General features: G+C 47.3%; 63 protein-coding genes and 4 pseudogenes (2 of these 67 cut by a window edge). 58 read left to right on the top strand and 9 right to left on the bottom strand.

Annotated elements, in window-relative coordinates; all coding sequences use genetic code 11:
* Together NF543_RS06015 and NF543_RS06010 are read left to right on the top strand one after the other, a co-directional pair.
* Positions 1–325: the end of a SusC/RagA family TonB-linked outer membrane protein gene (locus NF543_RS06015; protein ID WP_257667207.1), read on the top strand. It extends 3,002 nt beyond the left edge of the window; the window shows 325 of its 3,327 coding nt (coding positions 3,003–3,327); its start codon lies off the left edge, out of view; it ends in the stop codon at positions 323–325.
* Positions 326–338: 13 nt separating this feature from the next.
* Entirely contained in the window at positions 339–1,721 is a 1,383-nt protein-coding gene (locus NF543_RS06010) for a RagB/SusD family nutrient uptake outer membrane protein (protein ID WP_257667206.1), read from the top strand.
* Positions 1,722–1,801: 80 nt separating this feature from the next.
* On the opposite strand, the gene NF543_RS06005 is transcribed toward NF543_RS06010, so the two are convergent.
* The 3 genes from NF543_RS06005 to NF543_RS05995 form a co-directional block, all read right to left on the bottom strand.
* A complete protein-coding gene (locus tag NF543_RS06005) occupies positions 1,802–2,341 on the bottom strand; it encodes a hypothetical protein (RefSeq protein WP_257667205.1) in 540 nt (179 codons plus the stop codon).
* 41 nt (positions 2,342–2,382) lie between these two features.
* Entirely contained in the window at positions 2,383–2,841 is a 459-nt protein-coding gene (locus NF543_RS06000) for a hypothetical protein (protein ID WP_257667204.1), read from the bottom strand.
* 69 nt (positions 2,842–2,910) lie between these two features.
* Positions 2,911–3,492 carry a cyclic nucleotide-binding domain-containing protein gene (locus NF543_RS05995; RefSeq protein ID WP_257667203.1) on the bottom strand — a complete coding sequence of 194 codons (582 nt, stop codon included), beginning with the start codon at positions 3,490–3,492 and terminating at the stop codon, positions 2,911–2,913.
* A 551-nt stretch (positions 3,493–4,043) separates the two neighbouring features.
* On the opposite strand from NF543_RS05995, the gene NF543_RS05990 reads away from it, so the two are divergent.
* The 16 genes from NF543_RS05990 (at position 4,044) to NF543_RS05915 (ending at position 21,801) form a co-directional block, all read left to right on the top strand.
* Positions 4,044–4,175 carry a hypothetical protein gene (locus NF543_RS05990; protein ID WP_257667202.1) on the top strand — a complete coding sequence of 44 codons (132 nt, stop codon included), beginning with the start codon at positions 4,044–4,046 and terminating at the stop codon, positions 4,173–4,175.
* A gap of 96 nt (positions 4,176–4,271) precedes the next feature.
* The gene (locus tag NF543_RS05985; RefSeq protein WP_257667201.1) at positions 4,272–5,315 is read left to right on the top strand and encodes a lysophospholipid acyltransferase family protein; all 1,044 of its coding nucleotides are present in this window, start codon (positions 4,272–4,274) and stop codon (positions 5,313–5,315) included.
* A 58-nt stretch (positions 5,316–5,373) separates the two neighbouring features.
* Entirely contained in the window at positions 5,374–6,465 is a 1,092-nt protein-coding gene (locus tag NF543_RS05980) for a histidine kinase (protein WP_257667200.1), read from the top strand.
* Positions 6,422–7,231 carry a LytR/AlgR family response regulator transcription factor gene (locus NF543_RS05975; protein ID WP_257957445.1) on the top strand — a complete coding sequence of 270 codons (810 nt, stop codon included), beginning with the start codon at positions 6,422–6,424 and terminating at the stop codon, positions 7,229–7,231. Before NF543_RS05980 ends, NF543_RS05975 begins: the two co-directional genes overlap by 44 nt.
* A gap of 92 nt (positions 7,232–7,323) precedes the next feature.
* Positions 7,324–7,818, top strand: a complete 495-nt coding sequence (locus NF543_RS05970; RefSeq protein ID WP_257667198.1) for a hypothetical protein — start codon at positions 7,324–7,326, stop codon at positions 7,816–7,818.
* Between the two features lie 187 nt (positions 7,819–8,005).
* The gene (locus NF543_RS05965) at positions 8,006–8,371 is read left to right on the top strand and encodes a helix-turn-helix domain-containing protein (RefSeq protein ID WP_257667197.1); all 366 of its coding nucleotides are present in this window, start codon (positions 8,006–8,008) and stop codon (positions 8,369–8,371) included.
* Between the two features lie 311 nt (positions 8,372–8,682).
* Positions 8,683–9,102 (top strand): hypothetical protein, encoded by a 420-nt coding sequence (locus NF543_RS05960; RefSeq protein WP_257667196.1) that lies wholly within the window; start codon positions 8,683–8,685, stop codon positions 9,100–9,102.
* Positions 9,021–9,815 carry a C40 family peptidase gene (locus NF543_RS05955; RefSeq protein WP_257667195.1) on the top strand — a complete coding sequence of 265 codons (795 nt, stop codon included), beginning with the start codon at positions 9,021–9,023 and terminating at the stop codon, positions 9,813–9,815. Before NF543_RS05960 ends, NF543_RS05955 begins: the two co-directional genes overlap by 82 nt.
* Positions 9,816–10,212: 397 nt before the next feature.
* On the top strand, positions 10,213–10,611 hold the full coding sequence (locus NF543_RS05950) for a hypothetical protein (protein ID WP_257667194.1): 399 nt from the start codon (positions 10,213–10,215) through the stop codon (positions 10,609–10,611).
* A 7-nt stretch (positions 10,612–10,618) separates the two neighbouring features.
* Complete coding sequence (locus tag NF543_RS05945) at positions 10,619–11,104, top strand: hypothetical protein (RefSeq protein WP_257667193.1); 486 nt, start codon at positions 10,619–10,621, stop codon at positions 11,102–11,104.
* Between the two features lie 945 nt (positions 11,105–12,049).
* Positions 12,050–12,853, top strand: a complete 804-nt coding sequence (locus NF543_RS05940) for a hypothetical protein (protein ID WP_257667192.1) — start codon at positions 12,050–12,052, stop codon at positions 12,851–12,853.
* A 49-nt stretch (positions 12,854–12,902) separates the two neighbouring features.
* Positions 12,903–13,589, top strand: coding sequence for a hypothetical protein (locus NF543_RS05935; protein WP_257667191.1), 687 nt, complete (start codon positions 12,903–12,905; stop codon positions 13,587–13,589).
* 568 nt (positions 13,590–14,157) lie between these two features.
* Positions 14,158–14,316 carry a hypothetical protein gene (locus tag NF543_RS05930; protein WP_257667190.1) on the top strand — a complete coding sequence of 53 codons (159 nt, stop codon included), beginning with the start codon at positions 14,158–14,160 and terminating at the stop codon, positions 14,314–14,316.
* Positions 14,317–14,388: 72 nt separating this feature from the next.
* Positions 14,389–17,658: a hypothetical protein gene (locus NF543_RS05925; RefSeq protein ID WP_257667189.1), complete on the top strand. Its 3,270-nt coding sequence runs from the start codon at positions 14,389–14,391 to the stop codon at positions 17,656–17,658.
* Between the two features lie 3 nt (positions 17,659–17,661).
* On the top strand, positions 17,662–21,135 hold the full coding sequence (locus NF543_RS05920; protein WP_257667188.1) for a DUF6443 domain-containing protein: 3,474 nt from the start codon (positions 17,662–17,664) through the stop codon (positions 21,133–21,135).
* 9 nt (positions 21,136–21,144) lie between these two features.
* Complete coding sequence (locus NF543_RS05915) at positions 21,145–21,801, top strand: hypothetical protein (protein ID WP_257667187.1); 657 nt, start codon at positions 21,145–21,147, stop codon at positions 21,799–21,801.
* A 37-nt stretch (positions 21,802–21,838) separates the two neighbouring features.
* Here the strand turns inward: NF543_RS05915 and NF543_RS05910 are convergent, their stop codons facing one another.
* Positions 21,839–22,195, bottom strand: a complete 357-nt coding sequence (locus NF543_RS05910) for a type II toxin-antitoxin system RelE/ParE family toxin (RefSeq protein ID WP_257667186.1) — start codon at positions 22,193–22,195, stop codon at positions 21,839–21,841.
* A 186-nt stretch (positions 22,196–22,381) separates the two neighbouring features.
* Here NF543_RS05910 and NF543_RS05905 point away from each other — a divergent pair, with 186 nt between their 5' ends.
* Positions 22,382–23,941 (top strand): RHS repeat domain-containing protein, encoded by a 1,560-nt coding sequence (locus NF543_RS05905; protein WP_257667185.1) that lies wholly within the window; start codon positions 22,382–22,384, stop codon positions 23,939–23,941.
* A 15-nt stretch (positions 23,942–23,956) separates the two neighbouring features.
* Positions 23,957–24,181, top strand: coding sequence for a DUF7660 family protein (locus NF543_RS05900; protein WP_257667184.1), 225 nt, complete (start codon positions 23,957–23,959; stop codon positions 24,179–24,181).
* Positions 24,182–24,242: 61 nt separating this feature from the next.
* Here NF543_RS05900 and NF543_RS05895 read toward each other — a convergent pair whose 3' ends face one another.
* Positions 24,243–24,563, bottom strand: coding sequence for a helix-turn-helix domain-containing protein (locus NF543_RS05895; protein ID WP_257667183.1), 321 nt, complete (start codon positions 24,561–24,563; stop codon positions 24,243–24,245).
* Between the two features lie 147 nt (positions 24,564–24,710).
* Here NF543_RS05895 and NF543_RS05890 point away from each other — a divergent pair, with 147 nt between their 5' ends.
* From NF543_RS05890 to NF543_RS05840, 11 genes and pseudogenes are all read left to right on the top strand, one after another.
* Entirely contained in the window at positions 24,711–24,908 is a 198-nt protein-coding gene (locus NF543_RS05890; protein ID WP_257667182.1) for a SymE family type I addiction module toxin, read from the top strand.
* Positions 24,895–25,149, top strand: coding sequence for a hypothetical protein (locus NF543_RS05885; RefSeq protein ID WP_257667181.1), 255 nt, complete (start codon positions 24,895–24,897; stop codon positions 25,147–25,149). Before NF543_RS05890 ends, NF543_RS05885 begins: the two co-directional genes overlap by 14 nt.
* On the top strand, positions 25,150–25,734 hold the full coding sequence (locus tag NF543_RS05880) for an MTBMA_p00010-related P-loop-containing protein (RefSeq protein WP_257667180.1): 585 nt from the start codon (positions 25,150–25,152) through the stop codon (positions 25,732–25,734).
* A gap of 408 nt (positions 25,735–26,142) precedes the next feature.
* Positions 26,143–26,913 (top strand): hypothetical protein, encoded by a 771-nt coding sequence (locus NF543_RS05875; RefSeq protein ID WP_373274993.1) that lies wholly within the window; start codon positions 26,143–26,145, stop codon positions 26,911–26,913.
* A gap of 2 nt (positions 26,914–26,915) precedes the next feature.
* Positions 26,916–27,407 carry a hypothetical protein gene (locus NF543_RS05870; protein WP_257667179.1) on the top strand — a complete coding sequence of 164 codons (492 nt, stop codon included), beginning with the start codon at positions 26,916–26,918 and terminating at the stop codon, positions 27,405–27,407.
* Positions 27,408–27,422: 15 nt separating this feature from the next.
* A pseudogene (locus NF543_RS05865) lies at positions 27,423–27,938 on the top strand (RHS repeat domain-containing protein); the annotation flags it as partial.
* On the top strand, positions 27,938–28,189 hold the full coding sequence (locus tag NF543_RS05860; RefSeq protein WP_257667178.1) for a hypothetical protein: 252 nt from the start codon (positions 27,938–27,940) through the stop codon (positions 28,187–28,189). The pseudogene NF543_RS05865 and the gene NF543_RS05860, both read left to right, overlap by 1 nt.
* 87 nt (positions 28,190–28,276) lie before the next feature.
* A complete protein-coding gene (locus NF543_RS05855) occupies positions 28,277–28,699 on the top strand; it encodes a hypothetical protein (RefSeq protein ID WP_257667177.1) in 423 nt (140 codons plus the stop codon).
* 12 nt (positions 28,700–28,711) lie between these two features.
* Positions 28,712–29,254 (top strand): annotated as a pseudogene (locus NF543_RS05850) (RHS repeat-associated core domain-containing protein); the annotation flags it as partial.
* Positions 29,182–29,535 (top strand): M91 family zinc metallopeptidase, encoded by a 354-nt coding sequence (locus NF543_RS05845; protein WP_257667459.1) that lies wholly within the window; start codon positions 29,182–29,184, stop codon positions 29,533–29,535. The pseudogene NF543_RS05850 and the gene NF543_RS05845, both read left to right, overlap by 73 nt.
* A gap of 2 nt (positions 29,536–29,537) precedes the next feature.
* Positions 29,538–30,008 carry a hypothetical protein gene (locus tag NF543_RS05840; protein WP_257667175.1) on the top strand — a complete coding sequence of 157 codons (471 nt, stop codon included), beginning with the start codon at positions 29,538–29,540 and terminating at the stop codon, positions 30,006–30,008.
* A gap of 50 nt (positions 30,009–30,058) precedes the next feature.
* On the opposite strand, the gene NF543_RS05835 is transcribed toward NF543_RS05840, so the two are convergent.
* Together NF543_RS05835 and NF543_RS05830 are read right to left on the bottom strand one after the other, a co-directional pair.
* Positions 30,059–30,385 (bottom strand): type II toxin-antitoxin system RelE/ParE family toxin, encoded by a 327-nt coding sequence (locus tag NF543_RS05835; RefSeq protein ID WP_257667174.1) that lies wholly within the window; start codon positions 30,383–30,385, stop codon positions 30,059–30,061.
* Positions 30,375–30,608, bottom strand: a complete 234-nt coding sequence (locus NF543_RS05830) for a hypothetical protein (RefSeq protein WP_257667173.1) — start codon at positions 30,606–30,608, stop codon at positions 30,375–30,377. Before NF543_RS05830 ends, NF543_RS05835 begins: the two co-directional genes overlap by 11 nt.
* 257 nt (positions 30,609–30,865) lie before the next feature.
* Between NF543_RS05830 and NF543_RS05825 the strand changes: the two genes are divergently transcribed.
* From NF543_RS05825 to NF543_RS05750, 17 genes and pseudogenes are all read left to right on the top strand, one after another.
* Entirely contained in the window at positions 30,866–31,294 is a 429-nt protein-coding gene (locus NF543_RS05825; protein WP_257667172.1) for a hypothetical protein, read from the top strand.
* A 299-nt stretch (positions 31,295–31,593) separates the two neighbouring features.
* Positions 31,594–32,133, top strand: a complete 540-nt coding sequence (locus tag NF543_RS05820) for an STM3941 family protein (RefSeq protein ID WP_257667171.1) — start codon at positions 31,594–31,596, stop codon at positions 32,131–32,133.
* A gap of 620 nt (positions 32,134–32,753) precedes the next feature.
* Complete coding sequence (locus NF543_RS05815) at positions 32,754–33,530, top strand: hypothetical protein (RefSeq protein ID WP_257957443.1); 777 nt, start codon at positions 32,754–32,756, stop codon at positions 33,528–33,530.
* The gene (locus NF543_RS05810; protein WP_257667169.1) at positions 33,527–34,414 is read left to right on the top strand and encodes a hypothetical protein; all 888 of its coding nucleotides are present in this window, start codon (positions 33,527–33,529) and stop codon (positions 34,412–34,414) included. The genes NF543_RS05815 and NF543_RS05810 overlap by 4 nt, the downstream gene beginning before the upstream one ends.
* 9 nt (positions 34,415–34,423) lie before the next feature.
* Positions 34,424–35,104 (top strand): hypothetical protein, encoded by a 681-nt coding sequence (locus tag NF543_RS05805; RefSeq protein WP_257957442.1) that lies wholly within the window; start codon positions 34,424–34,426, stop codon positions 35,102–35,104.
* Between the two features lie 5 nt (positions 35,105–35,109).
* Positions 35,110–38,913: a hypothetical protein gene (locus NF543_RS05800; RefSeq protein WP_257667167.1), complete on the top strand. Its 3,804-nt coding sequence runs from the start codon at positions 35,110–35,112 to the stop codon at positions 38,911–38,913.
* A 14-nt stretch (positions 38,914–38,927) separates the two neighbouring features.
* Positions 38,928–42,560, top strand: coding sequence for a DUF6443 domain-containing protein (locus tag NF543_RS05795; protein WP_257667166.1), 3,633 nt, complete (start codon positions 38,928–38,930; stop codon positions 42,558–42,560).
* Positions 42,561–42,570: 10 nt separating this feature from the next.
* Positions 42,571–42,942 (top strand): hypothetical protein, encoded by a 372-nt coding sequence (locus NF543_RS05790; protein WP_257667165.1) that lies wholly within the window; start codon positions 42,571–42,573, stop codon positions 42,940–42,942.
* 430 nt (positions 42,943–43,372) lie between these two features.
* Positions 43,373–43,627, top strand: a complete 255-nt coding sequence (locus NF543_RS05785) for a hypothetical protein (RefSeq protein WP_257667164.1) — start codon at positions 43,373–43,375, stop codon at positions 43,625–43,627.
* A gap of 42 nt (positions 43,628–43,669) precedes the next feature.
* Positions 43,670–44,146, top strand: a pseudogene (locus NF543_RS05780) (RHS repeat-associated core domain-containing protein); the annotation flags it as partial.
* Between the two features lies 1 nt (position 44,147).
* The gene (locus NF543_RS05775; RefSeq protein ID WP_257667163.1) at positions 44,148–44,468 is read left to right on the top strand and encodes a hypothetical protein; all 321 of its coding nucleotides are present in this window, start codon (positions 44,148–44,150) and stop codon (positions 44,466–44,468) included.
* A 9-nt stretch (positions 44,469–44,477) separates the two neighbouring features.
* Positions 44,478–44,927: a hypothetical protein gene (locus NF543_RS05770; RefSeq protein ID WP_257667162.1), complete on the top strand. Its 450-nt coding sequence runs from the start codon at positions 44,478–44,480 to the stop codon at positions 44,925–44,927.
* 33 nt (positions 44,928–44,960) lie between these two features.
* Complete coding sequence (locus tag NF543_RS05765; RefSeq protein WP_257667161.1) at positions 44,961–45,257, top strand: hypothetical protein; 297 nt, start codon at positions 44,961–44,963, stop codon at positions 45,255–45,257.
* Entirely contained in the window at positions 45,247–45,510 is a 264-nt protein-coding gene (locus NF543_RS05760) for a CPCC family cysteine-rich protein (protein ID WP_257667160.1), read from the top strand. Before NF543_RS05765 ends, NF543_RS05760 begins: the two co-directional genes overlap by 11 nt.
* Before the next feature lie 322 nt (positions 45,511–45,832).
* On the top strand, positions 45,833–46,219 hold the full coding sequence (locus NF543_RS05755) for a hypothetical protein (RefSeq protein WP_257667159.1): 387 nt from the start codon (positions 45,833–45,835) through the stop codon (positions 46,217–46,219).
* A gap of 28 nt (positions 46,220–46,247) precedes the next feature.
* Positions 46,248–46,508, top strand: a pseudogene (locus tag NF543_RS25645) (ParB N-terminal domain-containing protein); the annotation flags it as partial.
* Positions 46,508–46,978: a hypothetical protein gene (locus tag NF543_RS05750; RefSeq protein WP_257667158.1), complete on the top strand. Its 471-nt coding sequence runs from the start codon at positions 46,508–46,510 to the stop codon at positions 46,976–46,978. The pseudogene NF543_RS25645 and the gene NF543_RS05750, both read left to right, overlap by 1 nt.
* Before the next feature lie 262 nt (positions 46,979–47,240).
* Here NF543_RS05750 and NF543_RS05745 read toward each other — a convergent pair whose 3' ends face one another.
* Positions 47,241–47,609 carry a type II toxin-antitoxin system VapC family toxin gene (locus NF543_RS05745; protein ID WP_257667157.1) on the bottom strand — a complete coding sequence of 123 codons (369 nt, stop codon included), beginning with the start codon at positions 47,607–47,609 and terminating at the stop codon, positions 47,241–47,243.
* Positions 47,603–47,785 (bottom strand): hypothetical protein, encoded by a 183-nt coding sequence (locus tag NF543_RS05740; RefSeq protein WP_257667156.1) that lies wholly within the window; start codon positions 47,783–47,785, stop codon positions 47,603–47,605. Before NF543_RS05740 ends, NF543_RS05745 begins: the two co-directional genes overlap by 7 nt.
* 174 nt (positions 47,786–47,959) lie before the next feature.
* Between NF543_RS05740 and NF543_RS05735 the strand changes: the two genes are divergently transcribed.
* From NF543_RS05735 to NF543_RS05690, 10 genes are all read left to right on the top strand, one after another.
* Positions 47,960–48,166: a hypothetical protein gene (locus tag NF543_RS05735; RefSeq protein WP_257667155.1), complete on the top strand. Its 207-nt coding sequence runs from the start codon at positions 47,960–47,962 to the stop codon at positions 48,164–48,166.
* Positions 48,150–48,386 carry a hypothetical protein gene (locus tag NF543_RS05730; RefSeq protein ID WP_257957441.1) on the top strand — a complete coding sequence of 79 codons (237 nt, stop codon included), beginning with the start codon at positions 48,150–48,152 and terminating at the stop codon, positions 48,384–48,386. Before NF543_RS05735 ends, NF543_RS05730 begins: the two co-directional genes overlap by 17 nt.
* 120 nt (positions 48,387–48,506) lie before the next feature.
* Positions 48,507–48,731, top strand: coding sequence for a hypothetical protein (locus tag NF543_RS05725; protein WP_257667153.1), 225 nt, complete (start codon positions 48,507–48,509; stop codon positions 48,729–48,731).
* A gap of 415 nt (positions 48,732–49,146) precedes the next feature.
* Positions 49,147–49,623, top strand: a complete 477-nt coding sequence (locus NF543_RS05720; protein ID WP_257667152.1) for a hypothetical protein — start codon at positions 49,147–49,149, stop codon at positions 49,621–49,623.
* Positions 49,624–50,157: 534 nt separating this feature from the next.
* Positions 50,158–51,045 carry a hypothetical protein gene (locus NF543_RS05715; protein WP_257667151.1) on the top strand — a complete coding sequence of 296 codons (888 nt, stop codon included), beginning with the start codon at positions 50,158–50,160 and terminating at the stop codon, positions 51,043–51,045.
* 281 nt (positions 51,046–51,326) lie between these two features.
* Complete coding sequence (locus NF543_RS05710) at positions 51,327–52,169, top strand: hypothetical protein (protein WP_257667150.1); 843 nt, start codon at positions 51,327–51,329, stop codon at positions 52,167–52,169.
* Complete coding sequence (locus tag NF543_RS05705; RefSeq protein ID WP_257667149.1) at positions 52,166–53,065, top strand: hypothetical protein; 900 nt, start codon at positions 52,166–52,168, stop codon at positions 53,063–53,065. Before NF543_RS05710 ends, NF543_RS05705 begins: the two co-directional genes overlap by 4 nt.
* A gap of 9 nt (positions 53,066–53,074) precedes the next feature.
* Positions 53,075–53,815, top strand: coding sequence for a hypothetical protein (locus NF543_RS05700; protein ID WP_257957440.1), 741 nt, complete (start codon positions 53,075–53,077; stop codon positions 53,813–53,815).
* A gap of 63 nt (positions 53,816–53,878) precedes the next feature.
* Positions 53,879–54,463: a hypothetical protein gene (locus NF543_RS05695; protein ID WP_257667147.1), complete on the top strand. Its 585-nt coding sequence runs from the start codon at positions 53,879–53,881 to the stop codon at positions 54,461–54,463.
* A gap of 11 nt (positions 54,464–54,474) precedes the next feature.
* Positions 54,475–57,671, top strand: partial view of a DUF5977 domain-containing protein gene (locus NF543_RS05690; protein ID WP_257667146.1) — the 5' portion only. Its footprint extends 919 nt past the window's final position; only the first 3,197 of its 4,116 coding nucleotides appear in the window; the start codon lies at positions 54,475–54,477; the stop codon falls past the right edge of the window.

The raw sequence follows: 57,671 nt of genomic DNA, 5'->3' as shown, positions 1-57,671 counted from the left end.
ACAGCCGGGGGATGAACAATCGACCCATGTCCCGGCTATGGTATATCCGGCAGACTCCAGACGGGATGCATTCTATTCGCTATCGGAAATACATGTGGAAAGGGCAGATAACCTGAAGTTACAGTTTGTCTCGCTCAGCTATCGGATTGATGCTGGGAAACGTCAGCGTTATGGTCTCGATGTGTATGTTAATGCAAGCAACCTCGGTATACTTTGGAAATCCAGTAAAGGTGATATTGACCCGGACTACCCATCGACTATACCGGCCCCCAGGAGTTTTGCGATTGGAATGCGATTGAATATCGCGCCTATTTTTAGAAATTAAAATTGATTTGATCATGAAACAGAAGAATGAAAATCGGAGTATTCGAAGCTATCACCTATGTTTTTTAATAATTACCTCAGTTTCGCTGTACGCCTGTGAAAGCTATTTGGATAAAAAAAGCTCAGACAACATCGCCATACCTTCGAGCCTGAAAGATGTGCGGGCCATACTTGACAACTCGCTGATGCTCAACTTTAGGTCCCCATCGATGGGCGAAGCATCCGCGGACGATTATTTTCTCCCGATGGACAGGTACAACGCACTGGCGAGGGAGAGTTACCGGGAAGCCTACGTTTGGTCTTTGGGTATATATAATTTTGACAATGATTGGGCGACTTCTTACTATACCGTTTATATTGCCAATGTAGCATTGGATGCCTTAAATGGTATCCCGAAAACCGGAGAAAACAGTGCGGAATGGAATACGCTGAGCGGATCGGCGCTCACGTACAGGGCAAATGCATTGATGCGCGCGGCGTGGATATTCTGTAAAGCGTATGATCAGGAGAGTGCTGCTACAGACTTTGGCCTTCCCTTAAGGACAACATCCGACATTAACGTATCTTTCCCGCGGGCAAGCGTAGGCGAAACCTATCAACTGATCCTTGATGATTTGGGAGAAGCATGCCGCTTGTTGCCGGAGACATCGCAATTGCCAACGCGGCCGACGAAGGCTGGTGCATATGGTTTACTGGCCAGAGTCCACCTTTCCATGCGGCAGTACGACCATGCGTTTAATTATGCTGATTCATGTCTTCAGCGCGGTGATGCATTAATGGATTATAACACGGAAATCAATCCGGCCGCATTGCAGCCTTTCACGGCCTTCAACAAGGAAGTCATTTTCTCAACATTGATGTTCTACACCTTTGCTAATGTATACCCGACATACGGAAGGATAGACAGTGTACTCTATGCTTCTTATGATGATAGCGATATCAGGAAAACTGCGTTTTTCCGGAGCATGCGAAACGGGATGGAGTTTAAAGGGGCCTATTCAACGGGCCGGACTTCCTATTTCACGGGAATCAGCACGGCGGAAATGCTTCTGATCCGTGCAGAATGCGCAGCGAGGAAACGCGATATCGAACTGGCATTGGGAGACCTGAATACGTTATTGGCCAACCGGATCAGTGCAAATGAATTTTCGGTCTTAGACATTGATGGAGAAGCCAATGTATTGAAAAAGGTGTTGGAAGAGCGGAGAAAAGAGCTGGTGATGCGGGATTTAAGGTGGATCGACCTGAAAAGGCTAAATAAAGAGGGAGCCGATATAATCCCCCTGAGGTTGGTCGACGGTGTTGCCTACAGTATCGAGCCCAATTCAAACCGGTACGCCTTACCATTACCGAACGATGTTGTTATGAATAGCAATCTGGAACAGAACCCTTTTTAAAAGGAACTTAAAAAAATGAGCCAATTCAAAGAAGCAGAATTGGCTCATTCATTTTGCGTGTTTGCTACACACCAGCCCAATTAAGGTTGGTTATGTATACTGATAAACGGTTGACTGGGATTAGGGCCAGCCTGGGCCGCGTTTGGAACCTGGTTGCCCGGGGATCCATCGACAACATCTATCTCAGATAGCAGGATGCGGGTCGGCGATGCGCCAACATACGCACTTTTGACCAGGATCTTGCAACTGGCGTTGCTGCCGCTGCAACCTCCAGCCGCAGAAGGCGCCCACATTTCGGGATCACCTTCATCGTCGCCTGGCGTCCCGGTGAACTCGAAGTAAGTATCGACTAATGCGCGTTCAACACCTTTGAATTTATCTGAAGGTTCAGAGATAGCGGTTGATTTTACCTCCCTGACGATGGAACTCATAGCCGACCAAGGATGGGATTTTATTGCTGGTACCAGGGCTAAATGCTGGTTTCCGTTTTCAAAAACGGTAAACGATGCCTTGCCCATGCTGTTTGATCCAGTCTTATCCTGTGCCACGCCTACTTGCACGGCCATAAAAAGTACCGCAACCGACAGTACTCCTTTGATTATGTTTTTTATCGCTTTCATAATCGTAAAAGGCATTTATTTATACGGAAATGCTTACCGTTTTAAGTTTTAAAATAAGTATTGGTTAGTCGGTCATCGGTTAACCAAGCCGCGGATGCCCGGTATCTGGTGCGGAAACATCCGATGTCCATACCCACGGCCCTCCGCCGGAACAAGGCATACCTGCGATCGTGAGCGGATACGTTGATTGCTCCGTAGGGCAGGGCGGGTTTGCGGAACAGCAGCCTTCGCGAAACGCTGATGACGAAAGTGATCAACCGGACATAGCCGAAAGTAAGCCTGGAGGTGAGCGCCACATGTTTGCGCATCAGCTTCAGATAATACCTGTGAATCTGCGCTTTCCACAGCTTTACCTTTGCCCGTATCCGTTTGGACCAAACCACCCAGGCCTTTCCCGCCGGGGTATGTCCAGCCTCGCCATCACTTGCCTGCGGGGGAACCGCAGCATGATCTCCGATGCTCCCCTTGCCATATCGTGTGTTTGTGCGTGTTACTTCCATACTGTCAAAAGTAGGGCAAACATATCGCCTAAGCGCTCCCATAGCTTGGGAGAAAACACCAAGATATGATCAGTGGCCTTTCAAGTATTGCTTTTTTACCCGGTAGTAGGTGGTTTCGCTCATCCGTAGCAATTGCTGCTGCACCTTGTTCGGCAATAGGGATGCCCATGTTTTGAAGAGGCCTATGTAAACGCAATATCGGTCATAATAAGCTGTTTCTTGGTACACAGCCACCAGCTTGCGCAGCAAGTCGATTTTCTTCTGCTTCAGCACATGGAAGAGCTCTGCAATCTCCGCGTGGCGTTGTTGCCCCGCTTTGGCATCGGCAAGTGACAGGCGCATCACCACGGTCTTTTCCAGTGCGCAGTACTCCATATGACGGCCACGTGTCGTAAACAGGTGCTCCGTACCGGTGAAGAAATCCGGGGGCAGCATCAGCTCGCGTAGTGTAGGATCACGGGCACGGTCCTGTTGGTAGCCACCCACCAAGCCCTCAAGCACCACGCAGAAGTAGGGGAAGCTGTCATCGGGCAGCTTGATCACTTGGCCTTTGGTATAGCTCGCCACCTCGTGGTGTACATCAATAAACTGCCGGACTTCTTCCGGTAAGTCTGGGCAATATTTCTGCCAATACTGGTAAAAACGATCCATGGCTGATGCGGATTTGCGGGCGGAAAAATAGACGATAAATCAACTCCTGTAAAGGGACATGGGTGACATCCCATCCGACAAAAGACCAAGACAAACCAGCGAATACGGGCTCCATAAAACGGAGATGGAGGTAACGCCCCGATAAAAAAAAGCAAAAAAATATTGGTGGATGCTACCCTTTCCCATGCTTACGGCTTAACATACCCGCTATAGGTAAGCGATGGCCCTTTCCGCATCCCTATGCGGATGACAGGGGGTGACATCGGAAGCCAATCTTTCGAGCAACAACGCAAAAATATCCCGAAAAGGTCTCGGAAAGGGCATCCCGAGGCGTGACAAAGCCGTTGATACACCACGCTGGGACAAAATCCCGGCTTTTTGCCTGTTCGTAGGTTATACCGCCTGTTCGTCTGATAGGATTGTGTTCCGTAGTGGTGTTTGGCATGTTTGCAGGCGTTAACGCTTCTTCCCATTGGCCAGGGGAAGCAGGAATGTGCCGGGCCTGTAAGAAACATAGACGGCTGAAGTACATATTTTAAACTAACATTAACGTGGACACAACAACGATTGTAAATTTGATGGATCAACTGCATGACGCTTTGAAACATCCGCTTCCGTACGATCAGGTATTGTCTTTTACGGCCTGGGGCAAGATCATTCCCTGTGAGGAGTTTATCCTTTAGCCGTAAAAATGGCAACACCCGCTCGTGGTTTGGACGATGGGGGTAAAACCCCATCGCCAAACCTATTTTCTGCCACAGTTGATGACGATAAAAACGATGGACAAATACCATAACACCCGAAACCGCATCGAAGAAGCCGCGCGCCTACTGGACCCGTTCGAAAACTTCGACCGCTTCCAGCAGTTCAGCGTATTCAGCGCCAACATCGCCAATTTCTTGCCGATGCTCAACTACGAACACCACCTTGCCCTTTTTCGGCGCGCATACGCCAACCAGCAGCTTTCGTTGCTGGACGAGCGCTATTTCGACCGGGAAGTACCCGTGGCGGTACACGGTTGGGATGCTCAGGTTATCAGCAGGCTAAGAGCGCAACCAGGTATCATCTGTACATTCCACGCCGGATCTTACCGCTTAATCAGTTACCTACTGGCCCGCCAACGGATTCCGTTCGCTTTGCTGATGGCGCACCGTGCCCATGCCAAGCAGGGCGCAGATTTCCAACGACGATTTGATGACCTGCGCAAACGTCATGGCTTGTCCGATGCACTGCCCATCATCGATGCCGAGCAGCCTACCGCTGTGTGGAAGATAACCCGCCTATTGAAACAAGGCTATCACCTGTTGGTTTATGTGGATGGGTATACTGGCCTACCCGTGGCCGGTAACGGTAAACTTCAAAACATACCTTTCCTTGGCCAACATCTCTATGTGCGTAAAGGCGCCGCTTTTCTTGCGCATAAACTGCGTGTCCCGCTGCATCCGGTTTTTTGCATGCGGTTGGAAAACGGCGATATCCGCGTGATGGCAGACCCATCGCTTGGCTTTCCCGAAGCACCGCCGCAACTGGCCGTCGAATGGGCAATTACCCATATATTTTGCCGTTTTTCCAATCACCTGCTCCATAGCCCTGGTCAATGGGAAAATTGGTTTTTCTTGCACCATCAGGTGGACCATGGCCAACTGCTGGGGAATGGGTTGGGGGCTCAGGCACCCGTAAACGATACGCAATTGCCCACACCGGCAAGTCATGGCTTGTTGAGCCACAACGGGAAATACTTCCTCTTGGAAAAGAAGGGATACAAGACATTTTCCATAGCAAAACCTGTATTCGAAATGCTTTGGGGTACATGGAAAAGGTAGATTTCGTTGGTTAAACACTGAATGTCACGTATATTCGTCCCTCAAAACACTAAACATCATGACCGCAACCGTTCAAAAAATTAGCCGTTGGGTATTCACACTCATTCACAGCGCATTCATCACCAGCTTTTTGGCGATTAACATCAGTTACAACATCATGCTACGGGAACATGTTAATATGGCAAACGTCGTGCTTTACTCGTTCCTTGCGCTGGCAGCCATCTATATCCTGATGGGCTGCTTTTACCTGCTGTTTTCCGGGCGGCGGTGGGGTTGGGGGGTGTTGTTGCTCACCGCCATGGTGATCGTCTTGGTCTTCTTCAGCCACCGCCTTATCTATGACGTTTTCCCCCAACTATTGGACATCGAGCCCTCCACGGGGCAACGAAGGCCATTAAGGGAATTCATCGTCATGTCCATCCCCAGGCTGTATTATTATACCGCTATCGCCTTGCTCTTCGTGGCCTTCCATCGCCTAAGCCAAGCATTGGTACGTAGGGCCAATGCTGAAAAGGTCGCCCTTCAGGCCGAAGTCGACCGCCTCAAGGCCGAAAAGATGGCCCAGGAGATGGAGATGCGGGCATGGGGTGCGTACCTCAATCCTCACTTGCTGTACAATGAGTTGGATGGGATCGAAGGTGAGCTGGTGAGTTGGGAAGATCCGCGGGCCGAACAACTGGCACATCGTGTACGTATACTCGCGGATACCCTTCGCTACAATGCCCGCAATGTGTTGGAAAACCGGTCCATCGTGGTATTTGAAAAGGAGCTGGACCAACTGGAACGTTTCCTCGAAGCGCGCAATACCGGACAACCTGACTTCAAAGCGACTGTACTGGATGTGCATGGCGAAGTGGCTGGGCAAAAGATTGTGCCCATGACACTGGTTTACCTGGCGGAAAATGCATTTAAGCATGGCGACTTCCGGACCGAGCCGTTGAAGATTTCCGTACACCTCACCGATGACCAGCTCGTGGCATGTTTCCGCAACCGGATCAGGCTGGGAGCATCGACCGATCGATCGCTACACAGCGGCATGGACGTCATCAAACGACGCTTGGAGCTTGCCATGCCCGGCCGCTACCACATCACCACGAAGGAAGAAAATGGCGATTTCGAAGTCACCGTATCCATTGACCAAAACGTATAATACCATGCCATCCCTGAAAACGTATATCTTGGACGACGACACGCGGGCGGTCCGCAAGCTGAGTAAACTTGTGTACGGCCATCCGCAGCTCATACTGGTCGGTTCATCGACTGACCCCGAAACGGGCATTGCCGAAATCCGTAGATACAGACCCGACGTGGTGCTGCTCGACCTTGAGATGCAACCGCTCACAGGCTGGGAGGTGATGCAGCACCTTGATTCCAGCGTCAACGTGATTCTATGTACGGCAGATGATCGCGCAGGTAGCCGCGCGTTCGAGGTGAGCGCCGCGGAATACCTGGTCAAACCCTTTTCACGCGAGCGGTTCAACGTGGCCATCCAGCGGGTATGGGAGACGATATGCGTCCCCGGCCACCCGCTGATACCACCTGCCGAGTCCAGCAGTTGTTGGCTCACTTCGGGCGGGGCAAGCCATAAAGTGCAAATCGACTTCGTGGATATTGAAGTGGTGGAAGCTCAAAAGGACCATTGCATCGTGTACCATACGGATGGAAAAATCACCGTTGACCAAAGCCTGAAAGAGCTTGAACGGATGCTCCCGGTACGGAAATTCATGCGTATCCACAGGGGTTTCATCATTGCCCTCAACCGGTACTACCGCCATAGCAATGGCAATGTCTATTTGAAAAATGTACAGAATAAAGAATCGAAAAGCGCCCCAATCGGCGACACTTATTCCGATAGGCTGTACGCGTATCTGGACGAACGACTACCACATACGGGAAATAACAGATATAAGAAGTAACCATGCTTATTAACAAACTAGAGGAAATCGCGCAGCAGACCGCTTCCCTCGCACATATATCGCCGCAGCAGCACGACGGCTTCGCTGAATTGTTGTCAACCCTGAATCAACGGATCAGATCGCTCCTCGAACAAATCGGGCAAAAGCAAAGCGTGATGATTGATCGTCTGGATACCCGGGAAATGCTGCAAAATGCGTTGAAACCTATGGCAGGGATGCCACCGCAGGCCTGGCAGATGTATGCCAACGACCAGTTGGCGTTCTATCAGGATCTGGTGGCCGATATGATGGCTTTCTTCACAGGAAACGACCAAGGGCGATGTGTCGCCTTTGCCCTGACGGTTGAGGAGCTGCTGTTCATGATCCGGCTGTTGCTGGACGAACACATCATGGATACCCGGGCACTGAAACCCATATTCCTGTTCCTGAGCCGCTACGCCAGCACCAGCGGAAGTGCAACATTATCCTATGAGAGCCTCCGTAAGAAATACAGCCGCACGGGGCCCGCGGCTCACAGCAAGGTACGCGATACCCTGCTGAACATGATCGGCCGGATAGATCAGTATCCTGATGATGGCCATACCTGAATAGTGTCCGTCTATAATGTCGTCTGGCTGCGTTCCACTTGTTCAAAAAATGCTCATTTACCGTCAGTAAACTGCGCTTTTTTTCACTTCATGCGCCTTGCCAGCCATCATTCTAGCCCGGTCACTGACTTTATGGATACACGCTAAATAACTTAGAAATCATCCACAATAGTTAATTCCATGACCTATGCATTACATCATCTACCAACTGTTGCAATGCTCCCTCCGCATTGAAAAACTCGTTGACGGCCTCAGCCAAAAACAAGACCAATGCTGCCAGTGCCGACGTGAGGTATCGTTGCCTCACGATGGGCAAGCCAATCCGGAAATAGGAAAGCCCGGCGATGCCTCCATGGCCACCGAAGAAACGTACAACCGTGTTGGAGCGGCTTTGTTCCTAAAGAAAAGTGAAAAGCAAGTATATCGCTATCGCATCGATGGCGACCTGCCTTATTTCCTCGACGAGAAGAACCACATACGCTACCGGCATGCCGAACTGGTGAAGTTGTTCATCAAACTGTGGGGTTTCCCGCCGAAAGACGGAAGCGGATAATCAGGCTATTACTTAAGAATCCCTTTAAGCTGAGATCTTCATCGAGATCAGGCCAATGTACGCCAGTTCCTTACAAAATCATTTGAAATACCTGTATCGTATTGCACCCTATTGAACTAACTCAACTGCGTGTCCTGTCAGGACATCCTGTATGCCCGTAGAGGCCTTATCGAAACCTTCACAGGACATTCGGAAGACATCTTGGGGACACACTTCTTTCTGTTGTATTCCAGCGACTTATGTTTGTGGTGTTGGCTCGGCACGGTGCCGGAAGACAACATGAGTTTTAACAAAAAGAAAGGAGTACAACGATGGATGTATCGATGCATCAACAAATGAAACCACGCATTTTCCCCAGGATAGGGAAAGGCCTCGATAGGCTGGGACGGTGGCGCTTACCTGATTGGCTTGGCTTGGTTGGCGCCCTATTAATCGTGCTGGCATTATTCAACTGGAGTGGGCCACTGCTGCGTTGGCTGGATCCCACGGCTGCCGTGGTTGACCTAGGGGCATTGAGCCTTGTGGTTCTGGCGCTTGTGGCCTTAGCGGTTTTCCTTGCCGTTTCGCGCTGGTTGCTCGGCTTGCTTTGGCCGGTATTGCGCGACTACCAGAAAAATCACTTCGCTAACAATTTCAAATCCTTACAATCATGGCAAAAGATCACGTTTTACCTCGTTATCTTCTTTGGGCTGCTGTATGCGTTTGTGTGCTGCTTGGTGGCGGTGTTTTAGTTTTGTTTCACGCAAAGAGCGCTAAGTCGCTTCGCTCGTTCGCAGAGGACGCCAAGGTTTTTTCCCAGCATGGCTCCCCTGAACATTTCCAAGAAGACATAGAAGGCAAATTCTTTGCGGACTTTGCGATCGATTCTCTGCGGACTTTGCGTGAAACATATACTTCCGAGATCGGCATCCGTGAAGCCTCGGGCAACAACGACGGCACACGCGTGGAAGAATACCTCCGCTACTGCAACCTCGGCCCGGGCCATGCCTGGTGTGCGGCCTTCGTGAGCTGGTGTTTCGGGCAGGCGGGATATGCCGAGCCAAGGAATCCCTGGAGCCCGGCGCTTTTCCCGCAGAAACGGGTCATTTGGAAACCCTCCATCGTCATTGCGAGCAAGAGCGTTAGCCAGCATGTAGGGGCGAAGCAATCCGTCTGTGACGAAAATGGAGTGCCTCTCCACCCACTGACAAATCGAGGTGACGTTTGGCCCGGCGACATATTCGGCATTCACTACAGCAACCTCCGGCGCATTGGCCATGTGGGTTTCGTGGATGCATGGGACGGCACCTGGTGCATCACCGTGGAGGGCAACACCGGCCCAGACAATGCCGTGGATGAAAATGGCGATCCGGCCAATCCCATCCGTGCAGGCCCTTCCACGGAAGGGGTATACAGAAAGCGACGGCCGGTCAGGACGATCCATGCCGTGGCACGGTGGCAATAGCCGCAGATTCGTAAATACGCTAATTCGTCAATTCGCCGTTCGCAAAAAAGCGCATAAACGAATCAACGAATAAGCAAAAAAAAGATAAGAACCAAACGCTGCGAACGCAGCTAACGTAAACAAATCCGCCAGCTGGCGGATAAAGACAAGAAAAATGAGAACACCAAAATTAGTAACCAACTACAGCCTGTTGAGCGACACGGAGCTCGCTTCACTGGCTACGCGTACGGTCGATGCCCTGCGCACGAATACCAACTTCCCGGACCTGAATCCCACCTTTGCCGAGTACGAGTCGGTAGCGCTGGACTACGTAGCCAAGCAGGGGATAACCGCCAATCAGCGCGCCAGCACCCAGCAATCCCGTGAGAAGGACGAAGCCCGTGAGGTGCTGCTCGTTATGATGCGCCGGGTGGCCAGCTACATCAATAACTTCACCGATATGAGTTCAGTGCAGCTCAGTTCCGGCTTCCAACCGGTGGCAGACCGTAGGAGCTTGCAGGCACCGCGGAGCTCGTCATGGACCCGTATCGTCGACTCGAACCGGCCGGGTGAAATCCTGCTGCAGTTTGAAGCAATCAAGGAAGCGCACGAATATGAAATAGTGATCGCCTCCGAACTGGACGAAAACGGACAACCCCTTTGGTTGGAGCCACGAACGATACCCCGTGCACTGGGTAACTACTATTCGCCCGTGGTTGATGGGGTAACCTACTACTTCCGCGTGCGTTCGCGCAACAAACGCGGCGTGAGCCACTGGAGCCCCGTGGCTTCGCTTCGGGCACGTGTAAATAGTTGATGAGACCATGAAAATAACATGGATTCTTTGGACAGGCCTGCTGATGCAGGCCTGTTCCATTAAGCGCCAGCAGCATATCGAAGGCAGCCGTACGCTGTCGGCGGTACAGGCCACCGGCTTGCACAGCAGCATGAACCGGTACGATTCCCTCTTCGAGGTGGCCGGTAGCCTAAGCCACCTAAAGCGCGAACTGCTGGCCATTGCTCCGATAGGCACGTTCACCTATCATCCCGACTCGGGCTTTTCCGGGCGGGCCTCCCATATCCTGGTCTACCATGAACAGTCCGATCAAGCCGATTCGCTGCTCCGTGCACAGGGCCAGGCCCTACAACAGCGCATGCAGGAAACCACATCCGGACGTCTGAACACGCACTCAGCCTATACCGATGACCGCAGGGCGGATGTCTCGTCGATGAAATCTTGGTGGTGGTTTGCAGCCGGGCTACTCATCTTGGCTGCATTGGTGCGCATTGTCCGCGGCCGCTGGTGGTAAAACCCCGAATCATAGGATTATCTCTCACGGACCCAAAGTTAGTTCTCATGGACACAACTTTGGGTCTATTGAACCTTAATATTGTCTCCACTAAACCCAATATCGTGTTTATTGGCGACAATACTGCGTCTACCGGACCTAAGTCTATCGCTCTTGGAGATAAGTTTATGGCTATTGGACCTAAAGCTATGTTCACTGGGCCTAAGTTTTATGTCCACCAGACCTAAGTTTATGGCTATTAGCGATAAGTTTATGGCCATTGGATCTAAAGTTATGTCCACTAAACCAAAGTTTATGGTTATTGGACCTAAGTTTTATGGCTAGTGGAGATAAGGTTGTGTCTACGCGACATAACTTTACCTTTATTGGGTCTAAGTTTGCCCCTGTTGGAGATTGGTTTATCCCTATTGGACTGAGGATTATGTCCACTGGGGCCTAAGTTTGCCCCTATTGGAGATTGGTTTATCCCTATTGGATTTAGGATTGTGTCCACTAGGCCTAAGTTTATGGCTGTTGGAGACAACTTTGTGGCTGTTAAACCCAGTATGGTGTCCAGTAGACCCAAAGTTGTGTCTGTGAAACCTAAAGATATGGCGACAGTACAGATAGGGATATTGATTAATTTTTGTCCTTTAATTTCTCCACCGTCCCTTACCTAATACCTTATTTCATTACCCGTTCGATGAAAACGGGACACCACGGAAAAAGTTAAAACTTAATTTGGAATTGTGGAAATGTATGCCTAAAATTACGGCGGAAAAAGACATCAGCCTAAACAGATAGAATTCCGAAGATAACGTATTGCTAGGCCTGTCAGTGAAGTTGGATCGTGCAGACCACCTGTATGGCATTGGCTTGACCTATGCCTACTGGCGAGGTAGATTGTACACTGGATATTTGAATAACGAAACCTTGATAATTGATTTAAACCAAAAAAACCACATTATGCAAGTAAAATCCATACTATCGCTGCTGCTACCGCTGGCCTTCACCTCGGTATGCCTGGCGCAGACCAACACGTTGCCGACATCGGGGAATGTTGGTATCGGTACAACAACCCCCACTACACTATTGGAAATCAACAAGGCAGCACAGCAGGGGAATGGAGAGCTCTTGATGCGGATGGGCGTGACAGACGCACCAGGAGACCACCTCACTATTCGTAATAGTACGCTGTCAAACAATCAATTTATACCAACGATTACCGGACAACGTAATTCGGATGATCGATTTGCCCTGATAATTTCAGGCAGTATATCGGATGTGAGTAAGGACAGTGGTACAAATGCCTTATTGGCGTTTGATGCCCGCCATATCACCGGTCAAATAAATAACCGGCCGCTGTTTGTATGGACGAATTACAATGTTAAGCACATGACCATGCTCAGCAACGGCAATCTCGGGCTCGGCACCACCAACCCCCAAGCCAAACTATCCGTTGATGGCACCATCCTAGCCACGGAGGTAAAGGTGAAAACGAATATCAATGTGCCGGATTACGTGTTCGAGCCGGATTATGCGTTACCCTCGCTCGCCAAAGTGGAGGCTTACGTGAAAGAACACAAGCACCTCCCTGAAATCCCTTCGGCGGCGGATATCCAGCGTGATGGCCTGGATCTGGCAGAGATGAACCTGCTTTTGCTGAAGAAGGTTGAGGAAATAACACTGCATTTGATCCGACAGGAAGCACTATTGGGACAACAGCAACAGCAAATTCACGAATTGCAACGGTCTGTTACCAAAGATTAAGCGTGTTATTTATCTAAGAAAATTTACCCATAATATATCCAACAGACATATGAACCCCACTAGAAGAAATACTTTGTTCACCGCCGTATGGTTGCTGCTGTATCTGCAAGGCGTTGCGCAAGTGACGGATCTCGAATCTGGAGATTACAAGAGTGTTATCGTCAATTCATCGGGCAACGGTGATTATACGCGGGGCTTGATACTACTCCACGAAATCTATAACGGAACTAATCTACCTAACAATTATGCGATTGGAACGCTCACGGCTAGAAGGGGTAGCACCGGCGCTTTAAACCGAATTAATGTTGCTCAAATTAATTCTTCTTCGGCCTATCAAAACGTTTTTGCGCAATTGGCCTCATCGGATCATGCAGTTGCTTATTGGCAATTACGGACGTGTTTATATAATGGGAAAAAATACCTTGCACTAGAGGTTCCGTATAGTAACGCCAACCATAGTTCGGGATTTAAGTTTGCGGGATGGACTGTGTCCAGTGGGGAAAGTATGAGATTCATCGCCTATGAACAGAATGGTGCGCCGGTGAATACCTCCATATTAACAGATATACAGCCATACGAATCGAATATGAACTTATCGCATTTTTCAAAATCCCTTATCATCCATGGCAACGTCGGCATCGGCACGAACAATCCCCAAGCCGAGCTTGCCGTAAATGGCACCATCTTGGCCACGGAGGTAAAGGTGAAAACGAACATTAATTACATGTCGGTTTAATTGGGGTTCGCTTTACAATTGGCTTTCGGGGATCACATCACATCCAATATTCATATGGGTCCAGTCCAACGTTGATATGGGTTCGGTCAGCCGCTAGGTGAGTCTAGCCAGCCGTCGAATGGATCTGTTAACAAAAAAATAATATGACATTCCAGGTTTTAATGTGTAAAATTACCTCGTGGAAAAACACAAGCCTAAACTGGGTAAGGTTTCAGCGGCGAGGTTTTATGGCTAATGTAGTGCGGAAGTAGGGATGCTTTTAATGTCTTGCCTCCGTGGTTGATTTTTTGCTTAACCCAAATAGATTGGGAACCGTGGAATTTAAATCAATTATAATCGCGTGATTTATGGCTGTAGCAACCCCCGGTCTGTTTAGCACAGAACATACATTCTCCCTGCCACCAGGAATATGGGGATAGGAACGAGTGCTCCGGAAGCTAAATTGGATGGCCTATTAAGTGCCTTGGAAGAAAAGCAACAATAATTTACTTTCCGTATCGGGCATATGACCAAAGCTTGTTAGCAACAATAAATTTAATAATTACTTTGAGACAATTTAATCTTTGTGATGGCAACACTTTTCTGTTTAAAATGCATCCCGGTTTACGGTGAGGATACCAATGCGCTGATCGGATTGAACAGCCCTGCCCTTGGTGTCACGGTGAAGAAGGATTTCTCGATTGGAAGTGGCGGATGGACGAGGGATTTGAAAAGGACTAAAAATTAACGTTATGAATTGAAAATAATCATGTTTCTACGTATGATTCGCAATCGCATAATTTTCATTTAACTAATGCATATGAAATTATATTTTTTTACCCTCCTGTTTGTTCTAAACCTATCCTTTGTGGATGTTTTCGCGCAGGGATATTTGGAAACCATGGTAGATGTTACACCTCCAAACGTTCAAAACTTCAAGAGATTTAATGATGTTGATGTTAATAAGGCGACCGGTAAGGTTAATTACAACGTCGAATTGTTTGCTTTTGCTTTAGGAAAAGGCCTGAAGATACCTGTCACGTTAAATTACCGCAATGATGGATTCAAACCTAAATCTATCCCAAGTTGGGTAGGTCATGGATGGGAATTAAATGTTGGAGGGTTTATAATTCAGGAAGTGAACGGGCATAACGATCTTAGCTTAGAAGGACTGAACAACCTACAGGTCAAGGCAAGAATGAACAGGTATATCTCAAATCAGTACACCAATGAACAGAAGTATGACTACAAAAAGGATGTCGTTGAAGGTAAGCTTGATGCCCAATATGATGTTTTCAATGTCAAGCTACCCAATGATAGCTATAGTTTTTATGTCGTCGACGATACGGTAAAAACAAGTAGTTTCAAACCATACAAAACTACTGTAGAAGCGGAGAAAATAACAGTTATCAATGATCTTGGGTATACTTTCGTGTTCGATCTCTTCCATTTTTCCTCCAGCACAGCCGCGATGAGTGAATTTGGTTATCCCGGTACTGGGGGGGTACGTGTGTGGTACTTAACGAAAATTGTGGCGCCGGACCAACAACAGATAATATTGGAATACAGGCAGGATGCGATGTATAACGTGAAAACAGATGTTTACTCATATTATTACGGCCCTACAGGTTTTACCACTGCTGGCGGCCTATTGAGATGCACTTCATGGCTTGAACATAATCAAGGGATTCTTGAGAGCTACAGCACGCAGTATTTGCTGAAAAAAATATCCTTTGGTCAAATGGAGATCGACTTTGAGACTGTCGAAAGGAATGATATTAAAACAATATCGAATGATTTGGGACAGGCTCTTTCCAGAGTAAAGGTAAGCCATGGCGCAACTTTTATCAAGCAATTTGATTTTAGGTATTCAAACACAAAGCGGTTAGTGTTAAATGAGCTGTTTGAGGTCGATCAAAATGGGGTATCAACAAACGGTTACAGGTTTACTTATTATGAAGGCCCGGTTGGAAAAATATCTGAACAGCGACTGGTTTTAGATTCATTTGTGAATTACGGTATAGACCATTGGGGATACCTCAATGGTGCGGGCAACAACCAATATTCAGTGGCCTTCGCTCCCTATGAACGTTTACTACCGAGCTATGCGATTCCACCAAGAAGCAAACAGGTTGTCCGGTCCGCCAGGGGCAACCACTCCATTTTGGGTATGCTGAAGGAGGTGGAAACCCCGACCAAAGGGATAATTCGATTTACGTACGAACCAAATGGTTTGTCATACGATTCCATTTCGGATGTGCCATCTATCCTTAGGAACGACTTAGAATATGATGAGTCTCGTGAATTCATTTTAGATGTTACGGCAACATGTCCCGGTTCTGACAATTATGGATTTAAATCGGGGTCTTTTATCGTAGAAGTAACCGGAGATTACAGCTTTTCTTGGTCTTTTCAAGCGGATCCTTTGGACAATATACCGTCCAACGGGTTCAGTATAAGAAAGGTTTTAAGCAGCGGGGAACAAGAGATCTTTGCCAGATCTGGTGATAACACGCAGGGGAGCCAGTCCGTGACCCTCGAAGCCGGAAACTATAAATATTTCTTAGATGCCGGATGCGAGTATGAAGAGGGCTTTTCCAATGTTACTTGGTTGAGCATTACCAAAAGAACCATGGCAAACATAAAAATGGAAGTCGGAGGCAACCGGATAAGCCGTATCGACCATCTGGACAAAGACGTAATTCTCGAATCTGAGCTATTCTCCTACGAGCAACCCTCGCTCTCAAATGTTCCTGAATATATTTCAAGTTCAAATAGTTATGCCGAAATGACGCAAGATCCCTACTTCCCATCATTTACCTGTGCTGAAGTTGGTTATACGGTGCATTCCAATAACCTTAATACTTATTTGAACAGCAATATTAACTATGGTAAGGTTACCTGGACCAAAGGAGCGGGAAAGATCTGCTATTATTACGGGAACATACCCTATACATATGGGAATTACACGACGGATCCTTATCCGGCCCCTTTTGAGCTGGATTGGAGAACTATTGCAATACGAAAAGAAGAGATTTATCGCAAGGAAGCATCCGGCGGTTATCAATTGACTAAGAAAAGCCTTTTTGAATACAGTGCTTTTCCGAATAGCGATAGTTTTAACAATGGGATTAAATTCAGAAGGAATTATAGGCTGCTGAATGGTCTTGAGGTAAGGGCTGAACATAATAAGTACTTTATTGAAAGCCTTGTCCCCATGGGAGTTGATCGGTTTGGTCTGGTCAAGAGAACTGAGGTGGAATACCATGGGCAGGACTCCACTGTGTTGAATGAGCAGACGGAATATTCTGTGGAAAACTTTCTTCCAACGAAACATACGCTGTCCAAATCCGATGGCGGTTCGATCTCGACAATCAACCTATATCCAGAGCATTACGCGGATGATGCCCTCATAAGTTCGTTGAAACGTAAAAATATCATCAATGGACCGATAGAGACTGTCCGGATGACAGGAACCTCAACTTCGTTAAAAATATTGTTCGGAACAATATACAATTATAATGCGAACGGTCAGATAATTGCGGCTAGAAACTTGGAGACACAGCTTCCCGTCCCTCTGGCCTCCTTTAAATTTAGTGCAAGACCAATAGGCATTCTTCCGCCAGGTGGGAATGCGGGCGTTTATGCCGCTGACTCTAGATATAAAATTGCGGAGGAGATACTTCGATACGATGGTTTCAGTAATCCCATCGAAGTGAAACGGCACAACGGTCTATCCACAGTTTATCTCTGGGGTTATGGCGCCCAGTACCCCGTTGCCAAGATCGAGAATGCGACTTATCAGGAGGTTTTGGATATCTTGGGGCAGACTACGATCAACAGCCTGAACGCTGCCACCGTGGCCGATGCGACCATAAACACCGCGATCAACACCCTCCGTAACCATGCCAACATGAAAAAAGCGCTGGTGAGTACCTTCACCTACAAGCCTTTGGCCGGGATGGCGAGCATGACCGATCCGCGCGGGATCACGGAGTACTACAAATACGACGGTTTCCAGCGGCTGAAGGATGTACTGGATTTCGATCAGAACATATTGAAGAATTACCGATACCACTACAGACCTTAAGTTATGAAACACATATTGGCCACCCTATGCTGGATATCGCTGATCCAGCCGCTCTTCGCCCAGCAGTCGGACCTTGTGCTGACAACCTACAGCGGCCAATCGAGCATCACGGCGCTGAACAGCATCACCCTGAAGCCGGGCTTCCATATCCCTTCGGGAAGTAACGTGGCACTCTCGATCCAGAGCCACCCGGATGTCGGGAGCGTGCCCACTACGGGCCAGAACCATATACTGACACGTACGTTCCGCACGCCGGTGAAGGAGAGCCAGCTCGGCCAGGTACGCAACATTTCCCAGGAGAACCAAATGATACAGTACTTTGATGGCCTGGGACGACCGGTACAGACCGTTGAACTGAAGGCCAGTCCCGGTTACAGGGACATTGTCCAGCACATCGAATACGACGGTTTTGGCCGTGAGACGCACCGGTACCTGCCGTACGCGGAGCAGACGGGCAACAACGGCAGCTTCAAGCCAGGGGCCAAGGCCAGCCAGGCGGCGTACTACGGCACATCGGGCAGCTGGGACAGCCATGTCAGGAAGACGGCACACCCCTATGCGGTAACGGTTTTCGAGCAGAGCCCGCTCAATCGGGTGCTGCAACAGGGAGCCCCCGGTACGGTTTGGCAGCCATCGACAGCCCGTACCGCAAACGCAGGCCGTACGGTGGTGGCGGACCATGGGACGAACGCGGCCTCCGGCGTGGATGCGGTGAAGCTGTGGAAAATCAACGCCAACGGCGTCGGGGCTGCAAGCACATCCAACTATGCGGCCGGGAGACTATACAGGACGGTGGCGAAGGATGAGAACTGGACAAGCGGCAAGACCGGCACGGTGGAGGAATTCACGGACTTTGAAGGGAGGGCGGTGCTGAGGCGCGTATGGGAGACGGAGAGCAAGAAGCTGGAGACGTATTACGTGTACGATGACTTCGGGAACCTCCGGTATGTGATACCGCCGGCGGTCACCGCCACCAGCTTTACCGAGACGGCCGCGGTCTTTACGAACTATATCTACGCCTATAAGTATGACGGCCTGCACCGGGTGGTGGAGAAAAAAGTCCCGGGCAAGGGCTGGGAGCATATCGTGTACAACAAGAACGACCGGGTGGTGCTCACGCAGGACGCCAACCAGCGGGCCATGGCCACCAAGCAATGGCTGTACACGAAACATGATGCGTTCGGCAGGGTTGCGGAGACCGGCGTTTTCACATCGAATGCCACGCGGGCGAGCCTGCAGACCACCTTGGACAACGAGGCGAACACGGCACTTTGGGAAACCCGTACGGGGGCGGACTATACCAACGCCAGTTACCCGCGCAGCTCAAAGAGTGCCCGGACGGTCAACTATTACGATGACTATACCTTCAACGGTGCCTCCACGGCGGCCCTGCAGCCTTCCGGCATCACGCGCAGCCAGAAGGTGAAATCGCTGCTGACGGGTACGCGCGTGTTCCGGACGGACGGCACCGCACCCTTGCTGGCGATCCATTACTACGACGACCGTGGCCGGCCGGTCCAGACCGCCTCGCAGAACCAGCTGGGTGGCACGGATTACGTGACCAGTACCTATAGCTTCGTGGGCGAGCTCCTGGCCAGCAAGCGGGAGCACAAAGCCTCGGCCAGCGGAACGGCGACGGCCGTCCTGACAACGAACAAGTACGACCACGTGGGCAGGCCGGTGGAAACACGGAAGAAGGTGAACAGCCAGCCGGAGATCGTGCAGGGCAAGCTATCCTACAACGAGATCGGGCAGCTCAAGCAGAAGGACCTGCACGTGGGCGGGGGCATTGCCGCACAGGAAGTCGTTTATGCCTACAACGAGCGGGGCTGGCTGACGGGGATCAACAACCCCGGCAGCGTGACGGACAAACGGCGGTTCGGGATGCAACTGAACTATGCCAACCGGACAGGCGCCTATAACGGCAATATCGGATCCGTGGTCTGGAACACCAAGGTGGCCGTCTCACAAACCCAGACCCCGGTGCAGGCCTATGCATACGATTACGATCCCCTAAGCCGCCTGAAAAAGGCCGCATACAGTGCCACGGGCAAGGTGAATTTCTTCAACGAGGAGCTGGCCTATGACAACATGGGCAATATCGACACGCTGCGGCGTACGAACGGTGGTACAGGTTGGTCCAACCATTTCAAATACCATTACACAGGCAACCGGCTGGACAACGTGGCAGATGCCGGGTCAGCAGGCATGGAAAACGGCTATACCCATGATGCCAACGGGAATGGCAAAAGCAATTTGCGGCTGGGCATTACCGATATCGAATACAATTACCTAAATTTACCCAGTAAGTATACCAAAGGTTCACAGAACCTGCTGTATACTTACGACGCGATGGGCAGGAAGCTGACCAAGCAATTGGGCACATCGGTTACGCAGTATGTGGAAGGTATCCAATACAAGGACGGTGCGATCGAGTTCATCCAGACCGAGGAGGGCAGGATAGTGCCCAACGGGAGTTCTTTCATTTACGAGTATTTCCTGAGGGACCACCTGGGCAACGTGCGTGCGGTGGTTGACCATACGGGGGCGGTGAAGCAGATCCAGGATTACTTCCCCTTCGGCATGGAGATGAACCCGGGCAATACATTTTCCAGCTCACCGGTCAACCAGTACAAATACAATGGCAAGGAAAAGCAGGTGGAGCTGGGGCTGGGCCAACTTGATTACGGGGCCCGGATGTACGACCCGGTCATCGGCAGGTGGGGGGTGATGGATCCGTTGGCGGAGATGTATTCATCCTCTTCTCCTTATGCCTATGTTGAAAACAACCCAATTGGTTTTACGGATCCGACAGGAATGTATAAGGTCGATGCTAATGGTAATATTAGTATCACAGAGGAAGATGAAATAGAGAAATTCTTGCGGTTCTTAAAATCTAATCCTAATGCTGGATTTAAGGGGGCTTCCGAACATATCGTCAATGCTGACAACGGATATTCGTACGAGTTGGATGAGGTGGTGGTTACCGGAAGGTCTGCATTTGGAAGTGGGGGGTGGATTAGTGATGTTCAGGGCCAAGTATCTACGGCGACTGATAGGATATCCGATGCAAGGAGCGTGTTTTGGAAAGATGGCAATCAAATGGCCATGATGTTGGATCCGAAACCAATGATGTTTGAGGTTTCACCACTTTTAGGTGGAAGAGCGGGGATAAATACTGTTTATAAGGGAATTGTAAAAGGATTGCCGTATATAGGTAAAAGTTTTAATGTCTTCAAAAGATACTCTGAAGCCGAGAGAGTAAGAAAAAAAATTACCCCAATGTTAAATGGGATTAATGATCCTAAATTGCTGAGGGCTGTAGAACAAAAAGTTCTTGAATACACTAAATCAAAGGGAGCTGTGGCAAATGTACGGAATGCTTTTAATCCAAAAAGAAAAGATTATGCAGAATACATGAAGAAGGCAGAGAATTGGTTATCTACGAATATGCCTAATTGGCGAGAGTTATTTTGATTTATAGAAATGAGATTAAAAAGAAATTTTGGATGTTTTTCGGTTAAAGATTTTCCTTTTTTAGATTTTGGATTTCTTAAGGTCTTTGAAACTGAATATGTTTATTGTTCTTATATTGAGTTAGACGCTATTTCAGGTGTTACAGGAACAATTCTATTGAGTATATATACATCGGAAAAGGCGAATGAGAAACTGGTGGGAGATATTATTTGTTATCCTCTCAGAAAGACCGGTAGTGATAAATTTATTCCTGACCGCGTTGAAGATGTTGTTGTTAAAATGGGGGACCTCCCATCTTTTAGATATGTATCCGATAGTGGTTCATTGTTTTATTTGCCTGAAGGGAAATACCTCCTAATGTCAGCAGTGAAGGCTAAAGATCGTGACTTAATCAACCATTTGAATTATTTTTTTATACATAGCGACATTCATGTTAGGTTTAAAATAGCTTTGGAATATTTCAAACTTCAAGTTAATTCGTTGTCATTAAATGAAGACGAATTATATACAGTGCTACTGACAATTACGAATAGAGATAAAATTACCAAAAGGTTTTCCGAGGAAGAGAAAAGGGAATTGATAGATAGTTATTTGAAATTAGAGAAAGGGGTTCCTTCGTATAAGGATATTCCGGATTGTATTAGAGAAAAAGTTGTTTTAAAGTAAAATGATTCTTTCAGCCTGGCCGTCGTGCCGGGCTTTTTTATGGAACCATTTTAAAAATCTGTTCGAGCTCCCTGTCAGTGACGGTGCTTCTTTCCGACTTGTCAAAGATGGAAGAGAGGTAAACCGTATTGCGGGCGACTTTCACGTAAGTAACCACCCTTGCCCCGCCGGATTTGCCTTTGGAAGCGATGGCAAGGCGTATTTTATAAAAGCTGTTGCCGAGGGCCATACCCTGTTCCGGCTCATCGGCGAGCTTTTTGATATGACCGGCCAGATCCATTTTGAGTGAAGGATACTTCTTGGCCAGCCGTTTGGCCTGCTTGTCTGTTTTTCCAGCTATGATCTCAGTATGTTCGCCTTTGGCATAATAGTAAGCCACGTTATCGAAGTTCAATTACAGAAGTTATTAGGTCTTCAAAAATTTGGTGGATGTTATATTCACTTCCTAAACGACTTTTATATACGTGAGTATCGTCTGACCCCGCTATACCGCTTTCCGAGGCCAGGTTCTTCTGCCTCCCAAATCTAAAGATTAAGACCATTAATCAAAATCCAACTTTCGGACTGACCAACTTCTCAATTGCCTAGGATCGACCGGGTTCATCATCCTCGCTTGTCGGCCAATCACCATTTTCAATGGCGCGCTTACAACGGCAACATCGGATCCGTGGTCTGGAACACCAAGGTAGCCGTCTCACAAACCCAGACGCCCGTGCAGACCTATATCTACAATTATGACCCGCTGAACCGCCTGAAGAAGGCGGCCTACAGTGCCACGGGCAAGGTGAATTTCCACAACGAGGAGCTGGCCTATGACAACATGGGCAATATCGACACGCTGAGGCGCACGAACGGTGGTACAGGTTGGTCCAACCATTTCAAATACCATTACACAGGCAACCGGCTGAAGAGCGTGGCCGACGCCGGGTCAGCAGGTATGGACAACGGCTATACCTACGATGAAAACGGTAATGGCAAAAGCAATTCGCGGCTGGGCATTACCGATATCGAATACAATTACTTAAATTTACCCAGTAAGTATACCAAAGGTTCACAGAACCTGCTGTATACCTATGACGCCACGGGCAGGAAGCTCACCAAGCAATTGGGCACATCGGTTACGCAGTACGTGGATGGTATCCAATACAAAGACGGTGCGATCGAGTTCATCCAGACCGAGGAGGGCAGGATGGTGCCCAACGGGAGTTCTTTCATTTACGAGTATTTCCTGAGGGACCACCTGGGCAACGTGCGTGCGGTGGTTGACCATACGGGGGTGGTGAAGCAGATCCAGGATTACTTCCCCTTCGGCATGGAGATGAACCCGGGCAATACATTTTCAAGCTCGCCTATCAACCAGTACAAGTACAACGGTAAGGAAAAGCAGGTGGAGCTGGGGCTGGACCAGTTGGACTACGGGGCACGGTTCTATGACCCGGTCATCGGGAGGTGGGGAAGCGTGGATCCGCTGGCGGAAGCATTTGATAATGTATCTCCGTACAACTACGGGATGAACAATCCCATGAGGTTTGTTGACCCAACGGGGATGGCAGCCATGGATACCACGATGCTTCAGGAAGTCGTTATCTGGGCAAAGAAGACATGGAACGAGACTGACTTTTCGAAGCTATTCGGGGACTTCATGTCCGGTAATCAGGTGTCGGATATGGAGCGTTCTTTGGACTTGTATGAAACCGAAGGTTTTAACTCGTATATTTACAGCCAGATAGGAAGTGCCCACAGGGACGCCATGTTTAGTATGATGGGGCAGTACCGAGGCGGGAAGGGGCCGCGTGTAAGTGCGAGTACGATTAAGTTCCGTAACCTGCCAATAAAGGGCAAAATCGACCCCAAAAAGATTCGTTTTAGTCAGAACAGTATAAGTCGTAATTTTAAAGATAAAACGAGTGTGACCGATTTGACCCAAAAGCTAAAAAGTGGGGCCGTTTCGCCTGATGCAGTGACACCAATACGGATAGTCGAAAAAGATGGTTTGATTTATACGTTGGATAATAGACGATTGAAAGCCTTTCAAGATGCAGGTGTCCCTGTTAACTATCAGAAATTAGATGCAATTCCTCCAAGTGAGCAATTTAAATTTACGACAACAAATCAAGGAGCGTCAATTGAAATACGCTAATAAATCGTTTTGAAAATGGATATATATGAGCAAGCCCAAAAAGTCAGTTCCAAACATGAGTTTGTTGAGTTTCTGAAATTATTTAAAAGAAATCTTGAGGAAACCCCAGAAGAATGGGAAAATGATGACTTGGCAAGTTTTATCGAAGGTCTGACAGGTTATACATTAGATAGTGTACAAGAGGAACCTTCATGGAGGATGTTGTCTGAAATTCTATTGGCGGCAAGGGTCTATGAATAGCTGGTTTAGCTTGTAATTACCACATATGTACTGAGCCCGGCCATTGAGCCGGGCTTTTTTGTTATTGTGCGTATGCTTTCCTTGCCTTGAAGTCGCGTATGAGCGCATCGATGACAAGGAAGACCTGCTTCCTGTCCTCCTCGGGCATGACGGTGATGCCCCTTATCCTGCCCAGGGCGGCGTTGTCCAGTTCTGTGTCGGTCTTGCCGGAGAGGTAGTCGAGCGACACGCCGAGCCTTGAAGCGACCTCGACGGATGGCGTCACCTCGTCGCGCTCGTAGCGTCCGATGATGTCGCCGGAGGTTCCCACTTCCTTGCCCAGATCGCCCTGCGACAGCTTCCTTGCCTTCCTCAATGTAATCAGCCTTTGTCCGAAAGTCATACCTATCAGTCTTTAAAATGCCATATCGTATGGCGTTAACACAAAAATAAACGACATAAATAACATATCAAAATCAGATATGTCTTGCATGTTTGTGATATATCTTTTGCTTTTGTGATAGATAGGTCTTAAAAACTTTTTTTCAACATGGCAGCAAAACACAGCAGAAGGATAAAGATACAGCCGAAATACCGCTACCTTTCATCGGGTACGCGGCGTGTCCCGGAACTCCGGATATCGGGGGTATGGCTGGCGGACCAGGGCTTCGACGAAGGTTCCTACGTGGACATCGAGGCGAGCATGGGCAGACTCATCATCACGCGCAGGTGGCATGGCAGGGGGTAGGCTGCACACGGACAACCCGGAGCTGCCCGTCTATACGGAGGGGCGGCTCCATGCCACCGTGCTTGGCGGGATCAAGCTCACGGGGCTTGACAGGCTCCGTGTTACGCTGAAACTCACCATACAGGGCAAACCGGGCAAAGCCTACCGGCACAACCTTGACCTGTACAACGGCATCCAGTGCGGGCAGCTGGCCGAGCGGGCCTCGGAGGCACTGGACATGACGGAAAGCGAACTGGCCTAGATGCTGAATAACCTCACAGCGGCGCTGGAGGATTACCGTGCGGAGCGGCTGGAGGCGATGAAGCCGAAGCAGGCGGAGAAAAAGCAGCTCACCGAATCCGAGCGCAGGGAAGCCCTGAAGTTCCTGAAATCAAATAACCTATTACAGCGCACGGCGGAAGCGATAGCGGCCAGCGGCATCGTCGGGGAGGAAACCAACGCGATGGTGGCCTACCTTGTCTACACATCGAGGAAACGGCAGGTACCCCTGCACCTGATGTGCCTGGGGGCGAGCGGCACGGACAAGACGTGGCTGCAGGAGAAGGTATCGGAGCTCATGCCGGAGGAGGACAAACTGGAAATCACCACTTTGAGCAGCAACGCGTTCTACTACTTCGGCCGTGAGGAACTGCGGCACAGGCTGCTGCTGATAGAAGACCTCGACGGGGCCGAATCGGTGCTGTACCCGCTGCGGGAGCTGCAGAGCAAGCGGCGGATCAGTAAGACGGTTACGCTGAAGGACGTGCCGCACATGGCCATCCCGCAGACCGAAGCCCATCCTTCCACAACGGGGGCTGCCTTTCCGGGTTCCGGTCACGCAGAATAGGCGTACACCTCCGGGGTCGCCTTCCGTTAAGCCACCGAGAGCGGGAGAAGGGCGGGCTGTCAAGGGACCGTGGAATAAAGCGGAGCGCAGCGAGCATTTATGCCGCGAAAGCCCTTTACTGCCTGTCCTTCGAGGGCTACCTTTGCTGCGACGGACGGCTAACCCTTACCAGCACAGGCCCAAAGGCAATAATAATGTGCCTCCGGCGGGCGCTCGCCACGCAGGCAGGTTAAGGTTGGTTCCCAAAAAACGACCGTAAAAAACAGTGGCCGGACAATCCGCAAAAAACTTATCTTTGGGGTGTAAGACGTTCTTTGAGCAAGCGGAAATCCGGCTGTAAGGAAAACGGCCGGAACGCGAAAAATCCGTGGAAGGTCATACGACTACGGCGCGAGGCTGTACGACCCGGTGATCGGAAGGTGGGGAACGGTGGATCCGTTGGCGGAAGTGTCGAGGCGATGGAGTCCTTACAGTTATGGGTTTAATAACCCTATTCGATTCATAGATGTTGACGGCATGTTTGTCGGTGACCTTTATGATATTAACGGGAAGAAGATAGGGACGGATGGTATAGATGACCAAAAGAAATATGTGGTAACCGATAGTAAGGAAGCAAAAGCAGTCTCAAAAACCGATAAGGGCGGAGGAAACACTGATGTCAGCGGTTTGAGTTCGGCGGTGGAGTTACCAAGTGATGCAGCGCTGTCCGAGAGTTTGAATGTTTTGAATAGAACAGTAGCAAATGGAGGTTTGCGAGAAGAGTCGTCTATTGTGTTAGGGAATGGTCAAGTAGTCAGGGGGCAAACAGGGCCAATGCCTGTTGTTTCTGCAAATGGGGTGCAGACGGCAAATGCTACTTTGCCAAGTTTGCCGGGAGGTTATGGACAGGCCGAGGCGTCTATCCATTCTCACCCAACCACTGTTCAGCAAGTTGGCTCAATGATATTTCCTCAATCGGCCAGTTTGCCATCAAATACAGACCAAAACACATTTAGTCAATTCGGCACCAATATTATTGTTGGGCCGTTAGGTACTATTCAGCCCGGAAGTGCTACTATTGGCACAAATGGGACGCTGAATATACCCAATCGACCCAATGGCATAGCCATTTATGACAGGAATACTAATCCGGTTATAGAACTAAGAAGCAGGACAGTGATACGTATATTAAGAAACTAACAATGGAAAGAAAGATAATATTGCTGGTGTTAACCGTGTTCAGCCATTTAGCGCTCTTGGCTCAAGATAAAGAGAGGGGCAAAGGTATCGACTTTATAATCAGTATAGACGGCAATATCGTTAAAACCATCTACCGGCCAAAAATTGTGATGCTTGACTCGGATACGGATATAAAATCAGTGCCTGTATCATACCATCCGGGCGATTTGTCGTTGGCTAAAAGTGACTTAGACTATCTGTTGTCGCAGGATGATAGCATCAAATTATTATTGGAGTTCGAGTATTACCAATATACAACCCAAGGAAATCAGAATGTCTTAAACTACGGAATCGAGATAGGTAGGAACTGGCTGGAACAAGCATACATGGTGCTATACATATATAATACTGACAAAAAGCCGTATAAAGGGAAAATGAAGCCTATTCCGGGACGGAATTATACCTTCGAGTTGGACTATCCTGGAGGACAAATGATTAGGTTGCAAGAAAAATAGCAGCAATATGATTACGGCGCGAGGCTGTATGACCCGGTGATAGGACGGTGGGGAAGCGTGGATCCGATGGCGGAGAAGATGCGCAGGCACTCTCCCTATAATTATGCGTTCAATAATCCTATCGTTTTTATTGACCCTGATGGAAGAGACCCTATTTATGGAAAGAATTTTTGGGGAACAGTCAAACTTATAGGAGATGATGGTAAGTCGGAGGATAAGTCATATTTGGTTAAAGGAGCTGTTAAAAGAGAAGTAAAACAAGCAACAAAAGCAGGGGAAAATTATTCAGGAGACCTGTCTGAAAGAGAAAACGTAATGAAAGTGCCAACCGGCGGTATTATGGATGACGTTATCAACTCTGTAGACGACACTAAGGTCTCTCAGAAGGAAAACGGCGGGCATTCCAATGCAGGCGATCAAACGCCACTAGATGGGACGAAGGGCCCGGCGCGGTTGCTTTTGTGGATAAGGATGGTAATCCTGGAGCAAGGGCTTCTATATCAATGTTCAAAGTCAATGGAAAAAATGTGATGCCAGTCGATGCTTCTAATGTGGATTTTTGGTGGCATACACATCCCAATACAACAATAAATGGGGTGACTTTAGGAGGTTCAGATCCTTCCAAAGCAGATTATACAGGGCAAGCCAATATGGTCAATAGAGGCTATAAGGGGAATACATTTGTTATTGGTGTACGAAATGGTACGGTGACTTTCTTTAATGCCAAAGGAACCTTGATTACCGTTAAATACTCTGATTTTAAAAGAATGGGAGGAAAATAATTACAGATGACAAAAATAACTAGACTCGGATGTTGCTTGTTTGCTACAATAGCTTTTCTTATATCGTGTAATTCAATGCAATATGCCGTGAATAAGAACAAAAAGTATACAGATAAGATTATGCTTTCGCTTTTTGAACGCAATGGAAATGCATTTTATCTTGCTTCTACATATGCAACATTCTCTACGGTCTGGACATACACGCAAGACAGTATAGAGATTTATAGACTGGCGAAAGGTAAAGTAGCTGAGCACTTGGTCTCCAAAGAAAATGGGGTGGGTGAGTATGACCTTCCCTCCATGGAAGAATTAGATAAGGACATTAAGGAGTGCGGTTATGAATTAGATGGAGATGTATTTGGCTTTATGATAAAGAAAAATCTTATAAAACGTCACGATTTTCCCGTTAGTATTGAATGTTTAACAAGCAAGAGCCACCAATCGCGTTTTCTGAATGAGATTGTCAAATCTATAAATAGATATAAACTTTGGGATATTCGATATTTGTAATGGTACGACTACGGCGCGAGGCTGTATGACCCGGTTATTGCTCGTTTCGGGACTATAGACAGGTTCGCAGAGAAATATTATGGTTTGACACCGTATCAATACGGAGGGCTTGATCCCATCAAACATATTGATATTAATGGCGACAGTCTTTGGGTTACGCACAGGACAGGATTTTTAGGTTTGGGTGGGAAGGAAACACTGCGGTACGAAGGAGGGAATCTTTATAACAAGGATGGTTCTGCATATACAGGAAAGGTCAAGAGCTTTTTGAAACAAACAACAGGTGCATTGGGTTCCATTAACGCAACGCAGGAAGGGGCTTCGATGTTAACGGAACTGCAGGGGTCTACGAATAACTTTACCATAGTGAAAAGTTCATCGAACTCCTTTGCTCCTGATAAATCAATAGCTTCGTTTGCGAATATACCCGAGATACAGGCGGTGTCGGGAATACTGCGGGGTCATCCGGGTCGGGGGGCACGATTAATTTCAACCCCAGTTCAAGGACCAGTGGGTTTAACACCGGGGGGACGATGGATAGACCTTCATATGTAGGGCTTGCACATGAAATGCTCCACGGCCGGGACGCAAACCAAGGTGTGTTGTATTATGGGCAGAACCATACAAATGCGGCAGGACTTACTTATCAGGCTACCCAACAGGGTTTGCCCAAATCAGAATGGCGATCAGTCTATTACGAAAATGTCTTGAGGGGGCAGGCTGGTTTACCTTTGAGGACACACTACGGTGTCCAGCAGACGTCCAGCGGATCCCAGCCGACAGGGCCAAGACTCCTCGATGTGAATGGCTTGCCGATAAACTATAGAGTTCGTTAGATATGAAAACATTGCTTAGTGTGCTGATAATGCTGTGGCTCAATCCCCAGCCTTTCTGTCTGGTAAAGGGCAAGGGGTTTAAGGGGTACATCTTTGATAAAGAGCACTTCGTTCTTATGTCGATAGAAAATCAGCAGGCGCGATACACTCCAAAAGAACAGGATATCCGTTTGGCCGAACGAGTTGTGAAAGATGGTTTGGCAGCAGTCAACAGCCCCATGAACAATCAGGGAGGGGGTTGTCCTGTCATCCATAAGAACCTTAAGAAGTATATTAGGCAGTATGTCGGCTTTGTGAATGAAGCAGGCGAAAAGGTGATTTGGATAAACTTTATCTGGAAATCCAATGCTGATGAGAAAAGGCTGGCTAACGAAGTAGAATCAGTCTTGGATGGATGCAGCCATTATTGGAATATAAAAGTCAATCTTGACAAAGGCACCCTGTACCAGCTAAATGTTAATGGATCAGCATAACAACGACTGAAAAAGTAAATCCTTCCAGCCCGGCCACGCGCCGGGCTTTTCTATGGAATCATCCTGAAAATCTGTTCAAGTTCCTTGTCCGTGATGGTGCTTCTTTCGGACTTGTCAAAGATGGAGGAGAGGTAAACCGTATTGCGGGCCACTTTCACGTAGGTAACCACCCGCGCCCCACCGGACTTCCCTTTGCCTTTGGAAGCGATGGCAAGGCGTATTTTATAAAAGCTGTTGCCGAGGGCCGTGCCTTGTTCCGGCTCATCGGCGAGCTTTTCTATCAGCACGGCCAAATCCTTTTTGAGCGAAGGGTACTTCTTGGCCAGCCGTTTGGCCTGCTTGTCAAAAAGCGGTATGGAAGCAATGTTATAGCTCATCCAGAAGCTCTTGTGCGGGCCGGGCTTTCAGTTTGCCCTGCTCCACCAGTTTAAGTTCGTTTACCGCTTCCCTAAGCTCCTGCAAAATCTGCTCTTTGGCGGGTTCCTCGTATTCCAAGGCCTCCAAATCCCGGTACTGTTTTTTGAGTTCCTTCCATTCCTTAATGGGGATATACACCCCGGTGGCTTTCCCCTTGCTGTCCTGTATTACCTGTAGTCTCATAACCGATGAAATTATTTCAATAGACCATTTTCGTATATGGTTCTAATTGCAGCGTACATATTCAAATGACTTCTTACAAAATTAGCACATATTTTTGACATTCCGTTCATTGTTACCAGCGTAGTCCAGACTACGCCTGGGGGTTCTTTAATGGTACGGATTGGCTAACCCATGAAAGCACGACCCCGGAAAACAACTATAGAAAACAGTAGCCGGACAATCTGTGAAAACCTTATCTTTGGAAGGCAAGACGTTCTTTGAGCAAACAAAAATCCAGCTGTAAGGAAAACGGCGGAAACGCGAAAAATCCGTGGAAAGCAGTACGATTATTCGCAATCGTGTCTGTTTTCAGCGGTGCTCATGAGCTCCCTTCGGTCGGTTACGTCGCGAGGTTGGGAGCCAGTCCCGAGCGTAGTCTCGGGAACCCGGTGATCGGCAGGTGGGGGGTGGCTGATCCGATGGCGGAGATGTATACTTCATTTTCACCGTACTCCTATGTCGGGAGCAACCCGATTGTTTTCCATGATCCGACCGGTATGTACTGGGTTGATTCAGGTGGGAATATCATCATAGATGACGCTAATGAGATTGCCAATTTTTTGGGCTACTTGAATAATAATAGCGGGGCCTCAATAAACAATACTTTGATGCCGAAAATGGGTTTAGTCGGATGCTGGATGAGGTGACAGTTACGTCCTGGGCTAACACATCTTGGATTAGAGCGTTTAAGGCTGCAAGCCGCTATAAACTGGCCGGTGGTGCCGCGATAGTAGCTACAGCCGTTATTGGTGGGATAGAAACTTATAATGGCTATCAGATGGACGGAGGTCAATTTGGATATAATACACAAAGTGCAGCAGTTGGAGTTATACCTGGGGCGATAATCGGTGGTTTTGTGGGAGGTTTTGCAGGAAGCAGTTTGGGGTCAAGCGCTGGTCAAGGTGCTATAAATTTATATCATGGAAGATAATTTAAACTACTGATTATGAGTGGGAAAATTGAAATTCCGTTGAGCAAAAGAAAGGTTATAATAGCTTTAACAGGGTCTTCCCTTTTTGTTATACTCGGGTGTTTGGCCACTATTAAACCGGAAGATTTTTTGTCGATCCTTTTTAGGAACCCTGAGGTTATTCGGATTGGTGGTATTGCGGGTGTTGTTTTCTTTGGACTTTGCATGGTTTTTATTACTCGAAAATTATTTGATAACGAACCTGGTTTGACTATCGATGAATATGGAATAACAAATAATACAAATGCTATTAGTATGGGTTTGATTGAGTGGAATGATATTACTTGGGTAGAGAAAAAACAAGTTATGTCAACCAAGCTTTTAATACTGCATACCAATAATCCCGAGAAGTATATGCAAAGAGTTAAAAATTTTATTTCAAAACGAGCTGCTGAAATGAATAGCAAAACTTATGGTTCTCCTATTTCAATAACATCAAACTCGTTAAATATAAACTTTGAAGATTTGGAAGCGCTGATAACCCGAGAATTTAAAAGAAACACGCGACGTGTTTAGTAATAAATGCTTGCAAAATGCGCAATTTTATCAGGGGATGTATCTACATTTTTGAAGATGATAAATATATAAGGTACTTTGATAGATACGAGAAATGGTCGAAAGCTGAAAAGCGGAAATACAGTTGGCTAACAATGGCTTCTGTTGTTGCTGTTTTTCTTCTGTTTTACTTGGGGCTTACCAACTGATTTGAATAAACAAAATCCGCCCAGTGCATATGCCAGCTTCTTAGCGGGCTCGATGGAAGGGAAGGCATGCCGCGTTCGTACTTGCCTATCATGGTTTCACGAATATGTTATGGAGCGTAAGCCATTACAATGACAGGGCCGTGTTATCCGGCAGTTCAACCAGCATTTCCAGCACGTAGCTAAACCATGAAAAAAGTTAAAACTTAATTTGGAATTGTGGAAATGTATCCCGATAATTACAGTGGATAAGACATCAGCCTAAACTTGTAAGATTCCGAAGATAACGTATTTCTAGGCCTGTCAGTTAAGAAGGGAGCGTGCAAACCACTTGTTGGCATTGGCTTGGCCTGTGCCTATAGGGGGGGTAGGTTGTACGATGACCGTTTGAACAACGAAACCTTGATAATTGATGTTAAACCAAAAAAAAACCATATGCAAGTAAAATCCATGTTATCGATGCTGCTTCCGCTGGCTTTCACCTCGGTATGCCTGGCACAGACCAATTTTTTTCCACCAGATGGGAATGTAGGGATAGGTGTTGCTGACCCACAGGAAAAATTAGAGGTCAACGGATCTATAAAACTCGGCGGTGCGGCCGAAGTCAAACTCACTCACAGCCTCAATGTCAGTTCGCTTAACCCGGGAGTCACCACACTGGCTGCATCCATCACCGGGAGAAAGTGGGGCCATTTCGTGATAGATATCTATGGTAATGACGCTAAAGATGCCTTTGCTGTACGGACCGACTCTGATAAGGATGGTGTCTTGGACAATATCCCTTTTTTGGTAAACAACTTAGGCAACGTGGGCATCGGCACCATCACGCCGGCAGACAAACTCTCGGTAAACGGCCGCATCCGGGCCAAGGAGGTGAAGGTTGAAACGGCCAATTGGCCGGATTACGTGTTCCACGAGGATTACGCATTGCAGTCTTTGCCCGAGCTGGAAGCCTACATCAAGCGACACGGCCGCCTGCCTGGAATTCCGAGCGCACAGGAAGCGGAAACCGAAGGCATCGATTTGGGCGAGATGAACCGGAAGCTGCTGGAGAAGGTGGAACAGTTGACACTGCATACAATCGCCCAAGACAAGCTTATCAAACAGCAATCCAAACTTATAGCAGCACAACAACAGGAATACGAAACATTAAAACTATGGTTGAGGGACGAATTAGCCTCCATATTCACTTTACAAATCCAAAGCAAATGAAAAACACATTGTTGATTATTATGGCCCTCGGTATGTTATCCATCCATACCCTATCTGCCCAAACCACTGTCAATGTCGCCACGGGAGGAACGGGCTGGAAGCGGATAGCCACTGTACAGGGGCAGAATGGACGGGGATTCGGCCGTGTGAGCGTTTATACAAGGGGTGGCGGGAATTTTACCCCATGTTTTTTGCATATTGATTGGTTTAAAGACTGGAGCAACATAGGAGGGATTTCGGTGCATTCCGACAGCAAGTCGTCCCCACATTGGTCGGCCGCTAGGCTTACCGGCGATGGGACAAATACTTTCATTGAAGTTAATTTCACCAAAGACATCCCTAGCTCATCGCTGAGCGTGAAGACAGACGATGGTTATGGATGGCGACCTGCAACATTGTACACAGGCACACTACTCGATGGTGACGGCACTGTCAGGGCCAGTGCAACCGTTGCGCGGATGAACATCGAAAACCAGTTTATGGTAAACTACAATGGCAACGTGGGCATCGGCACCACCACGCCGGCCGACAAACTCTCGGTAAACGGCCGCATCCGCGCCAGAGAGGTGAAGGTAGAGACGGCCAACTGGCCTGATTATGTGTTCCGTGGGGATTATGAACTACAGCCGTTGCCTGAACTGGAAGCCTATATTAAATCGAACGGCCATCTGCCCGGCATGCCCACGGCAAAGGAAGCGGAAGCCGACGGCATCGATCTGGGTGAAATGAACCGCAAGCTACTAGAGAAGGTGGAACAGTTAACGTTGCATTTGATTGAGAAGGATCGGGAAATGGAAGCAATCCGTAAAGAAGTGGACCGGATGAAAGCGATGGAGTCCCGATTGCAGCATTTGGAGGCGAATATTTTACAAGACGGAAACTAATAAAATGCCATGAATTACCTAAACAAAGCAATGTTGATCGTCATAGCAGCTTTTCCAGTTTGCGGGGCGGCTCAAACCACAGCGGGTGCATTGAAACCGCATGATACAAGGGATATAATCGATTCCCCTGTGAACTTTGATAGGACGGTTCGGATTGATTTTAAACGAAGGACTACGGTTGGTGTGCCGGGTGCAGGCAATTATTCCGGACAGTTAACGATCGCGCCGTGGGCAGACAATAGTGGAGGTAAACACTACCAGCTGAATTTCAATGAGGGGGGCGTATTTTATCGAAATGGCAATCCGGATGATGTGTCATGGGGAACATGGCAAAAATTGCTGATAGAAAACGAGAATGGCAACGTGGGCATCGGCACCACCACACCGGCGGACAAACTCTCGGTAAACGGCCGCATCCGCGCCAAGGAGGTTAAGGTAGAGACAGCTAATTGGCCGGATTATGTATTCCATGGGGATTATGCATTGCAGCCTTTGCCCGAGCTGGAAGCCTACATCAAGCGACACGGCCGCCTGCCTGGAATTCCGAGTGCGCAGGAAGCGGAAGCTGAGGGCGTCGATCTGGGCGAGATGAACCGCAAGCTCCTAGAGAAAATTGAGGAATTGACACTTCATTTGATTGAGCTGAGAAAGGAAAACGAACGAATTAAAAACCACATAAACCTGAAATAGCCACCATGAAAAAGATCCATCATATATTATTTATGGTATACATACTGGGGGGCCTGCCCGCGCTTACCCACGGACAGGCCGACAATATTATTCCCGTTTCACCAGAGGCGGCGGCGTTGGCCAAAATGGTGAACTATCCGGTTAACCTCAACACCGGTGTTCCAGATATTAATATCCCCCTGCATGAAATCAATGTCGGCGGGATGAAGCTTCCAGTCACGTTGAACTACCATGCCGGGGGATTCAAGATCAATGAACAGGCCACCCGCACCGGGCTTGGCTGGTCGCTGAGTACCGATCTGCAAATTACCCGGGCCGTCAACGGAAAGGACGACTTCACTCCGCAGGGCTATATCAACAACAATTTGATGAAGGCCTATTACAATGCCGGAGACACTTATTCGTATCCATTGGGGGGTGGGGAATTCACTAATGCCAACGCTTACTACATGGCATTTGGGGAGCGCGATGGAAAGCCTGATAAGTTCAACTACAACCTCTTGGGCAAGTCGGGCTCGTTTTACTTTCAGAAGGACGCCTTGGGGACAAGCTACACAATCGTTCCGGTGCCATATGATAATGTCAAGATCCACTATGAAGATGGGCGGTTCATCATCACCGACACGGATGGTACCGTCTATTATTTCGGCGATCCCGGTGGGGGCGGCGACGTCAACCAGCTACTGGCACGGGGAAGGGAATTAACAAACATGACCGTAACTTCCTGGCGTTGTAAACGCATCCAAAGCGCATCAGGTATAGATGACATATTGTTTACTTATACGCCCAAAACAATGGTTGAATACGTTACACATACCGATTATGTGGAATATTACCAGAACGATAATCCCTGCGGGTTGGACAATTACCGCCGATCAGACCTATACCCGATGAATCTCTATAACCTCAACTATGAAAGCCTCGTTGCGATAGTCCCCTTCCACGAGATATCCACGCCGAAGTACCTGGCGGTGACGGCCGGGGCCAACCAGCCGGCGAAATTCCATGTCCCCTATCTGGACGCCCAGCACAATATAGTGGACAAGGTCTATCCAAGTGGGCAGATTGGCGGAAATACCTTGTCGCAGATTCGGGGGCTGTCAGTTTCCGAAATATCATTCAGGGGAGGAAAACTGGTATTTGACGGGGCAGACGGACTTAACAGTATTCGTTTGTTAAATGGTAACGGCGCGGAGGTGAAATCCTGGCATTTTTTCCATTCATATGAAAACGCCCAATATTACCCACAATCCACACCCAATTACAACGGCTCCAGTTTCCAGGGCACCAGGTACCTGGATTCTCTGCATGTCCGGAATGGGCTGGATACGTATGAACGTTATAGGCTGGTCTACAAGAACAAGTTTTGCTTTGGCAACCACCTGAAGGGCCATGATGCTTGGGGGTACAGTAATGGTAACACGAAGGAAAGGGATTTCGGAAGCGCGGTATCGCTTCCGCTGACCACGGTCACGGCCCCGCGTTACTACTTCAGCATTGACTATGGTTGCCAGGATTTCGCAAGCAATATAGCTGTCAGTTTTGGCGAATACGATCCCTGGGCCGAAAAACCCGACGAAGAGGCGATGCAACGCGGCATACTGGCACGCATCGTGTATCCAACAGGTGGGTCCGTCTGTTTCGATTTCGAGGCAAACAAGTATCGTGAACGGTTTGTCGGCACGTCCCACGAACAACAGCTTCCCCAACTTAGCGGCGGGTTGCGTATACGCAGCATCAGCCACTACGATGCGGGGGCTACCCTGCCGTCGACCATGGAATATTACCGGTACGGAGATTTGGAAGAGGGTACGGGGGTGCTGCACACCCGGCCTAGGCTTTCGCCCGAGCCGCTAAGGCACCATTTTGACGCGGTCACCTTTGCGCAGAACGTCGTGTACCTGGCCACGACGACCATGCCACCAAACACATGCGCTAACCGTAGCTGTCTGGTTATCAAGGCTGTTGAGACGAAGACGACCTACAGGCCGGCATCGGTGCTCGATTACACCTATGCGAATGGGTCCCCGATATACTATACGAAGGTAACGGCCTACAAACAGGACTTTGGGGAACAGACAGGCAAGACGGTGACCGAGTTCTACCCACCGGAGACGTACCTTGATGGGTGGTCGCAGCACCTGTTGGGCGAACGGATGGTTGAGAATACGAACATCCCCTGGTTGAAGACCAGCGGGCTGATGGGCGCCCGTAAGTCGGTGGCCCATTATCGGTACGACAAGGAAACACGGCGCTTTGAACCTGTCAACCGCAAGCATTTCGACTACACGGTCCATTGGAGACCCCAACAACTACGCGTGGTATTCGCATTCCCCCATACAATATACCATGTTGTCTCCGGGATTTACGGGGGGAATACGTATGATAGTAGTGTGCCTTTTGCGCCTTCCAACATATATTATGGGCAGCCGGATTTTATAATGGGGCAGTATGGTATTCCAGTTGGAAGCCTGTTGCTGAACAGCGAAACGGAGGAATGGTTTGACGGAGACGGGGTGCATACGTCCACAATGACGTACCATTACAATGGCCTCCCTTACTACTTGAGCCCTTCCGGGGTCACCCGGATAGACAGCAAAGGGCATAGCATACGCCGGGATTTCCGGTACGCCTATGATTTTGTCGGGGGTGTGCATGCGCAAATGATCAATAAGAACATGGTCGGTTTACTGGTCGAAACCGTGGAAACCAACGTATCAATGGGAATCGAAGTATCCCGGGAACGGACTAATTACGCTGTGTTTCCAGTAGGCTGGAACCTGATAGCCCCTTCTTCTATCCAACGCTCGGCAAAAGGGGGAGGTTTGGTAACCGATATCAGCTTCGATGCCTACGATCAATATGGTAACATCCTGCAAACCACCGGACGCGACGGGATCGCCACTTCCTACCTTTGGGGATACAACGCGTCGTATCCGGTGGCCAAACTGAGGGGCGTTACTCATTCATCCATCCCTTCAACGTATATCTCAAATGCACAGATTGCAAACCCCACCAGCGATGCATCGCTCAGGACGCTTCTTGGCGGTTTACGTAGCCATTTTTCCGGCGACCGTGAAGTAAGCACATATACCTACAAACCATCTATTGGCCTCAGTAGTGAAACGCAACCCAATGGGTTGAACACATACTATGAATACGACGGGGTTGGCAGGTTAATCATGGAAAAAGACCATAACCAGCACCCGACGGGAAAGTACACTTACCATGTAGTGGGGCCGAAAGCCATAAACCCACAGGCTAGTTTCACCAATATACCCATGATGCGTTCGTTCAATTTCTCCTGCGGAACCGAAGAGCTCACCATGCATAACTATATCGTACCCGGTGGCACCTACTCCGGATATAACCAGGCATTCGCTAACAATACGGCCGAGTCCGCGCTTGACCAGGTTTTCCCCCATCCTTCGGTAATGCCCTGCAACCAGATGGCCAATGCGGTGCATGTCGATTTTTTTGCGATGTACCATACGGCGTTCACCCATCCGGGGAAAATGGAAATCGATTTTCTCCAGGACGGGCACATCGTGGCTACGCATACGTTCCGGTACAATCATATCTATAGCCATCCCATAGCCATCACATCGCTGTATCTCCCTGCTGGCGAATACCAGGTCAGCCCGAGGCCCAGTGCCGATGTGAACTATGAGGAGAATTTCTTTATGGATTACAGTATCATCCCCCAGGATACGGGGCAGGCGACCAGGCTGGTTTCAGGAGATACGATCACGCTGCAGTACGGGCGAACGTATGAGGTGAGGGCGAGCAATTATGGAGCGGTCTTATAAAAATGGAGGTGACTATGTTTATAGCTAAATTTATGCGGAAGGCCGCCCCGATAGCCATGGTGTTTGCATCCACCGGGATGGCCGGTGCTCAGCAGTCGCAAACCCTGTCGAACTACAGCGGCCAGGCTGAGATTTCGGCAAACGAGTATGTACGATTGTTGCCGGGTTTCCACGTCCCCGCAGGCAGTACATTGCGTGTGTATATAACCAGCGACGTAGCCTTGGAGACCAATTCCAGTATGGACAGGAACCATATCCTCCTGACCAGGTACCGGAGGCCGCTTGGAACAATACCCATTGGCCTTACCACTGGAAATGCGGCACAGGACATTACCTACTACGACGGCTTGGGGCGCCTTTCCCAATCCATCGCGGTGAAGGGTGCTCCATCTTATGCCGATGAGGTAACGCCGGTCGTTTATGACGCATACAACCGGCAGGATCGGGAATACCTGCCGTATGTTACAACCGGTACCGGCGGGGGAGCTTTTAAGGACGATGCTGTCGGACAGCAGGCTGTATACTACAACAGCCCCCCGAACGGTTCGGGCGTGGTGCAAATCGTGCAGTCGGGCGGTATGACACCGTCATATGGCAAAGCGGTATTTGAAGCCTCACCACTGGGCCGTCCGGTGGAAAATGGGTTTCCCGGGGCAACCTGGCAACCGGCGGAATCGCGTACGGCTACCGGGGGGCGCACTATCGCAACGGAATACACTACGAGCAACGCCGCCGCTTTTGGCGCCCTGTCGACCACGCTTCGGGTAGCGCGCTATGGTGTGCTGCTAGAGCCGGATTGGGAACCGTCGCTCGTTTTCGATGGCCACGTCGCTATCAACGGGATATATGAGGCCAACACCTTGCAGGTGACCGTATCCAAAGACGAGAATTGGGTGCCTGCCAGTGGAGCCGATGGCCGACTGGGCACGGTTGAGGAATATAAAGACAAGTCAGGCCGTGTAATACTCAGGCGTACTTTCAATAAGGCTGACGGTGGGGCGGTGGAAATGCTGAGCACATACTACGTGTACGACAATTTTGGGAACCTGACGTATGTACTCCCTCCCGGTAGGAATGCCGCTTCAAATCCTGATAGGGAGGCGTTGCCTGTGGGGGGCGCCCTGACCGTCTGGCTGGATAGCCTGGCCTACCAGTACCGCTACGATACAAGAAACCGCCTGGTGCAGAAGAAGCTTCCGGGAAAAGGACGGGAATACATCGTGTACAACGAGTTTGACGAGGTGGTGGCAACCCAGGACGCGCTGCAACGGACGGCCAACGAATGGGTGGTGACAAAGTATGACCGTTTGGGAAGGGTGGTCATGACAGGCATCTGGAACAATGGGGGGACGGCTATTTCCAGGGCCGTACTCCAAGGGCAGGTAAACGGGTGGGCCATGGGCAACCTACGTGAGACCCGTAATATGGTAGGGACGGGATACACCAACGTAGCGTGGCCCACATCAAATATAACCACCACGCTCACATTGAACTACTACGATGGTCATGGTATCCCGGGGCTGCCGCCGGCCTACGTCCCGTCCGGTTATAGCACCATGACCAAAGGCATGCCTACTGCCACGCGTACCAAGGTGCTTGGAGTAGGTGCCGGCACGGGTAACATGTTATGGAGCGTAAACCATTATGATGACCTAGGCCGGTTGGTAAGGCAGTTCAGCCAGCATTTCCAGGGTGGCGGTTCGGTCAACGAATATGACTTTGACGATATTGAAAACGAGTACAGTTTCACGGGCCAGCCTATTAAGAACACACGCAAGCATTACACCGCCAATGCCGGCAATACGGCAGCCATATTGCAGCTGACGGTTGAGACCGTAAACACGTACGATCACCGTGACCGGCTTGTAGACACCGAGAAATCAATAAACGGGGGGGCACCCACACTACTATCGCGCCAAGTGTATAACCACATCGGGCAACCGTACATCAAAGCCCTGCACAGTACAAACAACGGTAATACATTTGCACACCGCGACAGCTTGTTTTACAATGAACGGGGATGGCTCAGGCGCAAAAGCTCCGGGCTGTTCGCCATGGAACTCGATTACAACGCGGGCACCGTACCGCAATATAATGGGAATATCACCGCCCAGCGCTGGGGTACACCGGGCAGCCTGGATAAGGGATACCGTTATCGCTATGATAACCTAGGGCGACTGGTGCTGGGCACCATGCCATCCAATGGCAACAGGGAGCGGATTTTGTATGACCGGATCGGCAATATCATGGCCTTGCGGCGGATGAATGGAGGGGGTACCCGGGTGGATTCACTGGCGTATACCTATGCCGGGAACCGGCTTACACGGGTAATGGATGCCACCACAACCGTACATACCGTTGAGCCGTACCAATTGCCTGGGACAACGAACTACACATATGACGTGAACGGCAACATAAAGACGCGGTTGAATACCAATTCGGCCAGTACCCATAATAAATATAACATCAGCAATATTGTATACAACCATTTGAACCTACCCCAAAGCATAACCGCCGTGGCGGGAAACGTGGCATACACGTATGATGCGAACGGCCGCAAACTCCGAAGCGTGGTGGGGGGTGTTGCCACGGATTATATAGATGGCATCGAATGGGAGGGCACCACGCTCAACTTCCTCCACACGGAGGAGGGCCGGATCATCAAAAGCGGGAGCAACTACCTGTATGAATATGTGTTGCGGGACCACCTGGGCAATAGCCGGTCCGGCTTTTCGCAAACGAATCCATCCGTTGCTAACCTCCGGTCAGATTATTACCCGTTCGGGCTCCAGCACCAATCGGGGATCATTGCACCTCCTTCGCCGAAAAACCGTTATCTTTACAACGGGAAGGAGTTGCAGGATGGCTTGGGGGTATACGACTACGGTGCCCGCATGTACGATCCGGTGATTGGCAGGTGGGGCACGGTGGATCCGCTGGCGGAGCAGATGCGGAGGTATTCGCCGTATAATTACGCGTTTGATAATCCGATACGGTTCATTGATCCGGACGGGATGGCACCTATACCCGGAGCGACCGAATTGATCCTATGGGCGAGGATGAGGGCGGCGACGGATGGTGATGATGAGGAAGATGATCCACCAAAGAAGAAGGGTTTTGACTGGAAACAAGCCGGCCAGGACTTTGTCGATGGGATACCGGTTATCGGTTCTGCTTTGAGGAGTGGTGATAAACTGGAAAGCGGAGATTTACTAGGGGCAACAGCGGATTTTGGTAATGGCTTAACGGAAGCGTTCACACTTGGGTATGGAGGCAAAATCGCTGGCACCACATCAAATTTCTTCCTTAGATTATTTAGCAAAAACGTAGCTGGGGCGGGAATACAGCTGACTAAAAGGACTTTTGGACACACATTCACTACTCACGGAGATGACATGACGAACTTTTTGCTTAACAGAGCAAAAGGTTCTGGTATGGCACAAGGGCAGTTCTTAGAAAATCAAAAAGCAGCTCAATTCATTTTAGATAATCTAGGAAAGACGGCAAATGGGGCTGTAAATATTCCTATTCCCAAAGGCTTCCCCGCGAGAGTTATTATGCCAGATGGAACATTTAAAGCAGCTACTCATATACGACTTGTTCCCGGTGGGAATGGAGTAAAAACAGCTTACCCCTTAATCCCTTAACTTCCATTTTATGATACTAAAAAAAGAAATAGTCGAACAGCTTAGTAAGGAGTTATCATTACCTTTCACAGGTATAGAACAGGATTGGAGTATCGAAATGGCAAACTCCAATAGAATTGATGATTTTCTTAAGTTTTATCAGCAGAATGATTTGTCAGAAGATAAAAAAAATGCTGTAATGTCCATTATACTTGCTTCTTATGAAGATTTTCTGCATGAAAATAATGATTTGGAAATCGGTGACAGATGGAACGAAATCAAATCAATACTAGAATCTGAAAGAGCGATTTTTGCTGATTTGATAAATTATTGGTCGTTGAATAATGAAGTCGAAGAAGACAATCTATTTCTAATAACACCGCTCGTAAGAAAATTAAAGTAGAAAAGAGAGGTTTATTGTTCAATTATCATTAGATAAACAACAGCAGAAAGCCGAAGAAATGAAAACCTAATTGTACTAGAAGTGAAAGTTAAGGAACGATCTTTAAATAATATGCAATTTTATAAAGAAGAAAATGTATTTGGTTATCGGAACTAATACCATCAAAACACATAGTATTACATTGAATTAATAGAAATAGAAGGTCTTTTTGAGATGGACTATGGTTCGCCATCACCTACAATATCATCAAACGATTATGAATTATTTATTGCTTTTTACGCAGATAAGGAAAGCGTAAATGTTATTCCACAAGAGCGTAATACAATCTAGGATATGGGAGTTTTGCCTTAAAATTTAAGGTGTATTTGAAGTATATATTTGGATTGCCTGGAGAAGAAACAATACAAGTCATCCATATAGTAAACTTGAAATGAAGTCTTATTCATTTTATGAGCTGAGAGGCAACCACCTGAATCTGCCAGTTTCCGTGGTCGGCACACCGGCCATTACCTATACCTACGAATACTACCTCAGGGATCACCAGGGCAATAGCCGGATAGGTTTCAACCAGGGCACGAACGTGACCATACCCAACTTCACGGCGGACTATTACCCCTTTGGGCTGCAGCACCAGCAATATAAACGGCCAGGCAATCCAAAACCATCCCGGCTTTTGCTGGGATAGCTCCGTTGCCGCTGAAAAGCAAACACGTTAACGGAAAATAATTACCTTTATAACGGTAAAGAACTGCAGGATGGCCTGCAGCTTTACGACTACGGCGCGAGGCTGTATGACCCTGTGACAGGGCGGTGGGGCACGGTGGATCCACTGGCGGAACAGACGCGGAGATGGAGCCCCTATAACTATGCCTTGGACAATCCGATCCGGTTCATCGATCCGGATGGGATGCAGACAAGTGACCCGAATGCAATAGCCGGGTTGTTGGCATGGGCGAGGATGAGTGCGGCGATGGGTGGAGAGGATGATGAAGATGATCCTCCAAAGAAGAAAATGCAGGCAGAGAATACCACTTCAGTTGTAGATGGTTTAGTTGACCTGGTTCCCGGCAGCAGAATGGGAGGACTTGCTGGTCAGGAGTTCAGAGAGGTCAATATCGCGATGGGGACAGCATACCTTTTAGGTGGTACGATAGAGGCTGGGTTAGAGACCGCTTCGTACTATAGGGGGGGCGCTGCTATCTAAGATGCTTCCGAAGTTAGGCAGTTATTTGACTGGGCGTTTTGCCACTAAGGGGGTAAGTGTAATTGGACCTAGGGCAACTTATAGAGAAACTGCGAAAAAAATCGGGGCCAACTTCCTTGATGTAACTGATGAAGCATGGACAATGCGTAAGAATGTAAAGTTTTTACAAGGAGTAGTTAAAAGAGGCGATGATGTAATATTCTCAGGAAAATATAATCCTGCAAGACTTGACCCTAACTCTGTCCTTGCACAAGAGATTAGGTATTTGCAAAGACACGGCTATTCTTGGACTGATGATTTTTCTAGAATGATTAAAAAATAGGATTGAGATATGAAACAGGGTTTTATAAAATATATCTATGAGTTTTTTAAAAGGCTTGTTGAATTATATGGCTTTCAGAAAAAAAAAGATTTGAACGAAGGACAATCCTATATGATTGAGTATAGTTCAAATAATTTTGTAATTAAAATAGAAAAGTACTTTCGAGAATTCTATACATCACTTTATAAAACAAATAGACCTGACGATGAGATAAACCTATTTAATTTGTTGGAATACTTGAAACAAGGTGATGCCAATATTCCTAAATCTGAATATTTTCGAAAGGAAAAAGACATTCAAGAATGTTTTAGGAAACAATTAAGTCATACCTCATCTGTAATTTATGAAAATTACGATTTGATAAATGATTTTTTTAGTGGTAACAATTATGAATTAAAGATGGCTGAATTTGAAAAGTATTGGAAAAATAAACATCCTGAGTTCTATAATAAGACTTGATAGACAGTTGCCGTTAAGGGGGGACAACAACTTTTGACTGCTGGAAGATTCCCTAACCTTGCGAAGAAGTTTAGTAAACATGCAGATGAATGGTCTCAATGGGGATCTATATCACAAAAAGCTTTTTATAATCGAGCGGTTAAGTTAGCGGATAGCCCTGTTGGAGGGCATGTTCGTGAGTTTACGTCAAAGCAAGGCTGGAATTTTAGATTTAACTCGAAGACTGGCGAGTTTTTAACAACTCATCCTAAAGGGCATATAGAAACATTTTTCCGTCCAACTAATGGAATGGATTATTATCTCAAGCAAGTACAACTGTATGGATACTAATATTATTAACAAGTATAAGTGTCCATGTTGTGGATACTATACCTTAGATCAGAGGCCTGATAACACCTTTCAAATTTGTCCTGTTTGTTATTGGGAGGATGATGGCGTGCAGCTTAATGACTCTGACTATGAAGGGGGGGCTAATCGAGTAAGTTTAAATGAAGCCAAAAGGAATTTTGAAAAATTTGGTGCGATAGAAAAAGGATTTATAAATCAGGTACGACCACCTAATAAAGATGAAATGAAGGATTAAAGTAGTACTGCTGCTAAGGGGGGTTTTAAATCATTCAACAGCTTAGATGATTTTGGTCAAATGTTTAAAAATAAGAGCTTAACTAATGTATCGGATGATCTGGTTAATAGCGGATGGAAAAAATTAGAGGGTAACTGGGGAACTCGAACCGTGTTCGAAAAACAGATAGGGAATAAAAGGTTTTATGCTCAATGGGAAACAAATGCAGTGCATTCAACTACTAGTAAACCCGTAAGTTATTGGAAACTGACTTATGGTAAGATAAACGCAACGTCAAAAAATACTATTCGGGTTTCACCTTCACCAAACTTTAGACCTTGATATGAAAAGAGAAATATTGAAATTTCATTATGAAGAAATAGTATATGTGTTGATGATTTTGGCTACGAGTTTAAGAGCATATTCAGAAGAAGATTTAAAAAGTTTTGCAGAAGCAATCCATAGACTGGATATTCTATCAAAGCCAGAATTTTTGAAGGAGTTAAAGCTGATTAATTCTAAGATAGACGATGATATTATATCAAACCTTGTTGAATTACAAGGTACAGTATCTGAACTTTATTCTGGACAGTGGTATAAGGCACTGGCTAATGAAAGTAATGTATTGAACAAAAGTTCTCTTTTATCAAGACAGTTGCTAAATAAATTAGACGAAGAATATATTGAACCAATTAAGTATGCTGAAAAAAATATGGATGTAAACTGGTAGAGTTGCTGCTAAGACGGTAACTAAATTAAGTCCTTATGAATTACAGATAATTCACGGACTTACCAAGTCCAAAAATGCTTTTGCAAAACTTAAAGCTGACATAAAGTTAAATGGCGTTCAAGAACCAATAAAGTTTGTAGAGCATAACGGTAAAAGATTTGTTGTAGATGGTCATCATCGCCTAAGAACAGCAAAAGAGTTAGGTATTCAAAATGTTCCGGTACAACAGGTCAAATTACCTTATGCTGGCTATAAATCAGTTGATGACCTAATTTATTCTCGTTACTAATGGCAATTTGGCAATATATATTTCAAGTGTTACCTAAGGAAAGTGTAAGTACTTTAGCCAGTGATTCTTTCTTTAATCGTACTGATGAAGGATTTGATGATGAGTTATTTTGGAAGAAGTACCCTCTTAAAAAAGGCTTTTTTAACAAAATCAATTCAACACTCAAAAAAACTAAATCTTGGAGCAACGATATTGATTTATACGGCAATCAGGAATCAAATTGCTTTGAGGTTCTTTCTGATAATGAAGGTAATGTTCTTTCTGTTTCTTTTAGAATAGATTTTACGAGTAACTATGAATTGATACTAAGTCACATAATTGAGTTTTGCGGTCTTAACGGATTAGTCATTTTAGATGAAGGTCTAAACATTGTTCCGTGGAATTATGAACAAGTGCAGAGCATTATTAGGACTTCACCTCAAGTGAAAAAGTATAATGAATTGTTTGAAAAAGATAAAAGTTCTGAGTAACACTTTAAGATAAGGAAATACAAAATGAGGTTGTTTATTAAAATATTGCTATTTCTTTTTGTTTCACTTGTTACTAATGTTAAGGCAACAGCATATTCTTCACTCCATACAGAAATAGCAAAAACAGTTGGGAAGGTCATTGAAAATGATTTGGCAAATGTTGTCAAAATGGACAGGATTTAGTAGATTATAGAGACAGGAAAGGAGGACCAGCTTGTGCCGCAATATCCAGATGGGGTCGGGAGGGCAGAGAGAGGTAAATTTAAAGCAATTTGATGTTCGGAAAGTATTGAAAGTCCTTTTTGTTCAACGTGAGCACAGGTAAGTCATAGTATAATGCGGTCGCAGCAATGAACGTGTCGGGAATACTGGGTTTGTGACTTAAGCTGTAATCCTGAAACAGGTTGATAAAAACGGCTGATATTTCCTCCGTAATCGGAAGCATCGTGTAAGGAGTAAGTTGCTTGCGGATGGCACGCATCTCCTGTTTATTCCTGGCCCCGACTAAAAATTCGGCCACGGTGATGGCACTAATGTAGAAATTAGCAGTAGCTAAGGTCAGGACAGCTTCCCGTGTCCGTTCGTTTCCACGGTAAAGCTCAATGAGGATATTGGTGTCAAAAATTACCATGAAGAAGGCCAGGCTTTCGAGCGCACCTCGTCAGTACTGGGGAAATCGGAGCCCTTGCCAAAGCTCTCCAATAACGTACTCGCAGGAACTGCCTTACCTTTGGGAACCACAGCCGTCTTCGTTACTGGTTCTTCTTTTTGTTCCACGCGAATTCCCAGTTCTCTCGCCAACGCCAAAACCTTGTCCAATTTAGACTTACTATTTGATTTTAAAATCAATTCCATGCTGATACAAAGATAATCATCAACGACGACTTTACAAAGTTTGGCTCAGCGACCTCCGTTTTACGGGATGATTCCCCGAGGGTTGATGCTGGCCGCAAGCTCCGAAGCACGAAGACGCGTGACTATGTGGACGGCATCGAGTATGTAGCCGGTGCCATCGAGTTTATCCACAGGGAGGAAGGCCGGATACTCAAGAGCGGCAGTACCTATGCCTATGAATATTACCTGAGGGATCACCTGGGTAATAGCCGGGTAGGTTTCACCCAGGGCACCAATGTGACCACACCCAACTTCACGGCGGACTATTATAAAGCAATTGAGACACGAAGCTAATAGCCTCATTTCTCAGTTAAACAACGGAAATATGAATCCCGGAATTGGTAGTAAATCCATTGGTGATGGTATTTTCGAAGCGAGATTCCGAGGGGGAGCACGCGTCTATTTTAAAAATACAAGTAATGGTGTTATAGAGATAGTAGGGTATTCTAATAAGTCTAATCAACAAGCGGTAATTAATCGATTAATAGAAGTAAATAAGAGTTTAAAAAAATAAAATATGGATTTCAAGATATTGTTTCCAACTTCTTATTAGGTATTAGATATATATGACGATAATCTTGATATAAATATTATCCTAGACAATGGAAACGTCTATTTTGGGACATTATTTACTTTGGCTAATATTAATAAATTGATGGTAGCTAGTGAGGATAGATATTTCTGGTCTATTGATATGCTTATTTTAAAGGATTTATCCCGTTTTAGTATTAAGATGGCTATCAAAAATTTATTAAAAGATGGCTTGTTTCTTGATGTATTTTCTAATATAGGTACAATTGAATCCGTTTTTTCACACGTTGGTTGGACAGGATATTCAGATGTTATTGAAATGGAGTAGAGTATGTTCTAAATTACGATCATGCATCGTTCACAGTCTATAATTTCGACGAGAGGCAACGGATAGGGCCGGGGCATTGGATAAAGCAAATGCCGATGCAAACCGACGAGCTTACCGCGGTTTATCCGGAAACTTATTTTATCGCGGGTACTGCGGCGGGTAGAACAAGACATTCTCGCGGAAGGGTATTGGTAATGCTGCCGGTTAATATTGTTGGTTTTGGAGTACTTTATATGGAACAGGGGTCTTTTTCTATAATCTTACTAATTCAATCACTTACTTTTTTCGTATTTTGAATTTTAATGTATCTATTTATGAAGTTCAGAAAAAACCCTCATAATGGACAAGAGTCTCTCTATCGGTGTCAGCGTGGGGCAGGTGTTGGAATCAACGCATGTGCGGTAACAGAAACAATATGGAAACAGATTATGTAAATCAAATTCAACTTCTTGAAAAGGAGATTTCTGGCAATGAAACACCCTCATATATAATTCTGATTAAGCAGACGTTTGTTGTTTGGTATCTATTGGTTGAAGGGAATGATAGTTTAGATGAACATAAGCTTCAATCAATACTAAATAGAAATATAAGTATTATAAATAAACATTATCCAAATGAGCCCAATTTATTGTTCTTACGAGGATTGATGTTACAGATAAGCCCTTGGTTTTTCGATGAAAACGAAAATGGTGATGGCGAGAAGTATCTAAAATTGGCTTATAAACATCATCGGGATAATCTTTTGTTTAAATGGGCCCTTAGGGGAAGTATAGATCTTCCTAAAGAGGAATTAATGATTATAAAGTCTTCCATTGAAAAAGAGTTTGATAAATATTATATAGATTATCAGCCTATTAGGGAATACTTTAAAGGTATTGTGGAAACATCCTAAAACAGGAAACAACAACAATCCCCAGCAGAAAAAATAGTGGGGTTTGTTTGTTTTTACAATGACGCTATGCTCTTTTCGAGCTGGGCTTTTTACGTTTACTGAGTATGGCCTGCATCTTGTTTTTGCGTGCGGGCCTCTTGGCGACCCCGATGGAAAGTATGGCATTGCCGCGTTCGCAAAAAACTATCTAGAGTATATTGCCGGAGTTGAAGCCGGAAAAACATTCAAAGTTGATAATTATAGCATTAATACATACACCGAGGCAATAATGAATTATGGAACAGGACACCACAAAAAAAGTTAAAACTTAATTTGGAATTGTGGAAATGTATCCCGATAATTACAGTGGATAAGACATCAGCCTAAACTTGTAAGATTCCGAAGATAACGTATTTCTAGGCCTGTCAGTGAAGAAGGGAGCGTGCAAACCACTTGTTGGCATTGGCTTGGCCTGTGCCTATAGGGGGGGTAGGTTGTACGATGACCGTTTGAACAACGAAACCTTGATAATTGACGTTAAACCAAAAAAAACATATGCAAGTAAAATACATGTTATCGATGCTGCTTCCGCTGGCCCTCACCTCGGTCTGCCTGGCACAGACCAATAAGATTTCAGAATCGGGGAATGTGGGGATAGGAACCACAACACCATCCAAGGAGCTGGATGTCATAGGTACCACAAGATCTAATCAATTTTCTTTCCCCCAGGTCAATTATAATTTTTCGGCCGCACCACGTACCCAGCTTGGAAACATGAGCATCAAATTGTTTGATGATTATGTTACAAGGCGACCGGGGGATGTTGGCAGCCCTGATAATAACAGTTACGGCACCCTTCTGGCCATGTATGGATATAATAATCATTGGGAATCTAATATTTACATCGGAGCAAATACCAAAAAGATGTATTTCCGGACCAGTGCATGGTCAGGTGGCACCAATGAAAATGGGGTCACCGGGGCATTCCATGATTGGAGGACAATATTGGACTCAAGGAGTGATGTGGCATCTTCCGGGAAACTGAGAATGACCGGCTCCGGCGACCACTATATCCAAAATGGCAACGTAGGCATCGGCACCATAACTCCGGTTGACAAACTCTCCGTAAACGGCCGCATCCGCGCAAAGGAGGTGAAGGTAGAGACGGCGAACTGGCCGGATTACGTGTTCCACGAGGATTACGCATTGCAGCCTTTGCCCGAGCTGGAAGCCTACATCAAGCAATACGGCCACCTGCCGGGCATGCCCACGGCAAAGGAAGCGGAGGCCGAAGGCATCGACTTGGGCGAAATGAACCGGAAGCTGCTGGAGAATGTGGAACAGTTGACACTGCATCTGATTGAACGGGAAAAAAATGAACAAAAAATGTGGGGAGTGATTGAAGCATTGCAACGGGAGATTAATTCATTGAAAACCAAGTAAAATATGAAACAGACATGATTAGAATAATCATTATTCACAAGTTTACGTGCTTTCAAAGGCGTTCATGAATGCTTCGCAGTTAAACCCACAGGGATCCGCCAGCTGGCGGATTAATCATCAAAGGTTCCATCCCATGAAGACGGGATAGGTACTGGCAACTAAAAGCAAAAAATTAAACAGAAAATACTTGATAGGTAAATAAGATATTCTGTTCTGTTAATGCGCAGCGCATAGCTCATAAAAAAGCTATATCAGGACTTTAAAGCAAATAGATAAACACCATGATAATCAAAACGTCTACCATCTCTTCAGCATTATTGCTGATTGCCTCCACAAGCGTGGCACAAAGTAATTGGTTTCCCAATTCAGGGAATGCCGGCATCGGGACCACCAGCCCTTATTCGATCGGCTCCTACAGCGTACTGGATATCGTTGGGAAATCGACTTCCAATGGCGGTTATATCCGGTTCCGGACATCCGATGGATCCGGCGCTGCCCGGATTTTTAATAGCAACGATAGATTGCTGTTCGATCTGCAGAGCGCCAACATGTATTTCCAGTGGCGCAATTCGGAATATAAGGAGCTCTACCGTGTCAACTCAGACGGCTCCGCAAAATGGAGCGGAAACGAATCCAGTTATACGGAGGTGGCCTCCAACGCGTCCGGACCGTTCATGCGGCAATATTCGAACAATGGCACCACGGTGAGTTGGCTGATTCGTGGATATGCGTCCAATGGCATCCAGGCGGTATTTAACCATGGTGGCATCGAAGTCAATGGCCGGGTGCGCGCCAAGGAGGTGAAGGTGGAAACGGCCAACTGGCCGGATTACGTGTTCCATGGGGATTACGCATTGCAGCCTTTGCCCGAGCTGGAAGCCTACATCAAGCGACACGGCCGCCTGCCTGGAATTCCGAGTGCGCAGGAAGTGGAAGCCGAGGGCATCGACCTGGGTGAAATGAACCGGAAGCTGCTAGAGAAGGTGGAACAGTTAACGTTGCATTTGATTGAGAAGGAGAAGGAAATACAAACGTTGAAACGCCTGGAAAATCGGATTGAGTTGCTTGAACAAGGCAGCGGACCAAAAAGGGAGGCAAACAAAAACCAACACAAACAACCATGAAGTACGGATTACTCCTCTGCATCGCCACTATGCTGGCCTGCAATGTTTATGGTCAAGCGACCTTTCATTTTGAGAAATCGTTTGCCGTAGCCTTCCCACACGGTGCGGCCAACCAGGTGAACTATATTCAGCTGCCGGTCGATCAAAACATTATCGGGCTGCTTACCGTGACCATAACCGGCGGCTATAACCACCAACTGAATATGGGCGTGCTGAAAAAGCGGATATGTGTGGTGAAAGGCTCTTCCGGTTATTTCAATGAATACACCGAAATTTTGGATGCCAGCGGACCCTTGGCCACTCAATGGCATATAGGCGACTATGATGCCCAAAATAATACCATTCCCATCTATCACCTAGTCAGCACGGGAAACACCATTTCCATAAAAATAGATGGACAGATGCAGACCGCTGCGGCAGCCAACCAAATCCAAAGCCAATTGGCCGTAACCACACCGATGACTGTTGCACACACCAAAACCCGTCAATACAAGTCTATAATGCAAGACCGCGTGGGTATCGGCACGGCTACGCCCACCGAGCGGCTTTCGGTGAATGGTAATATACGAGCAAAGGAAATCAAGGTGGAAGTGGCAAATTGGCCGGATTATGTGTTTCAGCCGGATTACCGGCTGACTTCGCTCGCCGAACTGGAGGCCTATATCAACGCAAACGGGCACTTGCCGGGTATCCCCAAAGCCAGTGAAGTGAAAGCTGAGGGTGTGGCCCTAGCTGAGATGAACCGGAAGCTCCTGGAGAAAGTTGAGGAATTGACACTTCACTTGATTGAGAAGGACCGGGAAATGGAAGCAATCCGTAAAGAAGTGGACCGGATGAAAGCGATGGAGTCCCGATTGCAGCTTTTGGAGGCGAATATTTTACAAGACAGAAACTAATAAAATACCATGAATTACCTAAACAAAGCAATGTTGATCGTCATAGCAGCTTTTCCAGTTTGCGGGGCGGCTCAAACCACAGCTAATGCATTGAAACCGTATGATACAAGGGATATAATCGATTCCCCTGTGAACTTTGATAGGACGGTTCGGATTGATTTCAAACGAAGGACTACGGTCGGTGTGCCGGGTGCAGGCAATTATTCTGGACAGCTAACGATCGCGCCGTGGGCAGACAATAGTGGAGGTAAACACTACCAGCTGAATTTCAATGAGGGGGGCGTATTTTATCGAAATGGCCATCCGGATGATGTATCATGGGGAGCATGGCAAAAATTGCTGATAGAAAACGAGAATGGCAATGTGGGCATCGGCACCATAACTCCGGTGGACAAACTCTCCGTAAACGGCCGCATCCGCGCCAGGGAGGTCAAGGTGGAAATGGCCAACTGGCCGGATTATGTATTCCGTTGGGATTATGCATTGCAGCCTTTGCCCGAGCTGGAAGCCTACATCAAGCGACACAGCCGCCTGCCTGGAATTCCGAGCGCACAGGAAGCGGAAACCGAAGGCATCGATTTGGGAGAGATGAACCGTAAGCTCCTGGAGAAGGTGGAACAGTTGACGCTTTATCTGCTAGCACAGGAAAAACAACTGAAAGCCAATGATGAACGGGAGCGGGAGCAAAACCATCGGATAGAACAACTGGAAAAGCTAGTCCGCGGCTTACTGCCGGAAAGCAGCCAATAAATAAAAATAAACGCAGTGAACAATTCGAAACCAATGAATATAGCCATTCAAAAAATTATTAAAATGACATTTGTACTGAAGTCACTATCGGCAGTCGTGGTAGTCACCTTGGCAACAACGGCCATAAATGCCCAGACCTACACGGGATTGTTCCGCACCACAAGTGGTAACACCACTTACCACCAATTCAACAGGAACGGGGCTGGCGCGACGGTATATATCAACCAAGAATCCAGTGCCACTAACCATCCGATATTTCGGCTATCCAGCGGAACCGCACAGGCCAATGTAAATGTGCGGTTTACGGTGGAGAACAATGGCAACGTAGGCATCGGAACCATCACCCCCCAGGCCAAACTCGCCGTCAATGGCAACATCCTGGCCAAGGAGGTAAAGGTAAAGACGGACATCAGCGTGCCGGACTACGTGTTCGAGCCTGACTACTTGCTACCCTCACTAGCCGAAGTGGAAGCCTATGTGAAAGAACACAAGCACCTGCCGGAAATCCCCTCGGCGGCGGATATCCAACGTGATGGGCTTAACCTTGCAGAGATGAACCTGTTGCTCTTAAAGAAGGTTGAGGAGATGATGTTGGTGATCATCGAGCAAAACAAGCGCATTAAGGTATTGGAAGATAAAGGCAAATAAGTATGATATTCATGAAAAATTGGACAATAAATTGGATCATGGTGATGCTGTATATGATCACGACGCAAGTGCTTTACAGCCAAATCCCGACTAAACCCCTTAGTGCCCCCAGTCCAAATGCGGCCTCATTGGGATTATATGGGGAATACCCAGTGTCATACTTTACAGGAGTGCCGACCATAAATATCCCGCTCCATGTTCTCTCATCTGGTGATGTCTCCCTGCCCATTTCACTTGATTACCATGCGTCGGGGGTCCGGCCAGACTTACATCCGGGATGGGTGGGTCTGGGGTGGAATCTTTTTGCTGGCGGGGCGATAACAAGGAAACCACATGACTTGGTTGACGAATATAACCACACTCACACACACATGGGGATAAATGCCGGGTTTTATTTTAACCACGCTGTGCTCAATGTGTCAAATTGGAGCTCTTTGACATATATGAATACCATTCTAAATGGCGGGCAAGCAAACTCTCCGTTCCATAAGGATACCGAGCCCGATGAGTTCTCCTTTTCTGTCGCTGGAATGCAGGGGGCCTTCTACATGGGGCATGACGGGCAATGGAAGGTGAGAAGCGAACGCCCGCTTAAAGTAGAATTTGACGGGGTTTTTCTTCCGGTGCCTTTCAGTCCACCCATGGGTTCAGCATGGATAAATCTAGGCGGTTATATAAAGTCGTTTTCGGGTTTTACCATCACGGATGAACATGGGGTGCGCTACATATTCGGGGGTACTACCGATGCAATCGAGTATAGCATCGGGTTCTTTAATCAGAACGATGGACAGTGGACCGCTGATACTTGGTATCTCACCAAAATCATATATCCATTAGGTGAAGAGGTTTCCTTTGTTTATGAACGCGACGATTTTATAAATCAGATGTCTATTTCTCTGGAGTATGTTGAGTCTGTCACATTAGTGGTTAACCAAACTACTAACTATTGCAACGAGGACGCCCATAATACGATATTGAATGCCGAGGGCACGCTTGTTTCACCTGTCTATCTTTCTTCAATCACCTGCAAGAACGAGGTCATCCGTTTTGTACGTTCGACGACCTCCGAACTGCGGTATTCCACGGCTATATTCGATTATCATCACGCACGATTTTTTAACGAAGGAAACTACTTGCGGTTTCTTCCCTTCCTTGAGCTTCCAGATGAAATCGATCCCTATCCGGCCAGTTTAACGAGGCTTCAGTGGAAGCAACTGGATCAAATACGCATAGAAGTGGATGGACAATTTAAAAAGGCGTTTGACTTCACGTACAGTTCTAATTCTTCCCAGCGTCTCACCTTATTGTCAATTCAGGAAATGGGCGGAGACAACGGTTCACAGCCACCCTATGCGTTTTGCTACGATACATCCGTGCCGTTACCTCAGTATTTAGCTCATAGAAATGATCATTGGGGCTTTTACAGTGGAAGACTTGGTAATATAGCAAATGCTGCGACTTATCACGATTCCAGACAACCCACCGCGACATACCTCAGGGCTGGCTCGCTTCGACGGATTGCTTATCCTACTGGTGGAGTGACGGACTTCGTCTTCGAGCCACACTATTATCGTTCAAAAGTTCCTGCAATACGATGGCAGTCATTGATTCAGTTGTCGTCTAACACTTTAGCGGGGGGGCTACGTATACGGAAGATTATCAGCTATGATCCACAAAAGCCGAACGAAAAAGTGGAGAAAGAATACTTTTATGTGAGAAACTATACGAATACGGCCAATATACACCTGTTACCTTCAAGTGGTATATTGGGAGGAGAGAGCCAATACTATTTTTTGGATTATCAGGTAAAATCAGCCGATGGGGGAAGTACTTATTCGAAGAGGGTGTTTTCAGTTCAATCTGCGCTACCGGCAAGCCTGAATAGCCATGGCACACATATTGGATATTCGCACGTCGTTGAGCGGCTTGGTGATGGATCGTATTCCATATACGATTTCAGTAATTTTGACAGTTCAGGCTATCAGGACCAATCCCCTTTGAATGTACTGCATGCTTCATATACACCTTATTCCCCCTATCGATCGCGGACAAGCCATCGGGGCAAGTTGATTGATGAGAGACATTATAGTACATTGGATAAGCTTTTAAAGAGAAGGACGGTTTCATACATTGCCTTGAACGAAGTAAATGAACAGATTCGGTCGTTAAAGATAAATGTCAAAAGAATCTGTGCCAGCTTCCCAATCAATAGCGCGGAGGGTTCAGCATATGTGCACTATACGTATGCATTCTTGCCATCGAGCGAAACGTTGTATGATTATGAACAAAACAGTGCCAATGCCACGATAGTCACCAAAAACTATACCTATGATAACACCCATCGGCTGTTGAAACAGGAAACCACTACGGATAGCCGAGGGCGGACAACGCAGGTGAACTACCGGTATGTTTTTGATGTGCATACCAATTACAACAACATGTACAGTGATGCACAGTTCTATCCTTATTCATACTTGATCCGCAACCATAATATCGCTACACCTGTCGAAGTGGTCCAAACATTGGTTGAAGGTGGAACGGAGCGGATTACGAATGTTTCGACAGTAACGCATAAAGGAGAGAAGTTATATGAGTATCCCTCGTTTCATTGGCGAACGGTACCTCACACAGCCCATGAATTGGATGTTTTACTGCCAGTCGCTACATCCAGTTATTCTCCATTTTCGGTGACCCGAACGGGAAGCACAGAAGTACATAACATGGATACGGATTTATTAAAAGTGCTAGAATACGAATTTGCCCCATCAAGGACCTATAATACTACTAAACTAGTTGGAATAATCGACGCGTCCGGCAAAGCAAATTCAACCATCTATGGCCAATTCATGAAATATCCCATTGCGCAGGTATCGGGAGCCCATTTCCTAGAATGCGCGTATTCAAGTTTCGAGACGAATTCGAATGATGGTGACTGGCGAGGGGGAGGAGGCCAGATACCCCTCCGATACAGCGATCAAGATGCACCCGTAGGATCCTTTTGTACAAACAATGCCGGTACGTCTGGGTATATTACCACTTATGATAAGCAATTGTCAGCCGGAAAAACCTACGTGCTCACATTTTGGGAGAAAGGGGGGGGCGTGAGTATCCGAAACAGCGGGGCCGTTGTAGTGAGCAATACGATTTTGCTGACAAAAGGTGCATGGCAACAACGGGAAATCCGGTGCCGGAATGTTTCCGGAAACTT

The organism is Parapedobacter tibetensis, from assembly GCF_024704835.1.
GTDB lineage: Bacteria > Bacteroidota > Bacteroidia > Sphingobacteriales > Sphingobacteriaceae > Parapedobacter > Parapedobacter tibetensis.
Note: the sequence above shows the minus strand (reverse complement) of the source record. Positions and strands in the feature narration are given on the sequence as shown.

Coding starts and splice junctions, on each gene's coding strand:
- NF543_RS06010 (WP_257667206.1), top strand. CDS start 339: ATGAAACAGAAGAATGAAAATCGGAGTATTCGAAGCTATCACCTATGT.
- NF543_RS06005 (WP_257667205.1), bottom strand. CDS start 2,341: ATGAAAGCGATAAAAAACATAATCAAAGGAGTACTGTCGGTTGCGGTA.
- NF543_RS06000 (WP_257667204.1), bottom strand. CDS start 2,841: ATGGAAGTAACACGCACAAACACACGATATGGCAAGGGGAGCATCGGA.
- NF543_RS05995 (WP_257667203.1), bottom strand. CDS start 3,492: ATGGATCGTTTTTACCAGTATTGGCAGAAATATTGCCCAGACTTACCG.
- NF543_RS05985 (WP_257667201.1), top strand. CDS start 4,272: ATGGACAAATACCATAACACCCGAAACCGCATCGAAGAAGCCGCGCGC.
- NF543_RS05980 (WP_257667200.1), top strand. CDS start 5,374: ATGACCGCAACCGTTCAAAAAATTAGCCGTTGGGTATTCACACTCATT.
- NF543_RS05975 (WP_257957445.1), top strand. CDS start 6,422: ATGGCGATTTCGAAGTCACCGTATCCATTGACCAAAACGTATAATACC.
- NF543_RS05965 (WP_257667197.1), top strand. CDS start 8,006: ATGCATTACATCATCTACCAACTGTTGCAATGCTCCCTCCGCATTGAA.
- NF543_RS05960 (WP_257667196.1), top strand. CDS start 8,683: ATGGATGTATCGATGCATCAACAAATGAAACCACGCATTTTCCCCAGG.
- NF543_RS05955 (WP_257667195.1), top strand. CDS start 9,021: ATGGCAAAAGATCACGTTTTACCTCGTTATCTTCTTTGGGCTGCTGTA.
- NF543_RS05950 (WP_257667194.1), top strand. CDS start 10,213: ATGATGCGCCGGGTGGCCAGCTACATCAATAACTTCACCGATATGAGT.
- NF543_RS05945 (WP_257667193.1), top strand. CDS start 10,619: ATGAAAATAACATGGATTCTTTGGACAGGCCTGCTGATGCAGGCCTGT.
- NF543_RS05940 (WP_257667192.1), top strand. CDS start 12,050: ATGCAAGTAAAATCCATACTATCGCTGCTGCTACCGCTGGCCTTCACC.
- NF543_RS05935 (WP_257667191.1), top strand. CDS start 12,903: ATGAACCCCACTAGAAGAAATACTTTGTTCACCGCCGTATGGTTGCTG.
- NF543_RS05930 (WP_257667190.1), top strand. CDS start 14,158: ATGGCAACACTTTTCTGTTTAAAATGCATCCCGGTTTACGGTGAGGAT.
- NF543_RS05925 (WP_257667189.1), top strand. CDS start 14,389: ATGAAATTATATTTTTTTACCCTCCTGTTTGTTCTAAACCTATCCTTT.
- NF543_RS05920 (WP_257667188.1), top strand. CDS start 17,662: ATGAAACACATATTGGCCACCCTATGCTGGATATCGCTGATCCAGCCG.
- NF543_RS05915 (WP_257667187.1), top strand. CDS start 21,145: ATGAGATTAAAAAGAAATTTTGGATGTTTTTCGGTTAAAGATTTTCCT.
- NF543_RS05900 (WP_257667184.1), top strand. CDS start 23,957: ATGGATATATATGAGCAAGCCCAAAAAGTCAGTTCCAAACATGAGTTT.
- NF543_RS05895 (WP_257667183.1), bottom strand. CDS start 24,563: ATGACTTTCGGACAAAGGCTGATTACATTGAGGAAGGCAAGGAAGCTG.
- NF543_RS05890 (WP_257667182.1), top strand. CDS start 24,711: ATGGCAGCAAAACACAGCAGAAGGATAAAGATACAGCCGAAATACCGC.
- NF543_RS05885 (WP_257667181.1), top strand. CDS start 24,895: ATGGCAGGGGGTAGGCTGCACACGGACAACCCGGAGCTGCCCGTCTAT.
- NF543_RS05880 (WP_257667180.1), top strand. CDS start 25,150: ATGCTGAATAACCTCACAGCGGCGCTGGAGGATTACCGTGCGGAGCGG.
- NF543_RS05870 (WP_257667179.1), top strand. CDS start 26,916: ATGGAAAGAAAGATAATATTGCTGGTGTTAACCGTGTTCAGCCATTTA.
- NF543_RS05860 (WP_257667178.1), top strand. CDS start 27,938: ATGCCAGTCGATGCTTCTAATGTGGATTTTTGGTGGCATACACATCCC.
- NF543_RS05840 (WP_257667175.1), top strand. CDS start 29,538: ATGAAAACATTGCTTAGTGTGCTGATAATGCTGTGGCTCAATCCCCAG.
- NF543_RS05835 (WP_257667174.1), bottom strand. CDS start 30,385: ATGAGCTATAACATTGCTTCCATACCGCTTTTTGACAAGCAGGCCAAA.
- NF543_RS05830 (WP_257667173.1), bottom strand. CDS start 30,608: ATGAGACTACAGGTAATACAGGACAGCAAGGGGAAAGCCACCGGGGTG.
- NF543_RS05820 (WP_257667171.1), top strand. CDS start 31,594: ATGAGTGGGAAAATTGAAATTCCGTTGAGCAAAAGAAAGGTTATAATA.
- NF543_RS05815 (WP_257957443.1), top strand. CDS start 32,754: ATGCAAGTAAAATCCATGTTATCGATGCTGCTTCCGCTGGCTTTCACC.
- NF543_RS05810 (WP_257667169.1), top strand. CDS start 33,527: ATGAAAAACACATTGTTGATTATTATGGCCCTCGGTATGTTATCCATC.
- NF543_RS05805 (WP_257957442.1), top strand. CDS start 34,424: ATGAATTACCTAAACAAAGCAATGTTGATCGTCATAGCAGCTTTTCCA.
- NF543_RS05800 (WP_257667167.1), top strand. CDS start 35,110: ATGAAAAAGATCCATCATATATTATTTATGGTATACATACTGGGGGGC.
- NF543_RS05795 (WP_257667166.1), top strand. CDS start 38,928: ATGTTTATAGCTAAATTTATGCGGAAGGCCGCCCCGATAGCCATGGTG.
- NF543_RS05790 (WP_257667165.1), top strand. CDS start 42,571: ATGATACTAAAAAAAGAAATAGTCGAACAGCTTAGTAAGGAGTTATCA.
- NF543_RS05785 (WP_257667164.1), top strand. CDS start 43,373: ATGAAGTCTTATTCATTTTATGAGCTGAGAGGCAACCACCTGAATCTG.
- NF543_RS05775 (WP_257667163.1), top strand. CDS start 44,148: ATGCTTCCGAAGTTAGGCAGTTATTTGACTGGGCGTTTTGCCACTAAG.
- NF543_RS05770 (WP_257667162.1), top strand. CDS start 44,478: ATGAAACAGGGTTTTATAAAATATATCTATGAGTTTTTTAAAAGGCTT.
- NF543_RS05760 (WP_257667160.1), top strand. CDS start 45,247: ATGGATACTAATATTATTAACAAGTATAAGTGTCCATGTTGTGGATAC.
- NF543_RS05755 (WP_257667159.1), top strand. CDS start 45,833: ATGAAAAGAGAAATATTGAAATTTCATTATGAAGAAATAGTATATGTG.
- NF543_RS05750 (WP_257667158.1), top strand. CDS start 46,508: ATGGCAATTTGGCAATATATATTTCAAGTGTTACCTAAGGAAAGTGTA.
- NF543_RS05745 (WP_257667157.1), bottom strand. CDS start 47,609: ATGGTAATTTTTGACACCAATATCCTCATTGAGCTTTACCGTGGAAAC.
- NF543_RS05720 (WP_257667152.1), top strand. CDS start 49,147: ATGGAAACAGATTATGTAAATCAAATTCAACTTCTTGAAAAGGAGATT.
- NF543_RS05715 (WP_257667151.1), top strand. CDS start 50,158: ATGCAAGTAAAATACATGTTATCGATGCTGCTTCCGCTGGCCCTCACC.
- NF543_RS05710 (WP_257667150.1), top strand. CDS start 51,327: ATGATAATCAAAACGTCTACCATCTCTTCAGCATTATTGCTGATTGCC.
- NF543_RS05705 (WP_257667149.1), top strand. CDS start 52,166: ATGAAGTACGGATTACTCCTCTGCATCGCCACTATGCTGGCCTGCAAT.
- NF543_RS05700 (WP_257957440.1), top strand. CDS start 53,075: ATGAATTACCTAAACAAAGCAATGTTGATCGTCATAGCAGCTTTTCCA.
- NF543_RS05695 (WP_257667147.1), top strand. CDS start 53,879: ATGACATTTGTACTGAAGTCACTATCGGCAGTCGTGGTAGTCACCTTG.